The organism is Clostridium chromiireducens (assembly GCF_003575225.1).
In the GTDB taxonomy this organism is placed as follows: Bacteria; Bacillota; Clostridia; order Clostridiales; family Clostridiaceae; genus Clostridium; species Clostridium chromiireducens.
Genome location: NZ_QXDJ01000006.1, coordinates 172,493 through 230,163, shown reverse-complemented (window position 1 = coordinate 230,163; position 57,671 = coordinate 172,493). Strand labels below are relative to the sequence as shown.

The window sequence follows — 57,671 nt, the reverse complement described above, 5'->3', positions numbered from 1 at the left end:
TCAGTCCACCAAAGAAAAAGAAAAAATATAAAAAAAATAAAAATCAACATCCTCATAATAAGAAAAGTTAATTTTTATTAGCGGGTTCCTTAATATAAGCCAAACATATAATTTAAAACTTTTACTAAGGAGCCCTCAATTTCTATTATCAATGCATTTAAGCTATTACATAGTTCTTAATAATTATTATAAATTTATTTTATTGTAGCAAAATCCAAATTTCCATTTCCATCCAACTTCAATTCAGATATTTTATCAGAAATTGCTATATTTTCATTATAAAATACTAGCGGTAATACATTATAATTATCAAATATGCTTTCTTCAAAACCTGAATAATCTAAGTTTTGGGTACTAATCTTAGATTTTTCTAACAGCTTACTTTGGCTATCTGTTAAATATTCTTTAAAATTAGAATAGAATTGTGTCTTATCAAGTATGCTAGCCTCATTATTAACTAGAATCATATCATACCTTTTTCTTAATTCTTCGTCTTTAAATTCTTCTTTTACTAGACTATATTTTATAGTTATATCTGTATTATTTTTAAACCACTCTTGAATGACTCTACATAAAATTCTATTCTCATTGCTGTCCTCGCCTAACAAAGTCAATACTTTAGGTTTATCCCATTTTCCTTCTTTATTGCTTACAACCTTTCTAGCCTGCAATTTTGTTAAATCCTTCTTATCTTCTCTAAAGAAACTTCCCTCAGCAAGTTCAAATTCTTTATTATTTAAGTTTTGATAGGATTCAATAGCCTTGCATACATTGTTATATATTTCTCTCCTGCCCTGTACTGGAAGTGAATTATCCGAGCTATTCATAACCAAATATGCTGCCTTTGCCTCAGGTATTGATATTAGATTATTTTCCTCAGCTAATTTATTGAGTTCACTTTCTGGGGGATTTATTACTATGTCTCTCTCTTTTACTTCATACGATGCCATAGATAATTCAACATTTTCATCATTTAATATATTAATATTCGATATCTTAAGCTCACTATTATTGTTATTTCTTTTTAATACCATATTCTCTTTACTAACAGAATCGATTTTATAATCTCCTGAATAAACAAGCTTATCATAATTATTATTTAAATTACGCCACATTATCAAGTATTTTCTTAACCTATATTGTGGTTTAGTTAGTTCACTTAGGAATTCCTCATTCTTTTGGTTTAATCTGATAATGACTGAATTTTCAGTTGCTCTAATAGCAACTCCATTTTCAAATATAGCTTTTCCAGCTCTGAACTCTTTTGCACCGTAAACTTCTAGCAACGCTTGTATATTTACTTCATCTTCTTCCTTCAGTAATTCCTTAAAAAAGTTTGCTATATCACTTGCTGTTATTTTACTTCCATCACTCCAAAAGATATCATCCCTCATCTTAAACTCATATTGAATTCCATCCTTATCTTTTACAACATCACTTGCTAGCGACGGCACAATCTTATTATCTGCACTTTTGGAAACCAACCCTTTACTTAGAGCACACATGATATCCTCATGACGTTTAGATAACTTAGTCACCTTTTCTAAATCCCCTGGAATTTCATTTATTCCATAACTTATTGTTTCCTCTAAATTATCATTTGCTACATCACTATTTTGCCTATTTATAAATCCTAAGCAAAACAAAATAGTAAAAACTAAAATAATTGTACAGAAAAAATATTTTTTCATAATTACACCCTTTACATTCAATTATATTTAGTATTATTACCATAATCTGTACTGCTTAATCAGAAATTAAATAATGTGATGCCAAACAAAAAGAAAGGATACCCTGTTTTCTAGGTTGCCAGAGAAAATAACTGTGCAACACTACGCAAAAGAGTATCCTTTCTTTCTAGTATAGTACTTATTCCATTACTATATTTACTTAATCAAATTTATCATAAAGAAAATCAATGAAACTGATATAGCTAAACTAAAAGCAAAGTATACTAATCTTTTTTTGCCAGTTTCAATAATTAGAAATCTAAGTGCTATAATTGCCATAGTAATGCATACTCCCAGCTGTATTGGTAAGTATGAGTTGAAAATTTGGCTAACATAATAAAACTGATATGTTGTCATGAAAGTACAAATAATTAAGATGCTGGTTATAAACGCACACGCAAACCCAAGCAAATTTATTAATTTTTTCATACTCTACCTCCTTAGAATTTCTTCAAACTCTTCTTCTGAAAGAACTTTAATTCCTAATTCCTCTGCCTTAGTTAATTTTGATCCAGCCGCTTCACCTGCTATTATGTAATCTGTCTTTTTACTAACGCTACCTGAAACCTTTGCTCCTAAACTTTCTAACTTATCTTTTATCTCATTCCTAGAATAATTCTTAAGCGAACCAGTTGCAACAACAGTTTTTCCTTCAAAAGGACTTGCTATTACTTCTTTTTCTTCATATTTAGGACTAACACCTAGAGACAGCAGCTCTTCTATCGTCTGTAATACTTTGTCTTCTTTAAAGAAAACTACAACCCCTTGAGCAACTATATCTCCAACATCTTGAACTCCAATAAGTTCTTCAAAAGTTGCATTTTTTAGACCTTCTATAGACTTAAATCTGCTGACTAAATCTTTTGCAGTCTTTACACCTACATTGGGAATTCCTAAAGCATATATAAACGCATATAACTCACAATCTTTACTTTTTTCAATAGCTTCCAGAAGATTTTTAGCTTTTTTCGCTGCAAACTTCTCTAGTCCTATTAAATCCTCTTCTTTCAATTTATATAAATCTGAGATAGATTTAATATTAAGTTTTTCAAATAATTGTTCCGCTGTTCTTTCTGAAAAACCTGCTATATTCATCGCTTCCCTTGAAGCATAATGAACTATAGTTTTAACTAGTTGAGGCTTACAAGATAAAGTGTTTTCACAGAAATAATGAGCCCCACTTAGCACCAAATGACTGCCACAAGCAGGACAAACTTCTGGAACTGTTATCTCCTCTGAACCTTCTAATGATTCTGGCACTATTCCCATTATCTCTGGTATAACATCATTACTTCTTCTTACAAATACTTCCGCACCAATTCTGACACCTTTTCTCGAGATATCATCCATGTTATTTAGAGTGGCTCTTTTAACAGTAACTCCTGCTAGTTCTACTGGCTCCAAGATTGCTGTTGGACCAACTCTACCACTTCTTCCAACATTCCATTCAACATCTAGAAGCTTAGTTGTTGCTTCTTGAGCTTCAAATTTAAATGCAATAGCCCATTTAGGGAACTTTACTGTATAGCCTAATAGTTCTCTTGTTCTGATATCATCTATTGCAATTACTAATCCATCTATATCATAATTTAAGTCAAATCTAATACCTTTTACATAGTCTATTTCTTTTTCAATTTCATCTATTGAAGTACATACTCTTATATAATCATCAACTGGAAGACCTTGTTCTTTTATAAACTCCATCATTTCCATATAAGTTCTAAATGGAGTCCCTTCTTTATGTCCTACATCATAAAAGAAGGCAGATAGACTTCTTCGTGCAGTTTCTTTTACATTTAAATTTCTTAAAGCTCCTGCTGCTCCATTTCTCAGATTCTTAAGTGGTGTATCAGAAGTTTCATTATATTTATTAAAAGCTTCTTGAGTCATGATAGCTTCTCCATGAACCTCTAAAACATCACTGCTATTGATTTTAAGCGGAATTGATTTGATTGTTTTAACCTGTGCCGTTACTTCTTCTCCAATACTTCCCGTTCCTCTTGTTGCAGCTATTTCAAGTATACCTTCAGTATTATATGTCAAGTTAATTGTTAAACCATCGAATTTCTTTGTAACCACGTATTTTAGATCGGGCAGATTTTCGCCTCTGCTTCTAGCCTCTTCTACAAACTTAATATTTCTATTATGCCAATCCATAATTTCTTGCAAACTTTGTGCTTTATCTAGACTCCAAAGTCTTGCCTTATGAGTATACTTTCTAAACCCACCTAATACTATATCGCCAACTCTCAATGTAGGTGAATAAGGAAGTACATATCCTGTTTCTCTCTCTAACTCTTGAAGTTCATAGTATTTTTCATCATAGTCCTTATCACTTACAGATGGACTATCTAAAGAATAATATTCATATGAATATTTATTTAACTTTTCTACAAGTTCTTTTATTCTTTCAATCTTATCCATATTAGGCCTCCAAATTCCCACTAAATCATTTTAAGTTTTGCAAAAGATAGTAATAATGATTTAACTCCCTGCTTATCAAAAGCAACTGTTAACTTCTTATCATTTCCAGAATCTACAACTGCTACTATTGTTCCTTTTCCAAACTTTTCATGAATAACCTTTCTACCAAGTGTTGCTTCACTATTAGTTATATATTCTTTAGCCATTTCAGTCATAGTACTTCTATCAATCACATTATTAATTCCGCCATTATCAAGGGTATATGCTCTATTACTAGTAACACTATTTCGTAAACTATGTGGATTAGTGTAAGAATTACTTTTCATAGCCTTTTCTCTGCTTTTAATACCTGCCTTTTCTACACCCACATATTCTTTAAGGTCTGGTTTTATCTCATTAATAAAATCAGATTGAGGATATGCTACAGTTTTACCAAATACTCTTCTCACTTCAGCTGAAGTCATGAATAGTGTCTGTTTAGCTCTTGTTATACCAACATAACATAATCTTCTTGACTCTTCCATCTCTGATTCCTTTTCAAAAGATGCCGTTCCTGGGAAAATACCATTTTCCATACCAACCATAAATACAACTGGGAACTCTAATCCTTTCGCACTATGTATTGTCATTAATACTACAGCATCATCTTGTTCTTCAATCTTATCTGTATCCTGAACTAAAGAAACTCTCTCTAAATACGCAGATAGCGAATTATCTTCACTGTTCTTTTCAAAGTCAACAGCATCAGAAACAAGTTCCTTTAAATTTTCAACCCTACTCTTATCTTCAATCTCATTTGATTCTTTTAATTGTTTAAGATATCCTGTATCTTTTAATATAGATTCAATAAGCACAGAAACAGGGACCGTCTCACTAAGTTCCATTAAATTTTCCATTAATGAAACAAACGGTTCAATAGTTGAAACATTTCTTGGAGTTAATGTTGGAATACTTCTCACTTCAGCAAGTGCATCCCATAAATTTAATTCAAAACTACTTGCAAATTCTTGTACTTTTGCAACAGTTGCATCCCCAATGCTTCTCTTAGGTACATTTATAATTCTTCTAATACTAATGTCATCTTGAGGGTTAACAAGAATTTTTAAATATGCTAATACATCCTTTATTTCCTTTCTGTCATAGAACCTTGTACCTCCTACTATTTTGTAAGGAATGCCTTTTCGTCTAAAACTTTCTTCAAATATTCTAGATTGAGCATTTGTTCTGTATAATATAGCAAAGTCATTATAATTTTTTTCTTCTTTTTCCTTTATCTCTAGGATCTGTTTACCAACAAAATTTCCCTCATCACTATCTGCATAGGCTCTATATATCTTAATCTTACTTCCTGGCTCTTGTTCAGTTCTTAATATTTTACTTTTCCTATTTGCATTATTTACAATTACAACATTAGCTGCAGTTAATATGTTTCCTTTAGATCTATAATTTTGTTCAAGTTTAATTACTTTTGCTCCTGGATAATCTTTTTCAAAATCAAGGATATTTTGAATATCTGCGCCTCTCCATTGATAAATACATTGATCGTCATCCCCTACAACACATATATTCTTATATTTTGACGCAAGCAGCTTAACCAGTTCGTATTGAGCACCATTAGTATCTTGATACTCATCTACCATAATATATTTAAATTTATTTTGATAGAATTCTAATACTTCAGGATTGCTTTTAAAAAGTTCAACTGTTTTAAAAATTAAATCATCAAAGTCTAAAGCATTATTTTCTTTTAGTCTCTTTTGATACATTTCATATACATCGGCAATTTTCTTTTCTCTAAAGTTAGCCTCATTTTCTAACATAAAGCTTCTAACACTTTGCATTTTATCTTTGGCTTTTCCTATCTTCCCGATTATCTCTTGTTCTGTTATATCCTTATCATTAATATTAAGTGATTTCATGCACTCTTTAACTAATGTCTTTTGATCAGAGCTATCATATATAGTAAAACTACTTTTATAACCTATCTTATCTATCTCTCTTCTTAAAATCCTAACACAAGTTGAATGGAAGGTGGATATCCACATATTTTCTGCTCTTTCACCAATAAGTGCTTTAACTCTATCCTTCATTTCCTTTGCAGCCTTATTTGTAAAAGTAATAGCCAATATACTGTAAGGTGCAATATCTAAATCTTCAATCATATGCGCCATTCTATGCGTTAACACTCTAGTCTTACCCGAACCTGCTCCCGCTAAAATAAGCACCTGCCCATTAATTGTAGTTGCCCCTTCATACTGTTCTTTATTAAGTAATGATTTTAAATCCATTTACTTATTCCTCCTTTCCCAATCCTTAAATATTATACCATATGTAATAATATTTAAATCATCAGGCTGACTAAAATATTATTTTAAATTATACATTGAAATTTTATCCTGCACTTACTTTATTATATTTTAGAGGAATTATGCATTGCTAATAATATAAAAAACACCTGATGTTTTTTAATCAAGTGTTAATTTCAAATTATTAATTATACCATAAATTTTAACTTCCATTATTATTCCCTTTAATTCTCTACTATATGTAATTTAAGAAATTATATCTTAAAGCTTGAAACATCTTTTTCTAATACAGATGAAATATTAACTAGTTTTTTTGCTGTTATAGAAAGTTCATTTGTTATAGCAGCTTGTTCTTCTGTAGATGCTGTCACTTCCTCGGAAAGAGCTGAAATTTCTTGTGATTTTGAAGCTATGTTTTCAACTGTATCCAGAATCTTATCTCTACCCTTCATAGTTTCTTGAAGTACTGCATGAACCTCATTAATATCGCTTGGAATATTATTTACCTTGCTAATAACCCCTTTAAATGAAGTTGTTACGCTATTAATATCATTTTTGCTTTCTCCTACTATCTTAGTTACAAGCTCTGTCGTACTAGAAACGTCATGAGTTTCTTTCATTACTGTATCTATTAATTGAGTTATGTTTTTTGATGAATTTAATACTTCTTCTGCAAGCTTTCTTATCTCGTCTGCTACTACTGAAAATCCTTTTCCTGCATCACCTGCTCTCGCCGCCTCAATAGATGCATTTAAAGCTAAAAGATTAGTTTGCTTGGCTACTCCATTTATGACATCGACTATAGAATTAATTTGTGATATAGTTTTATCTAAATTTTCTACCTTAGCTTTTGATACCAAGAATGAATTTAACATATCATCAATAGTATTAGCCAGCTTATTTATAGTTTCTACTCCTCTATTTGTATCTTCTTTTATAATCCTTCCACCATCAGCCAATAATATCAACTTATTATCTACATTATCCAAGTCTACTGAAAAACTTTCTAATAAACTAACTGCCTCTTCTAAAGCCTCTGTTTGTTTTATCCCTTCTTGAGATACGTTAGTTACTGTAGCTGCGATTTCTTCACTAGATGATGCCACAGTGCTTCCACCGATTTCAATATTCTTTGATATGTTGCTTAAACTTTCTGATATTACTTTGGTTTTCCTAACAAGTTCCCTCATACTTTTTCTAGTCTTACTACTTGCAGATGCTAATTTCCCTATTTCGTCTTTTCCTGTAATTTCATACTCTGCTGTAAAATCTCCATCTCCTGCTTTTTCAATAACATCCTTAATAATTTCTATGGGTTTCGCAATTCTCTTTCCTATATATACTCCTGTAGCAGCGGCTAACAGCAAAAGGACTATAGCATAGATTATACTTTTTATTATAGTATTTCTAATAGTTCTTTGCATATTATCAACAGAAATTCCTATAGAAAGGCCATATCCTATAGTATTTCCATCCTTAATTGGAACAGTTACATTATATGCAGGAGTTCCCTTCCACTCATACATATAAGTTCCTGTTTTACCTTCAAATACACCATCTAATCCTGTCGATTCAATTTTTTCACCAATAGACTCTTTTGACGTTCCTGCCACGAGAGTTTTATCTCTTGATATTACACCTATGTAGCACAATTCTCCATCTGCATATTTATATGTTTGATCTATTATATCTTGTATTTTATCTGTATTTTTAATTCCTACATTTTCTATATTTGCTCTTATATTATTAACTAAAGTCACTCCATCTGCTTTCATTTGGTTTTGTATTCCACTTATCATCTGATATGAAAAAAATGATATACAAATTAAAATTATTATTGCTGCTATTAAAACAAAATTAAAAATCAACCTTTTTCTTATGGAATTAAACATATTACCCCTCCTTAGTATTTAAATATCTTAATTACAATTTCTATATAATCTTTATACTTTATTTAGTACCCGAAACGAATCTTGTTTCCACGCATAATTCGTACGCGTACGAATTATGCGTGGAATTTAAAAATATTTTACTTGTTAAATCAATATATTAAGTGTCCTTAATTAAACTCCTATAACCTCTGTGACTCCTGGTACTTCTTCCTTTAATCTTTGCTCGATAATCATTTTTATTGTCATCATTGCTCCTGGACAATTCCCACAAGCACCTTGCATCCTTACACTTACAACCCCATTGTTGCTCACATCAACTAATTCGACATCTCCACCATCTCTTTGTAGTATTGGTCTAATTTTATCTAATGATTTTGTTATTAATTCTTTCATAATTTGTACTCCTTCTTTCACATTTTTCGTACGCGTACGAATTATCTATTTTAAAAAAATGCCTTTAAAGCATTTTTATTATATTTTTAAGAGCTTTCTCTATATTATCTTCAAGAATTGTTTTTTGACCTTCATCAAAATCTTCTAATATTATATCTAGAAATTCTTTCTCCATAACTTGAAGCTTTTGTTTTATGACTACAGCTTCAGGCGTCAAGCTAATATATACACTTCTTTTATCTTCACAGCACATACACTTATTTATCAATCCCTGACTCTCATATTTATTTATTATGTCAGATAAAGATGATTTAGATATTCTCCATATACTTGCTATTTCATTAAAAAGCAGCTTTGAACCATCCTCAGGTAAAATGTCAAATAGAGTTATATGATTTTGTAATATAGGTAATCGCTCATCCTTTATTTTTTTTGTCAAGAATTTGTTGGATGCTTCAACAATTATATTCATTTTTCCAACGATACATTTGCTTTTCATTTTTACCACCTCATTCGTTCGGGTACGAATTAATTTTAAAATTTTATTCTTCATCTGTCAATATGTTTTTAAAATTATATTATGATTTATTTATTTTATTATTCACTAACTTTAATTTTAAGAGTAATAATTTAAACTCTCATTGCTTCTTCTACAATTTTGTTTCTGATTGATAAATTAATCCCTAGTCGTACATAGATTGAATTATTGGAGCTATCAAGATACCAGTAGCTGTAAGTTCATACTCCACTTAATATTAAAAATAAAAAATAATATCTGTAAACTAGAGAAATAATAATCTATATGTTAAGATATTCAGTACTATGGTAAAATAAATCAATATATGTATAAACTAAATAGCGTGGCTATAAAATCTAAAGATTGGAGTGAACAACTTGGAACGATTGGATAAGGTAATATCTAACTTAGGATATGGAAGCAGAAAAGATGTCAAATCATTTGTTAAGAAAGGAATCATAGAAGTTGACGGCGTGGTAGTAAAAGATAATGGATTACTTGTTGATCCTGAGAAATCTGTTATAAAGGTAAATGGTGAAGAAATACTTTATCGTAAATATATATATTTAATGATGAATAAACCAGATGGAGTAATATCCGCAACGCATGATAATAGGGATGAGACTGTAATTGATTTATTAAATTTAGAACATCAAGTATTCGAACCATTTCCAGTTGGTCGATTAGATAAGGATACCGTTGGCTTATTATTACTAACTAATGATGGGGATCTGAACCATAGGCTAATCTCTCCTAAATGGCATGTTGATAAGGTGTACTACGCTGAAATTGATAAAAAAGTTGATGAAAAAGACATATTAGCTTTTAAAAACGGAATCACTTTAGACGATGGTTATAAATGTCTAGAAGCTAAACTCGAAATATTATCTAACAGCGATGATGGATCCGAAATTAGACTTACTATACAAGAAGGAAAATTCCATCAAGTCAAAAGAATGTTTGAAGCTGTTGGAAAAAACGTTACTTATCTTAGAAGAGAAGAATTTGGTGGTCTTTCATTAGATCCAGATTTAGAAGAAGGCGAATATAGAGAATTAACAGATGAAGAATTAAGCCTTTTAAAGAGCTATTAACGAATATTAAACAATTTTGCAATAAAATAATTCATTTTTCCTAAAAATATTCATATTTTTTATTAAATTACTTGCATTATGAATGATATTATCCTATAATATTCTTGCAAGGATAAATAAAAGGAATATATAGCCCCCTTTTTATTTATTGCTTATTGCTTATTGCTAAAGCGCAACCTAGCCCCAAGGGTTGCGTTTTTTATTATTCAAAAATGAAAACATTTACTTAATTACTATAAGGATTACATTAAAGCGTATTTTAATATAATCCTTATAAAATCTACATTAACTTATTAAAAACGAAAAGTGAAACAAAAAAATCATTCATATAACCAAAATGATTTTTTTGTTTCACTTTTCAGTTACTTACCTACATTTATAAAACAAAGCATCACAAGAAGTCCAAAATGCAAGCATTCTAGACTCCACTTCTATAGTATCCCATTACTTTCGGAACGTAATTTTGAGTTTCTAAAGGCATTTTATATAGATCATTTGCTGATGAAACTCCTCTTTTTTGCATAGTGCCTGGACCTCCATTATACGCCATCAGAGCCATTTCCGCATTCCCATTATACTTATCTAAATATTCCTTAAGCAACTTAGTTCCACCATTAATATTTTGGTCTACATCATATCCATTTGAAATACCTAAATGTGCAAAATTCTGTGGCATTATCTGCATTAACCCAGTTGCTCCAACCCCAGAAGTTGAACTAGAATCAAAATTTGATTCTTGCTTAATTATAGCAAGAATTAAATTTGAATCCACTCCATATTTTTTAGATGCACTTTCTACTGCACCATATATTTTCTCTATATCTGCACTATTCCTATTAGGTAAAATATATCCTTGCGCATCTTTGAACTTGATATAGTTACTATTACTCAAAATCATTGGTATATCCTCAAGCTTTTGCCCTGCAGCATACTTTTGAATTACCCTAGAAATATTATTTACATTTATATTATTTTTATTATTTAATTCTTCAGAACCTTCTGCTTGACCATCAATTTTACCGTTCTCATTAATACCCTCCGCAGAATTTGGGTTAGTTTTCTTTGATGATTCCATTAAATTTTGCATAACAAGTTGAAATGCTAAATTTGTTTCATTACTGGTTGTACTATCGGAGCTAGAATCATTAGTTACTTGTCCATTTCCCAACATGCTCATTGCTAACAATTGTTCATTTGAGACTTTACTTAAATTATCTATTCCCATCTTTTAATAACCTTCCTCCAAAATTTATCTTAAGTTTATTTTCGAACTATTCTTTAATATCTTTAACGTAAAATGTTATTTTATCATAATCTTCATAGCTAACTTTTTTATAATAGCTCTTTGCCAAAGCTAAAATATTGTACTTTCCTGGGACAAATGGCATAAAACTATAGTAATGCTTTTTACTATAAGCCTGTACTTTTCTCCAATTGTTATTCTCCATTAAATAAAATTCATAACATACATCCTTGCCGCCTCTGCTTATAACTTCAAAAGTTAACTCTTCATTTATTTTTCCTTCTAGTCTATTAGTTATTATTTTAGTCTCTATTACTGGCGCAGCCTCACTGACATGTAAAGTTATTTGTTTCTTTGAATCAAATTCTCCCTTACATTTTAAATTCTTAGCATAAACCTCTATGGTGTATTTACCCGCGATTTTAGGAATAAACCTTAGCTTCTTATTTTTTGAAAACTCTGTTTGTTCAATTGAATGCCCATTAATCTTAGTTTCATATTTTACCAGAACGCTTTGAGTATTTTGGATGATACATTCAAATTCTATGGTATCTCCAATCAAATAAGTTTCTTTATAAGGTAAAATTATATAATCTATCTCTCCTGGTAAATACTCCATAGCCTTCAAATTAATAAATGTCTGCGCATCATAAATCTTGTCTGAATACTTATCCTTAAGCATTATTTCCACTTCATATTCCCCAACTTCTTTAGGCATAAAATTAATCCAGTTAGATCTATTATACTCTATACTTTCTACCTTTTTATTATCCTTTCTTATTCTAAAGGCATATTGGAGTTGTGTTCCGCCTTCACCATTCACCATTATGTTAACAGTCTCTCCAGCAATAATTTTCTTTTCTTTATCAATCACTATATCTAAAACCTTTACTGGTTTCTTGCCCTTCTTTTCAATAGTGAATGCAATTTTCTTAATATCTTCATATTCACCTTTATAATTTATATCTTTAACATATAATATTACTTCATACTCTCCAGCTTCCATGGGCGTCCATACAAATTCATCCTTATCACAAAAACCAGTATCTTCTTCAATAGGTCCTTTTACATTATATCTATATTGTAACGTACTTCCCCCCTGAACTACTGAAGTAAATCTTATATCTGTTTCACTTGCTTGTGGAGAGTTCAAATTGGCTACAAAACTATTAATCTTAATGTCTTTATAAGGCTTAACATTGTAAACCAAAATAGCTCTATCATCATATTCTTTATTAGATAATATACTCTTAACTAAGCATAGAATCCTATAATTCCCTGATTCAAGCTCTCTATAATAGACATCATTCTTGGTTGAATAATCCTGTATACAGACCGATTTTCCATCCTTAGATATCTTATAGAATTTATATAATAATACTATATTTTCTTCTAATTGTTTCTCAATGTTAGTTTCTACTATAAATCCAAGTTTATCTCCTACTATTAACGATTTATTTAAACATTTGAAATTCACTATTTCTGCCTTTGCAGTATCTATAACCTTTATTTTTATAGTTTTATAATCTTCAAAATTTTCAGCGGATTCCATCCTCTTGCATTGGATTAAAAACTCTTTTTCTCCTATTTCGGTTGCTGTATATCTTAGAATATTTACTGTATCATAATCTCTTACTATATCCCACTGATCTTTCTTTCTAAGATAAAATCTATATAAATATTCCCCATCATTATTGGTATTAACTTCTATAGAACATTTTTCTCCGACCATAATTTCTTCTTTATCAATAACAACATCCGCTATAATTCCCAATTCTAATCCAATGCTATTTTCTAAATTTCCCGTTTCTGATCTACCGTTCTCTAACATCACTTCATGAAGGATTTCATTGGTGTTACATTCTATATTAATTTCTTTATTTTTAGTTTCAGATAGAGCTATTTCATCTCTTCCTTTATCATCAATTCCAACGAAAACTTCTTTTTCATATCTTGAAAGCTCTTGGGCATCTAAAAACACTATATTTTCTTCAGAGCTATTTATCAATTCTCTAAACTCTTCGTTAATAAGAGGATTCTCTTCTTTAAGATTCAGTAAAGTTTTTTCTTCATTATCTATTATATTCTTAAAAATCATGTTATCTTCACTTTCATTAACAGCTTTATCAACAGATTCTTCATATCCACCCATATAACTAACAGCCTCTCCCTCTACTATTGAATAGCCTTCTTTAGCTAAATAATCTAAAGACTTTTTTCCATCTTTCTCTCTAGCTTGCACCATAACCATATACTCTCCTTCCCTTTTAGGTTTCCACACACATCTATTATTCCCAGAAAACTCCTGAATAGTATTCCAAATTCCACCCTTACCAACTATGAATTTATATTCTAAATTTTCTACTTGCCCATTATCTATTCTACTTAGTATATTTATATCCGTACCAATCTTTTGTGGTGTCTGCTTATCAAAAATGATTTCAACATATTTCAACTGAAGTTCTTCCATAAAGTTCATACCCCTTCCACAACGCTTCTCAAACCACTCCTTATTTATATTATACATTTATACCAATATTTGTAAATAACTTCAGCTATTTTTTATTTTGATTATATCATATTTTTCTATTTAAACTCATATATATAACGTACTTTTTCGTAAGAATAATAACAACTGTTAAGTCCAATCGAAGATCAATAAATTATTGCCCTAATATTCTTCACCCTTATAAAATATCAATAAAAAAAGAAGCCTATTACAAGCTTCTAAAGATTAACTTCTTATAAGTTTTATTAAATTTCTTTCTAGTCTTACATCATCTTCTTCTGTTCTCTTTTTATGATTAGAGGTTCTCCCTCCACTTCTTCTTATTTTTTGAGATATATGTCTTTCTTCTAGCATTCTATCGATATTCTTTTCATCATATATGAATCCTTTTGGATTTATTACTTTTGCCCTTTTAGACAAACATATTGCTGCCACACCATAATCTTGTGATACAATTATGTCTCCCTCTTTGGTTTCATTCATTACGTACATATCCACGCTTTGAAATCCACTATCAACAACTTTGACCTGACAATAATCACTTTGAATAAAATGGTGAATATCACAATATATTATTACTGGAATCTCATGATCCTTTGCTGCTCTTTCAATAATGGAGATGCCCGGACAGGCATCTCCATCAATTATTATTTTCATAATTAAATTAAAGTCTCTTTTCTAGTTCGGCCTTCATTTCTTCAAATCCTGGCTTTCCTAGTAATGCAAACATATTTTTCTTGTATGCTTCAACTCCTGGTTGATCAAATGGATTTATTCCTAATAAATGTCCACTGATTCCGCAAGCTTTTTCGAAGAAGTAAACCATATATCCAAAATAATATGCTGAAATTTCTGGTACGCTTAATACCATGTTTGGAACTCCACCGTCATTATGAGCTAATAAAGTTCCTTGGAATGCTTTCTTATTTACAAAATCCATAGTTTTTCCAGCCAAGAAATTTAGTCCATCTAAATCGCTATCAGCTTCTTCTATATTAATCTCATATTTTGCTTTTTCTATATTTATAACTGTTTCAAAAAGTACTCTTCTTCCATCTTGAACATATTGTCCCATTGAGTGAAGGTCAGTACTAAAGTCAACTGCAGCTGGGAATAATCCTTTACCGTCTTTACCTTCTGATTCTCCATATAATTGTTTCCACCATTCGTTAAAGAAATGAAGTGATGGCTCATAGTTTACTAATACTTCAATAACTTTACCTTTGTTATATAAAGCATTTCTAACAGCAGCATATTTGTATGCATCATTTTCTTTAATTGATGGAACTGAGTACACTTCTCTTGCATCAGCAGCACCTTTCATCATTTCATCAATATCGATTCCAGCAGCAGCTATTGGTAGCAGTCCAACTGCAGTTAATACTGAGAATCTTCCTCCAACATCATCAGGCACTACGAAGCTTTCATATCCTTCTGCATCAGCTAATGTTTTTAATGCTCCTCTAGCCTTATCAGTTGTAGCATATATTCTCTTTCTTGCTTCATCTACTCCGTACTTATTTTCTAAATAAGTTCTTAAAATTCTAAATGCAATTGCAGGTTCTGTAGTAGTACCTGATTTTGAAATTACATTTACACTTATATCTTTACCTTCAACAGCTTGTAAAAGTTCTGCCATATATGTTGAACTAATATTATTTCCTACATAAAAAATTTTAGGAGCTTTTCTCTTATCACTATCTAACGCATTATGAAAGTTATTTGTTAGCATTTCAATTGCTGCTCTAGCACCAAGATATGATCCACCTATTCCTATAACTATTAAAGCATCTGAATCAGATTGAATTTTTTCTGCTGCTTTTTTTATTCTAGAAAACTCATCCTTATCATAATTTACTGGAAGGTCAACCCATCCTAAAAAATCATTCCCTGCTCCTGTTTTATTGTGTAACTTATCATGTGCACTCTTAACCATTTCTTCCATATAATCAATTTCAGTTAGGTTTAAATAAGGTGCAACTTTTGATAAATCTAACGATATACCTTTACTCATTTTCTTATCCTACCTCCAAACACAATTATTATTAAAAATTCTATTTTATTATATCACAAATTATCCAAATGATATCTTTAGTTTTATTTTTTTCACAAATATATAACAATTACTAAAATTATTAGGTTCTATTTAGTTTTTCTATGCTTTATTTTTACTATATACATAAATTAATATACATTTATTTAATCATGTTACTAATAAATATAGAGGAATATAAAAACATCCCTCTATATTTATATTATAATTCTATATAATATTTAATTGATTAACAGCAGCATCTGCATTTACAACAACAGCATTTATTTTTTCTTATATACTCCAGAACTTCTTGTTTTGCCTTTTCATAACCATCTTTATATCCTTCTTGATATCCTGCTGTTTCTCCCTTTGTTTCTCCATCCTCAAGACCATCACAATATCCATCTCTATAACCATCGTTATAAGCATCTTCTAATGCGTCAGCTAAACGATCATGGTCACATCTACGACGGCAATCATTAGTATTATTAGCACCAAGAGTTCCACTAGGATTATTACAATTTCTTCTATCTGTATCTCCAAGTTCCTCTCCACAACGAGGTCTGCAATTTCTTCTGTCTGTATCTCCAAGTTCATCCCCACAGCGAGGTCTGCAATCTCTACAATTATATCTGTTCTCCATTTTATTCTCTCCTTTGTAATTGGCTATATAGCCCTATAATAAAGCACAAAAACTCGCAACTCTAATAATTGCCTAGTATTATATTATGCCGATTCATTATATTTGTTATTGGTTAAGTAAAAATAAGTATTCCACTATATAAGAAACTCAAAACGCTTTTCATAAATTAAACAGCTTAATATCCAAAATACTAAGCTGTTTGTTTATGAATTATACACCAAAAAGAGTAGTCTTACGACTACTCATAATATTACTAAATTTAGTTTATATTTTTCCTTTTTACAACTTAATCACTTCATAATATATAACTTATCAGTTTTTTCTTTACTATTGTTTATCAGACGCGGTACCTATTTTACGAACTAGCGCCACACATATAATTATTACTAATAATATTATTGACATATGTACCCCTCCTTAATTTCTTCTACATGTTCATGATACTATACCTACGTAAACGTATCAACCTGTAATTAGTGGGGTATCATGAAAATAAATTTTACTTTTCCATTGGATTCCTGCATATTATTTTACTTACATTTTAGTTATTAATTTTTACTCAATTTATATTCACTTGTAAACCAGATATTTTTGTCTCACTGGTAGTATTTCTAAAATTAATAAAAAAAGCAGCTTAGATATTACACTTTTCAGATAATATCTAAACTACTATATTCTTCATTAACTTATCTAATTATCTTATTTAGCTAACCTTACTATCTATTCAAATTCTATAGTAGCTGGAGGCTTTCCTGTACAATCATACATTACACGATTTACCCCTTTTACTTCATTTACAATTCTAGTTGTTACTTTTCCAAGTACTTCCCATGGAAGATCTGCTGATTCTGCAGTCATGAAATCACTTGTGGTTACAGCTCTAAGGGCAATTGCATAATCATAGGTTCTCTCATCACCCATAACGCCTACTGAACGCATGTTAGTAAGCGCTGCAAAGTACTGACCAATTTCTTTATCAATACCTGCTTTTACAATTTCTTCACGATAAATTGCATCTGCTTCTTGAACTATTTTAACTTTTTCAGCTGTTACTTCTCCAATGATACGTATTCCAAGTCCAGGCCCTGGAAAAGGTTGTCTGAATACTAATTTTTCAGGTATATCAAGTTCGAGTCCTGCCTTACGTACTTCATCTTTAAATAATAACCTAAGAGGTTCTATTATCTCTTTAAAATCAACATAATCAGGAAGACCTCCAACATTATGATGTGATTTTATAACTGCCGATTTTCCAAGACCACTTTCAATTACATCTGGATAAATAGTTCCTTGTACAAGAAAATCAACTATTCCTATTTTTTTAGCTTCCTCTTCAAATACTCTTATAAACTCTTCACCAATAATTTTTCTCTTTTGCTCCGGCTCTTCTACTCCAGCTAACTTTTCATAAAATCTTTCTTGTGCATTTACGCGAATGAAATTCAAATCATATTGACCATTAGGTCCAAATACTTCTTCAACTTCATCACCTTCATTTTTACGAAGTAATCCATGGTCAACAAATACACATGTTAATTGCTTTCCAACAGCCCTTGAAAGTAATACCGCTGCTACAGATGAATCAACTCCGCCTGATAATGCACATAATACTTTACCATCTCCAACTTTTTCACGAATTTCTTCAATTGTCTTCTCAACAAACGAATCCATTTTCCAATCACCAGCACACCCACAAACATTATATACAAAATTTGAGAGCATCTTTGTACCTTCTTGCGTATGCATAACTTCTGGATGAAATTGAACTGCATATAAATTTTTATCTTCACATTCCATAGCCGCAACTGGACATACTGGAGTATCAGCTATTATTTTAAAACCTTCTGGTTCCTTTTCTATGTAATCAGTATGACTCATCCAACAAATTGTTGAAGGTGATATTCCTTCAAAAAGTTTAGACTCTACATTTATATTGACTTTTGTTTTCCCATATTCACTTACAGGTGCCGTTTCAACTTTTCCTCCAAGCATATGAGCCATAAGTTGAGATCCATAACATATACCAAGTATAGGTACTCCTACTTCAAATATAGCTTTGTCGCATAAAGGAGAATCTTCACCATATACACTGTTTGGTCCGCCTGTAAAGATAATTCCCTTCGGATTCATTTCCTTTATCTTATCAATGCTTAAATCATAAGGATGAACTTCACAATATACGTTACATTCCCTCACTCTTCTAGCAATCAATTGATTATATTGTCCACCAAAGTCAATAACTAAAACTAAATCTCTTTTCATGTTCTCCTCCTAAACTGTTCTTATAAATTCTATTATCGACTAAATAAATCTTTTTATCAATAAATTAAGACAAATTTCTCCGGAAAATTTATAAATATTAATATTAAAAACCTTAACTAAATATTACTTAAGCAAATTAAGTAATGCACAGTTCACATAAATGATACATTCTTTAACAGTGAACTGTGCATATTACTATTGTCCTACACTATAATTAGGTGCCTCTTTAGTAATATTAATATCGTGTGGATGACTTTCTCTATATCCAGACGCTGTTTGAACAACAAAATTAGCTGTTTCGTATAATAAATCAAAGTTCTTCGCTCCTAGATATCCCATTCCTGATTGAATTCCGCCCATTAATTGGAATATAGTATCTGAAACAAATCCTTTATATGCAACTCTTCCTTCTACACCTTCTGGAACTAATTTCTTATTACCTTCTTGGAAGTATCTATCTTTAGATCCACATTCCATAGCAGCTAAAGATCCCATTCCTCTATAAACTTTATAACTTCTTCCTTGATATATTTCCATTTCTCCTGGAGCTTCTTCACAACCTGCAAATAATGATCCCATCATAGCAACAGATGCTCCAGCTGCTAAAGCTTTTACCACATCTCCTGAATACTTAAGTCCACCGTCAGCAATTACAGGAACTCCATATTTTTTTCCTACTTCTGCGCAATCCATAACTGCTGTTAATTGAGGAACTCCAACGCCTGCAACTACTCTAGTTGTACAAATTGATCCAGGTCCAATACCAACCTTAACACAATCCGCTCCAGCTTTTATTAAATCCTCTGTAGCTCCAGCTGTAGCAACATTTCCTGCTATAACTTGAAGATCTGGATATACTTTTTTAATTTGTGTAACAGCATCTAAAACACCTTTTGAATGTCCATGAGCCGTATCAAGTGTTATAACATCAACATGAGCCTTAACTAACGCATCAACTCTTTCCATCATATTTCCTGTAACACCTACTGCTGCTCCGCATAATAATCTACCTTTACTATCCTTAGCTGCATTAGGGAATTTTTTAACTTTTTCAATATCCTTCATTGTAATTAAGCCCTTTAAAACTCCGTCTTTATCAACCAAAGGTAACTTTTCTACTTTATGCTTCTTAAGAATTTCTTTTGCTTCCTCTACTGTTGTAGTTTCAACTGAAGTTATTAGATTGTCCTTTGTCATTACTTCTGAAATTTTTCTTTGATAATTTGTTTCAAAGATTATATCTCTATTTGTAATTATTCCGATTAGCTTTCCTTCCTTAGTTGTAATAGGAACTCCTGATATTCTATATTGAGACATTAAATTTTCCGCATCTTGAATTAGATGGTCTTCTGATAGGAATATAGGATCAGTAATAACTCCATTTTCTTGTCTTTTAACTCTGTCTACTTCTTTTGCTTGCTCTTCGATAGTCATATTTTTATGTATAATTCCGATTCCGCCTTCTCTTGCCATTGCTATTGCCATTTTAGATTCAGTCACTGTATCCATACCAGCACTCATTAAAGGGATATTTAATTGTATTTTCTTTGTTAAATTTGTTTTTGTACTTACCTCTCTTGGTAATATTTCTGATTTGTTCGGAACTAATAACACATCATCAAAAGTATATGCAGTCTTAATTATTTTAGCCATTATAAATCCTCCTCAGTTTTGAATAATTCGCTTCATTTTTATATATTTATGATTTATTTCTTGCATAATTTATTGTATAAAAAAAGCACATTAACCCCAGAAGTGACGTTAATATGCTAATAAAAATCTAATTTTAGCCTATACTAATATCACTCATAGTCGGAATTTTACGGTTTCCGGTAGATACTCCTTGCCATATTCAAGGTATATACAAGTTTTTAAATGTGCTATGTTTTGAATTAAAACTATTATAATGTATGTACAATATAAAGTCAATCAATTTGAAGCTAAAATTGCATTTTTTGATGTTACTATTTTCACAACTATCTTTTACTAACAACTTTGTAAATGTAAAGCTGCACTAACTGTTATTAGTTACATTAGTAATAGTTGCAGTTCTTAACACGTCAGTATTTCCGTCTATATCAAATTCTGCGCCATTTACAATAAGCTGACACTGATTTAAAGTAGTTGTATCTGGCAAATTCTCCAAGTTAATATTCTCTAAATATTTCTCCACCCCATCTTTAGTTTTCATATTTGATACTGTTGTTGTGCCTTGTAATTCACCATATTTTAACTTATATGACTCGGCAGCCATTACAACTTTTCTGGATTGGTCAACTACTTTGGTCTTTTTCGCTTCCTTTATATATCCGGTAACCTGTGGTACAATTACGCTTGCTAAAATTCCAATTATCGCCATTACTGCTATAAGTTCAATTAATGTAAATCCCTTTCTTTTTCTATGAACTATTTTTCCATTCTTTAGATTAAGTCTATCCATAATTATTTGTTTAGTTTTCATACATCACTCTCCGTTTTTATTTTTTTGTATATCTCAAATATTGCCAGTTTATTCAAGTAATATACAAGGATAAAAAATAAAAAAAGAACGAAACTGTATAAACAATTTCGTTCTTTTTTATTACATACACCAAGTAAATTAATTATATAAAACTCAAGATTATTTGTATTTTAATAAATTAAGACTTATTCTTCAATTTATTAGTACATTCCATCCATTCCCATTCCTGGAGCACCTGGCATTGCTGGTTCTTTTGCTGGAATCTCAGCAACTGCTGCCTCTGTTGTTAAGAATGTTGAAGCTACTGATGCCGCATTTTGAAGAGCTGATCTAGTAACCTTAGTTGGATCAACTATTCCACCCTTAATCATATTGATATATTGATCATGTAATGCATCATATCCTATACCAGGTTCACTATTCTTAACCTTCTCAATTATTACTGAACCTTCTACCCCTGCATTAGTTGCTATTTGTCTTACAGGCTCTTCTAATGCTTTAACTATTATATTTATACCAACTTGTGTATCCGGAACATCTGAAGTTAACTTAGCAACTTCTTTAATCGCATTAACATAAGCAGTACCACCACCAGATACTATGCCTTCTTCAACAGCAGCTTTTGTTGCAGCCAAAGCATCTTCGATTCTAAGTTTCTTTTCTTTTAATTCAGTTTCTGTTGCTGCACCAACTTTGATTACCGCAACTCCCCCAGCTAATTTAGCTAATCTTTCTTGTAATTTTTCTTTATCAAATTCTGAAGTTGTTTCTTCAATTTGAGCTTTTATTTGGTTAATTCTTTCCTTAATTGAATTAGAATCACCTTTCCCGTTAACTATTACAGTGTTTTCTTTACTTACTTTAACACTATCAGCTGTACCTAGCATATCAATTGTAACTTCTTTTAACTCTCTTCCTAATTCTTCAGCTACAACAGTTCCACCAGTTAATGTTGCAATATCTTGTAACATTTCTTTTCTTCTATCTCCGAATCCTGGCGCTTTTACAGCTACACATGTGAATGTTCCTCTTAACTTATTTACTACTAATGTAGCCATTGCTTCCCCTTCGATATCTTCAGCAATGATTAATAGTTTCTTACCTGATTGGACTATTTGTTCCAGTACTGGTAAGATTTCTTGAATATTTGAAATCTTTTTATCCGTAATTAATATATATGGGTTTTCTAGAACTGCTTCCATTTTTTCAGTATCTGTTGCCATATAAGGTGATACATATCCTCTATCAAATTGCATACCTTCAACTACATCCAATTCTGTTCCCATTGATTTAGATTCTTCTATAGTGATAACGCCTTCGTTTCCTACTTTTTCCATAGCATCTGCTATCAACTTACCTACTTCTTCATCAGCAGCTGAAATTGCAGCAACTCTAGCGATGTCTTCTTTTCCATCTACTTGCTTAGAAATCTTTTTGATTTCTTCAACAGCTTTATCTACAGCCATTTTTATACCAGTTCTTATTAAGATTGGATTAGCTCCAGCTGTTACATTTTTTAATCCTTCTCTGATTATTGCTTGAGCAAGTAAAGTTGCAGTTGTAGTTCCATCTCCGGCTACATCGTTAGTTTTAGTTGCAACTTCTTTAACTAATTGAGCTCCCATGTTTTCATATGGATCTTCTAATTCTATTTCTCTAGCAATTGAAACTCCATCGTTTGTTATTAATGGTGCTCCGAACTTTTTATCTAATACAACATTTCTACCTTTTGGTCCTAATGTAACTTTAACTGTATCAGCTAGCTTATCTACACCTACTTGCATAGCTCTTCTTGCATCTTCTCCGAATTTTAACATTTTAGCCATTTATATTACACGCTCCTTTATTATATGTTATTTATTATATTTCATAATTTCAATTTTATTTTACTAATTAAGCAATATAAATATAGTACTATTCAACTATTGCTAATATATCGTCTTGTTTTAATATTGTATACTCTTCTCCGTCAACCTTAACTTCTGTTCCAGCATATTTAGAGTATAGAACCTTATCTCCAACCTTAACTTCCATAGCTACTCTATTTCCATCTACAACTGCTCCAGGACCTACTGCAACCACTTCTGCTTCTTGTGGTCTTTCCTTTGCAGCACCAGTTAAGACTATTCCACTTTTAGTCTTTTCTTCTGCCTCTAATTTTTTAATTACTACTCTTTCACCAAGTGGTTTAATGTTCATGAAAAAACCCTCCTTAAAATATATATATAATTTATTTGTATTTAAATTTCTGTTAGCACTCATTACTGTCGAGTGCTAACATAATTATAATATCCTTTATAACCATATAATTCAAACATTACTTCTAATATTATATCCCTTTTTTCAGCGAATATTACTTCTTATCTCAAAATATATCCCATTTGCTTAATTTTTCTCTGTTTTATTTATTTTTTTATATGCATTTATTTTTCCATATATATTCATATAAAAAGCTATTTAAAAATAAAAACCCAAATCAGATGAGATTACCGATTTGGGTTTTTATTCTTATATTATCTTTCTAAATTTACATCGTGGTATTCTTCCAACACTTTATTTGATAATACACTCTTGATTGTTGTTTGTTGGTTCAACTTAGTAAATGGAGCTTTAGCTTTCATTACAGATACGATTTTAGCTGCTCCGTTTATACAACCACCTTCGCACATCATACCTTCGATGAAGTTCCCTTGTAACTTTCCTGCCTTAGCCATTGTCATAGTTTTCTTGATGTCTGCACCACCTGAAACCTGAACCGGCTTAAATTCTACTTCAACGCCTTTTTCTTGTACGTAATTTTGTATTGCAGCTGTTAATCCTCCACCAACAGCAAAATTTCTACCAAAAATTGAAGCTTCATCAACTATTATATCTTCACACGCAGCTGGATCAACTTCAAAAGCGTCAAATAAAGCTACTATCTCTTCAAATGTTAACACATAATCAACTGCATCTTTTATTGAATTAATTAGTGCTTCATTTTTCTTTGCAGTACATGGCCCTACAAATACTACCTTTGCATCCTTATCTTTAGACTTTATATATCTGCCTGTCGCCACCATAGGAGAAACGGTTCCTGAAATTTTTTCTGCTTGATCTGGCATCATCTTTTCAATGTAGCTTAAGAATCCTGGACAACATGAATTTGTCATGTAACTGTCTCCCTTTTCCATTCTTTCTACAAATTCATTACTTTCATGTACAGTTACTGCATCTGCTCCACACGCAGCTTCTAGCATATCTTTAAAACCTAAAGCTTTAATTGCATTCTTAACTTGTCCATAAGTTGTCTTTGGACCAAATTCGCCTGTAATAGCAGGTGCAACTACAGCATAGATATTTTTATCTTCGTTCATCAATTCATAAACAACTTTAACTAAAGAACTCTTATCTTCTATAGCTCCAAATGGACATGCTGACATACAAGCACCGCAATTTACACACTTGCTTTCTGTAATTTCAGCACTTAGATCTTCTGCATTATAACTTAACGCACCTGTTGGACACGATTTTTTACATGGTCTCATATCCTCTGCGATAGCATCATAAGGACATGCTTTCTTACACATTCCACATTCTTTACATTTGTCAGGTTCTATATATGCTCTTCCATCAACATATGTAATAGCTCCAAAATTACACACACTTTGACACTTGTGAGCTACGCAGTTTCTGCAAGAATCAGTAACTTGAAATTTCTTTGTTGGACATCTATCACATGCTTCTTTTATAACATATAATATTTGATTTTTATCTTGTACATCGATCAAATCTTGTCCATGTTTACCATTTGGCTCATAGCCAGCTGCGAGCTTTGCTCTTTCCAATACTACATTTCTTTCTTGTTCAACAGTATCCCTATAAGTAGGAGTCTCCCCTTCAATCATAGCAAATGGAATTTTTTCTAACTCCTCTTTACTGATTTTGTTCTCCTTTGCCAATAATGCAACTCTAGTAAGAACCTCATGCTTTAGTCTTAAAAGTTGATTTTCAAATTGAAACATTATACACACACTCTCCCATGAATATTTTTTATCTTTCTTAATTTCATGAGATAATTATAACATACTCTTGTTAAAAATATAACAAGTATTCCGTAATTTAAATTTTCTGAATTTTTCCATTTATTTCTCTATACTCACTTACTTAAGAAAACATCTACATTGTCGCTTCAATAAGCATTTTTTATTTTTTCATCTCCGTATATTAACATATCAATTTCCCATAAAAATTCACGATATCTAGATGCAATATGACTATACCAAACTACTTTAAATGATAAAATTTTGTCATTAATTTTTTAGTCCCTGAAGTTTTTTTAGTGAATATATTAAAATAGATGAATTAAGAACATAGAATAAAAAGTCTAGAAATTAGCAATCTAGACTTTCTTATATCCATTCTTATGTTATTATAAAAACCTAATCAACACTAATCTTGTTTTCTCTCGCATAGTAAAATAAATATTGTTGTGCAAATCCAGACAATTTACCAAACTTATTTCTTGCGAATATTCTAATCTTATTTAATGATGAATCTTCAGCTCCATAAAAATGGATCATTGCTCGTTTAACCCATACATCTACTGGAAATGCAGAAGTTTTCTCCATAGAGAATAACATAATGCAATCAGCTACTTTTGAACCAACCCCTTTAAATTCTTGAAGGGCATCATGACATTCATCATCACTTAAGTTTCTTATGTAATTCAAATCATATTTACCATATGGACATTCTTCGTTAATACCGGGATTATCCACTTCATTTATTGAGGCATTATATACATTTTTAATTGTATCTACTATATACTTACTTCTGAAGGAAGCACCTGTTTCTTGTATATCTTCTAAACTCGCATCTTTAATTTCATCTATGCTTGGAAAGGCATAATAAATCGTTCCTTTATAATTGATTTCTTTACCCCATTTAGTTGATATTTTATTAACTGTCTTTTTTATTGATGGTATATTATTTCTAGCTGAAATAATAAAACTAAGCAACATTTCAAAAGGATCTTGGTTTAGAACTCTAACACCGTATCCAAACTCTATGCTTTGCTTAAGTAATGTATCTTTTGAAAGATCTTCTTTTATAATTGAATAATCTCTACCTAAATCAAAATATCTAAGCCAAATATTATTAAAATCCTCCCAAGTTGTATTGTAAATTATTACGTTATTCCCTTCCTCTTTCACCTCTATTAACTTTCCAAATGCTATAACAATAAAATTATTCTCTTCTATTTCCCAAAATCTAAAAATTTGTCCACACTCAAATATATGTCTTAATTTAAAATTCTTAACTTCTTCTATCATTATATAATCATCGTAAGATTTTACAGCTTTATAATCCATGTTTGTGTTCTCCTCTTAACATTAAATAAGCATTGTGTTCAATCCACAAATACCCATAATAGTTGTTCTCTTATTCTATAAATACTTTAACTTTATACAAAAATAATTGTGCTAATTGTTTTTTCTTTCAATGATAATAGTTTCTAAAATTTCTGCACCTTTCTCTATCATTAGTGTACACCGTTTTATATCTATATATTCCTTCTTCAAGTCAATGCATTTTATAAATCTAAGACTTTCATTGAATTTATTTATAAACTCTCTTGTTATTTCTGCGACTATCGGACTCTTATGCCCACTTATTTCAGTGAACATGATTCCAATTACTCCGACAGCTCCCGTAATAACACCACAAACATCACCTGTTGACATTCCACCACCAAACCCTGACATAGTTTTTAGAGTTTGTTTTGATAAATTCAAATCATATTCTTCATTAGCAGCGTACATGATAGATTCTGCACAATTTAAATCATACTCTTCTTTACGATATTTCTTTACCATTTCACTAAGCATTTGCACTCCTCCTTATCAAAAGTTATTATTATTTAGTATATTATATCACTTAATCTTATACTATGGTTTATTTATCTAACTAATATGTAAAGTTTTGTATTTGTAGGGTGATCTAACTTCCTTCATTTTGCATTTCACATAACGATAAATCAAGTATACCTGAGTTTATACTTATATATACATCACCAGAAAGAGAAGGTTCTCCTTTACTCAGTGTTGCATTGAAAATGAAACTGTAGGTATTTCTTCAGTAAAAGTTGTTCAATTTCCGATTGTCTAACGAGCAATCAGAAATTGTGCAACTTTTACTGATAAGTGAGAATCCAAATTTTATATTTGGTCACTCGAACTCACTCAGCAAACAGAGTGAGTTGGGCTTCACTTTTTCACAGTTTTATTTTCTAGCAATCAAGTAACAGAGAACCTTCTCTTTTGGATGGCCATCACATAAGTATGACCTCAAATTATTTATATATACGAGATATTAGAAATCAACCTTATTTCCGTAATATACGCATTCGAATATCTTCTTCATTTCATCTTTATTTATTTGTCTTGGATTTGAGCCTGTGCAAGCATCTCCAACTGCTCTTTCCGAAATTAAATCAACCTTTGCTTTAAATTCTTCTTCATCAATACCATATTCTTTTAAAGTTAGTGGAATAGACATCTTTTTATTAAATTCTTGTATTAAACTTGTCAACGAATCTACTAATTCATTATCAGTTTGTCCGCTCAATCCGAGACTTCTAGCTATTTTAGCATATCTATCTGCTGCAGCCTTCTTATTAAAGTCAATTACATATGGTAAATATATAGCATTTGCACATCCATGAGGTATATGGAATACTGCACCTGTCTTATGGGCCATACTATGAGTTATTCCTAACAATGCATTTGAGAATGCCATACCTGCTAAGCATTGAGCATAATGCATTTGTTCTCTAGCATCGTTATCTCCTTCAAATGATTTTATTAGATGCTCATTAATCATTTCAATAGCTTGTACGGCTAGTGGATCTGTAAATGGTGAATGTAATGTTGCTACATAAGCTTCAATCGCATGAGTTAATGCATCCATTCCAGTATGAGCTGTTAATGTAGGAGGCATTGTTTCAGCTAAATCTGAGTCTACTATAGCTATATCTGGAGTTATATTAAAATCAGCTAAAGGATATTTGATTTCAGTCTTATAATCTGTGATTACAGAAAATGCAGTTACTTCTGTTGCTGTACCGCTTGTTGATGGAATAGCTAAAAACTTAGCTTTTTGTCTAAGCTCTGGTAATCCAAAAGGAACTACAGCTTGTTCAAAAGTAAAATCTGGGTACTCATAGAATATCCACATTGCTTTTGCTGCATCTATAGGAGATCCACCCCCCATAGATATTATCCAATCTGGATTAAACTCTCTCATCACTTCAGCGCCTTTAAATACTGTTTCAACTGATGGGTCTGGTTCAACACCCTCTATTAATTTAACTTCTATGCCAGCTTCATTTAAGTAGTTCACTGCTTTATCCACAAACCCGAATTTCTTCATTGATCCGCCACCAAGTACTAATACCGCTTTCTTTCCTTTAAGGTTCTTTAATTGTTCTAGTGATCCTTTTCCATAATAAACGTCTCTTGGTAATGTAAATCTCATCATAATTTAATACCTCCTAGAAATGTTAACTTAATTTTAGGAATATTCAAACAATTTCCTATATTAGAATAATTCTATATAAATAATAAAAATCCTTTACATTCTAAATAAAAAAATTCCCAAAAGTAAATTTCTTTTGGGAATTTTCATAATCTTCATACTATAATTTATTTAGGCAGGATTATTTAGAATAATCGTAGAATCCTTTTCCTGATTTTCTTCCAAGCCATCCAGCTCTAACATATTTTCTTAGTAAGCTGCTAGCTCTGTACTTATTATCTCCTGTTTCAGTAAATAAAACATCCATAATAGCTAAACAAACATCTAATCCAATAAGATCTCCTAAAGCTAAAGGTCCCATTGGATGACCAGCACCAAATTTCATAGATGTATCGATATCTTCAACTGAAGCAATTCCTTCTTGTAAAATGAATGTTGCTTCATTGATCATTGGAATTAAGATTCTGTTTACAACAAATCCTGGAGCTTCAGCAACTTCTACTGGAGCTTTTCCAATTGCTTCTGACAATTCTTTAACTGCATCAAAAGTTTCTTGAGAAGTTGCAGCACCTCTGATAACTTCAACAAGCTTCATTACTGGAGCTGGATTAAAGAAATGCATTCCGATAACTTTATCTGATCTCTTTGTTGCTGAAGCAACTTCAGTAATTGATAAAGATGAAGTATTTGAAGCTAAAATTGTTTCTGGCTTACAGATTCCATCTAATTCAGCAAAGATTTCTTTCTTAATTTTCATGTTTTCGATTGCAGCTTCAACTACTAAATCGCAGTCAGCAGCTAAATTCATATCAGTTGTTCCTGAAATTCTTGAAAGGATAGCTTCTCTATCTTCTTCAGTCATTTTTCCTTTAGCAACTAACTTTTCTAATCCTTTAGCTATTCCAGCTATTCCTCTGTCAACAAACTCTTCCTTTATGTCTCTTACTATTACTTCGCAACCTTTTTGAGCGAATGCTTGAACGATACCAGCACCCATAGTTCCTGCTCCAAGTACAAAAATCTTTTTCATGAATTATTCCTCCTCAAATTTTTATCATTATAGATATCCTTAGTTAAAGCATCTCTACATTAACTAAGGATTATTTTTATAATTATTAGCTTTTTAATTATATGTTAACTAATTTTACTTACTGTTATATTATTAGCTTTAACAAATAGAATATAACAAGAATTTATTTTAATTAATCTAGTAATTATTCAGCACTCTTTATTTCTTTAACTTGAGCTATTAATTCTGGTACTACCTTTGCAACATCTCCAACTATAGCGTAATCTGCAATTTTCATTATTGGAGCTGAATCATCTTTATTAACAGCAATGATTAAATCAGAGTCTTGCATACCTGCAACGTGTTGGATAGCTCCTGAAATACCACAAGCTATATATATTTGTGGTCTTACAGTCTTACCAGTTTGACCTACTTGGTAAGCTCCATCAATCCATCCATTTTCAACAGCAGCTCTTGATCCACCAACTGTTCCTTCTAAAGCAGCAGCTAATTCTTCAAGAAGTTTGAAGTTTTCTTTGCTTCCAACCCCTCTACCACCTGCAACGATGAAATCTGCTTCAGCGATATCTACGATATCTTTTTTAGCTTTGATAGTTTCTAAAACTTTAGTTCTAACATCGCTATCAGCTAATTGAACTTGAACCTTTTCAATGTTACAGTTTGCTGGATCAGTAGTGATTTTTGCAAATACTCCTGGTCTTACTGTAGCCATTTGTGGTCTATGATCTGGACATGCGATTGTAGCCATTAAGTTACCACCAAATGCTGGTCTTGTAGCTAAAAGATCTCCATTTGTAACATCTACATCAATTGATGTACAGTCAGCAGTTAATCCAGTTGATAATCTAGCAGCTATTCTTGGACCTAAATCTCTTCCGATGAAAGTAGCTCCTACGAATAATATTCCTGGTTTTCTTTCATTTGCTAAATCACAAATAACTTTTGTGTAAGCATCAGTTGTATAATGTTCTAAATTTTTATCATCAGCAACTAAAACTTCATCAGCACCATGTTCAGCTAAAGTTTTAGCTAATGCTTCTATATTATTTCCAAGTAATAAAGCTGTTAACTTTACTCCTAATTCATCAGCAATTCTTCTACCTTCTCCAAGTAGTTCTAAAGATACTTTTTGTAATTCGCCTTCTCTTTGTTCAGCAAAGACCCAAACGCCTTTGTAATCTGCTATATTCATAATAAATTACCCTCCTATTATCTTAGATGTAGTGTTTTTCTTTTAATTTTCCAACAACATAGTATGCTGCATTTTTAGGTGATTCTCTAACAATTTCTCCTGCGCCCTTAACTTCTTTAGTCATTGACTTCTTAACCTTTGTAGGTGAACCTTTAAGTCCTAATTCAGCTACATCTACATCTATATCAGCTGCGCTCATAACTTTGATTTGATCATCAGAAGTTGAGAATATGTTTGCAACGTGCATATATCTAGGTGCATTTAATTCTTCGATTGCAGTTAATAGACATGGAGTCTTAACTTCTACTACTTGATGTCCATCTTCTAATGCTCTATTTACTATTAATGAATTCCCTTCAACTTTAACATCTTGAACATAAGTTACTTGAGGAATGTTTAAATGTTCAGCTATTTCTGGACCTACCTGTGCAGTATCTCCATCAATCGCTTGTCTTCCAGCAAATACTATATCATAGTCTAATTTAGCTATAACCCCAGCTAATGCTTTTGAAGTTGCTAATGTATCAGCTCCCCCAAGTGCTCTATCTGTTAATAGGATAGCCTCATCAGCTCCCATACATAACGCTTCTGTCAATGTTGCTTTAGCCATTGGAAGTCCCATTGTTACAACGGTAACTTTTCCACCTAATTGTTCTTTTAATTGTAATGCACCTTCTAATGCGTGCTTATCCTCTGGATTCATTATTGATGGAACACCATCTCTTATTAATGTACCAGTCTTAGGATCTATTTTTACAGCTGTAGTATCTGGAACTTGTTTTACACAAACTACTATATTCATTATAAAAGTCCTCCTATCTTAAAATGCTTCCTGCGATAACCATCTTTTGAACTTCTGAAGTTCCTTCATAGATTTCAGTTATCTTAGCATCTCTCATCATTCTTTCTACTGGGTATTCTTTAGTGTAACCATATCCACCAAAGATTTGAACTGCTTTAGTTGTAACTTCCATTGCAACATCTGCAGCAAATAATTTAGCTCTTGCAGCATCAAGTGAATAAGGTTCACCTGCTTGTTTCTTACATGCAGCTTTATATACTAAATGTTTAGCAGCTTCAATTTTAACGTCCATTTCAGCAATGTACCATTGTAATCCTTGGAATGCTGATAATGGTTTACCAAATTGTTTTCTTTCTTTCATGTAGTTAACAGCTTCTTCAAAAGCACCTTCTGCAATACCTAAAGCTTGAGCTGCTATACCAATTCTTCCTCCATCAAGAGTCTTCATTGCTATACCAAATCCCTTACCTTCTTTACCAAGTAAGTTTTCTTTTGGTACTATACAGTTTTCCATTACTAATTCAGTAGTTGAAGATGCTCTAATACCCATCTTATTTTCATGCTTTCCTACTGAGAATCCTGGGAATGATTTTTCTACTACAAATGCAGAAATACCTTTAGTTCCTTGACTCTTATCTGTCATAGCAAATATTATGAAAGTTTCAGCAACTCCACCATTTGTTATGAATATCTTTGAACCATTTAAGATATAGTTGTCTCCATCTAATACAGCAGTTGTTTGTTGTCCTGCAGCATCTGTACCAGCACCTGGTTCAGTTAAACCGAAAGCTCCAAGTTTTTTACCACTACAAAGATCTGGTAAATATTTTTCTCTTTGAGCTGGAGTACCGTTTTCGTTAATTACTGACGCGCATAATGATGTATGAGCTGAAAGTATAACTCCTGTAGTACCACAAACTTTTGATAATTCTTCTACAGCTATTATGTATGAAAGAACATCTCCGCCTGCTCCACCAAATTCCTTAGCGAATGGGATACCCATTACTCCTAATTTAGCCATCTTTTCAACATTTTCCATAGGGAATCTTTCTGTCTCATCAATTTCAGCAGCTATTGGCTTAACTTCATTTACTGCGAATTCTCTGATCATTTGTTGTACTAATTGTTGTTCTCTAGTTAATTTGAAATTCATTAAATTACCCTCCTTGTTATTTAAACCTATTCGATAACAAACTATATATAAATCTCTAATAGATTTTTAGCTAATTCTCTAAAAATTATTTATTTTGAAAGTTTTTTTCTGCTCTTCTTTCTAAAAAAGCAGTCATCCCTTCTGTTTGGTCTTCTGTTGCAAAGCATTTACCGAAGTCTTCTGCTTCTATTAATATAGCTGCATCTATATCAACTTGCATTCCTCTATCAATAGCATCTTTGCAATATGCAACTGCTTTTGGAGCATTAGCTGCAATTTTATTAGCCATAGCTTTTGCTTCATCTATTAAGTTTTCTAATTCAACTATTTTATTTACTAAGCCTATTCTGTAAGCTTCTTCTGCATTTATGATGTCACAAGTGTATATTAATTCTTTAGCTTTTCCTGGTCCTACGATTCTAGCTAATCTTTGAGTTCCACCGAATCCTGGAGTTATTCCAAGTCCTGCTTCTGGTTGCCCAAATTTAGCTTTTACTGAAGCTATTCTAATATCACATGACATAGCAAGCTCGCATCCACCACCAAGAGCAAATCCTGATACAGCTGCAATAACTGGCTTATCCAATTTTTCTAATCTTCTGAAAACATTGTTTCCTAAGATTCCAAATTCTTTACCTTGTTCTTCGTTAAGATCTTTCATTTCTGCAATATCTGCTCCAGCAACAAAAGATTTTTCTCCTGCACCAGTTAATATAACTGCATATACATTACTGTCCTTTTCTAAGTCTTCTAAAACAGTGTCTAAATCCTTTAATGTCTCTGAATTTAACGCATTTAATGCTTTTGGTCTATTGATTGTCACAATAGCTAAATGTCCTTCTTTTTCAAGAATCACATTTTTTAATTCCATGTTAAGGTCCTCCTTCAAACTTGCTTATTTATTTTTTAAGTTTTCATACTATTTTTGATATTTTTAAACCTATTTGTTAATAATATAACAAATGAATTTAAAAAATATAAAGCTCTTAAGCCTTATCTAAAATTATAATATGTATTCAGATTATTTGCAATAAAATATTATGTTTTGAATGTAAGTTTTTAGTCTCTGTATTAAGGTATATAAAAAAATAACAAATCAGAATGCTGCTTATATACCATTTAGTGTTCTACACCCCTCATTATATCGTGATTCTCAAGGTAATGCGTTCAATTAAAACTATCTAAAGTATAATATTCACCAATCCAAAAATTCTCACTTATATTGAAATTAATCAGTATATTTACCTTAAAGGACGCGTATCAGGTAAATAACTATCTTAAAACATCTATGTATATACGGCATTCTTAATTTGTTATATTATTTCATAAATATATATCTTCTACTGTTCACTCTCATTTAATAAATAAATTAATGTCAATAAACTTTCACTCAAATGTACATTTTCAACTTTAACATGATCTGGTACTATTAAATCCACTGGCGCAAAATTCCATATTCCTCTTACCCCTGCTTTTATTAACTCATCAGCAACACCTTGAGCATTTTTTCTTGGAACACAAATTATTCCTATATCAATCTTCTGTTCTTTTAAAACAGATGATATTTCATCTATATCCATTATTTCTACATCTCTTATTCTCATTCCTATCAGTTTAGGATTAGCATCAAAAATAGCTGATATTCTAAATCCCAAGTTTTCAAATCTTGAGTAATTCGAAACTGCTTGACCGATATTCCCTGCTCCTACTAACGCTGCTCTATATCCTCTACCTAATCCTAGTATAGAGCTTATCTGATTATATAACTCCTTTACATTATAACCATATCCTTGTTGTCCAAAATCTCCAAAACAATTTAAGTCTTGACGAATTTGTGATGCAGTGAATCCAATTTTTTCGCCTAATTCTTTTGATGAAATTCTATCCACATCATTTTTCATAAGTTCCTCAAGATATCTATGATATTTAGGCAATCTTTTAATTACTGCCATCGATATATTTTTATTCTTATCCATATCTATTTTTCTCCTACTCAATAATATTTTGACTGCTTAGGTTGCTTTATATAAAGTCAATATTCGCTTCAATTATAATATAGTATAAATTTTAACAATGTATACTACCATTTGCTATAAATTTAACATTAACTAACCACTATGATTTATAATTCTACCATACTTCTATATTTTTATGTCAAGGTTAATCAAATTATTTTAAAAAATTATAATAACTTTGGTATAAATTTATTAGTTAAAATAGACTATCTCAAAATTGCATTTAAGACAGCCTAAATTTCATTATGGTTCTAATTTATTTGCATTTATATTTATATGAAACTTCAGCCACCTTAATCCACTTTTTCAACAAAGTTTTTTCATAAAAATATCTCAAAATAACTATAATCATTTTGAGATATTTACTATATTTAAACCATTAAATCGCCTTACTCACTTTGTTATCATTAAAAAATACATTATCTAAAATCATATTAAGAATACTATCACAAACATAATACGAAAATGTCAAATCATTGTGGTAATCTATCATTCCATCATATTGTTCTTGCAATTGAAGTATAAATTCTTTTATATTATCTGGCTCAATATTGGTATTAATTATTCCTGTCTGCTTAAAACCCTTAGCAAACTTAGCTAATTTCTTTTCATATGACATATGATTTTTCACAGCACTTGTGCTTTTAAATTCCCATCTATAATAGTGTGGGGCACAAAAAAAATCACATAAAAAGTGACATATTACTCCAAGCTCCTCACTAAACTTCCCAATTGTCATATTATAATGAACATCTTCTAATGTTAGCGATGAAAGATATTTAATTTTATCAACTATCATATCTATACTTTCATTAAAGTAATGTTTTTTAAATTTATATTTAGGCGCACAGTCTGGCTTTACGTTCCCCCATATAAATCTTTTATTATTTATTAAATAAACACTCTTTGTATTAGCGTGTTTCAAAATATTCTCTGCCATAGTTTTGTGAGTATTAATCATCAAAACATGATCACATCCTCTACATTATAATTCTTATAAAATAAACCCTTTTAATTATTTAATATATTAATTATAATTTTTAAATTTAATTAAATTTTATGCTCTATATATATAATAATACCCAGAGTTAAAATGTACAACACCTTATTTATAACTTGAGGCAAGTATTATCTGTCGAAACGCCCAGTAATATCAAGCCTGATAATTAATTAAACTATATTGACAAATAAATTATTTTAACCATATTATAGTCAATTACAATATATATTTATTGATAAGATTCTTTAATTAGAATAAATTCACAACAAAAAAGTTGCCTTAATTTATACTTTAAAACAACTCTTTTTCTTATATTTATATGTTACTCCTCTATATTTTAAATATTGATACTACTTCTAATAATTTATCTGCACATTCTTTTGTCTTTTGTGTTTGTCCTACAACTTCTTCTGTTAAATTAACTACCTCATTTGACTTATTTGCAATTAAAGTTGTTCCTGTAGCACCTTCATTGGTTGCCTCTGCTACTTCATCAATAGCTGTTATAATATCTCCTGTAGAGTTGATTAGTTCATCTGATATTTCACCTATAACACTAACTAATTCATTAAATACAATAGCATCATTTCTGTATTGTTCCCCTGTGTCTACAAGTTTATTATAATCTTTCATCACTTGAGTTCCAATAAAATCAATTACTTCATTTGATGTTCCTTTGAGGTCATTCACAGCCATAACGACTTCTTTATTTATCTGCTGTATTTCTATTGTAGTTTCTTTTGAAGTTTCAGCAAGTTTCCTTATTTCATCTGCTACAACAGCAAATCCTTTACCAGCTTCCCCTGCTCTTGCTGATTCTATAGCTGCATTTAATGCTAGCAAATTCGTTTGCTCAGTTATTTCTAATATCTTAGCTGTTAATTCATTTATTTTATCTACCGCTCTAGATTTCTCTACAGCAACACTTAAGCTTTCTCTCATTTTCGAAGTTATACTGCTAGATTGTTCTCTTGATTGCAACGCATTAGTTTTTAATTTTTTAGCTCTTTCTTCAATTTCCTTTGCAGTTACCTCTCCACTTTCAATGCTTAATTCCATAGTCTTTATTATGGATTTCATATTGGTTGATGAAGCATTTACTTCCTCTGTAGATGCTGCTGTTTCCTCCATGCTTGCAGATAACTCTTCCGTTGTTGCAGATACATCTGAAATTTTGTTATTTAAATCTTCTATTTTCCCTTGTGTAAACTCTATTGAATCTAAAACAATGCTACATTCACCTTTAATACCAGATATTATACTCCTTAATGATTTTTTCATTTCATCAATAGATTTAAACATTTTTCCTATTTCATCTTCTCTATCCATATATTTTTTATCAAGTTCTATTGTAAGATCTCCCTTTGCCAGTAACTCCATCTGTATTTGGGCATATCTTACCCCTTTTATCATTCTATTAATTACAATATGTATTACAAAAATAACAACTAATAATGACGCAATTGCTATAATTAAGATAACATTGAATATCTTATTGTAGCTCTCTAATATTTTCTCTTTTGGAATTTGACTACACAGGATCCAATTAGTATTCGTATTTTCCAAGTTAACTGGATATGCTACCATTAAAACTTCTTGTCCCTTTTTCACTGAAGTTCCATAAGTATAAAAAGCTTTACCTTGTGAAGTTTCACTTATAATTTTCGCCCAAACATCATTATTTTGTTTTGCATCTTTCATCTTTAAACTTGGATCTTCACCACTTGCTACATAAATACCTTTATTTGATATTAACTCAACTGTACCTCCAAGTGGTGTTTTCTCTAGCACAATATTTTCCAACGTGTCAAGCTTATAATCTATAGATATTACTCCTAAAAACTTCCCATTATCACCTAATATAGGCATTGCTAAAGATATCATTGAGATATCTTTCCCGTTAACATTATACACTGTTGGTTCAGTAATATAAGTCCCCTTTAACTCCTTCGGTCTATTATACCATGTCATATCTGTCTGTTCATCATATGCTGGTGCTACTACGATATGATCTCCATCCCTGCTTGCATATGGTATGAACTTTCCATCCTCCGCAAATTCTTTTTTACCTTTGTAGTAATCATCTTTTCCATCGAAATCATTAGTTTCAAATGCAACAGTTACTCCGAAGATTTGTGGATCTGTTTCTAGTATCTCCTTTTGCATCTCAATAACTAAGTCTCTATTTTGTGAATTAAGCTTTATTTCATTAATTAGCGAACCCCTTAAATCCTTACCTATTGTTTCTAACTTTTCAAAGTTAGACTTAATCTGTGTTGCATAGGATAAAGATATTTCTTTAGCTAAAGTTTCACTATCAGTTACACTTTTAGATTTTATTTGTACCAAAACACTTGTGAATACCCCTATATAACATAAGAGAATTATTGCTCCTATTATGATACTTATCTTCATTCCCAAGTTTAATTTTTTTATCATTAATTATATATCTCCCTTCATTTTATATATTAAATCCAAAAGATTCCAGGTGATAAATTAAAGCAAACATGACTTATCACTATATATAAATTGTTGTAATTAATTATATCATCGAAATCTCCTCAACTATAGCTTTTTATCCAATTTTCAAGTTTCTTCAACATTTTTAACCCGCCTCTAATTCGCTTTTAACATTTTTTAAATTAAATTTAACGCTTCACTCTTTTTCGCATTATCCAACAAAATAAGGCTATCCTAAAATATTTAAAATAATTTTAGAATAGCTTATCTTTACTATAGGAATTTATTATATTGTTGATTTTCGTTAAGTTTATTTAATAAATGTTTAATCTCTTGATCCTTATTTTTATCCATTACAAGTATAACATCACCAGCATCAACCACAACTAAATCCTTTATTCCGAATCCAATTATAAGATTCTTATCACCAAAAATCGAACAATTCTCACATTCATCAATATAAACATTTTGAGATATACTGTTATTTTTATCTGTATTTAACAATCGGCTTAAAGCACCAAAACTCCCCATATCATCCCAATTAAAATCACACTTTATTACATATGCTTTTCTTGTCCTTTGCATTACTCCGAAATCTATTGATATTCCATCTATGACTTCATATTGTTCCTCTATTGTTTTTTCTTCATTTTCCTCACCTAAGCTTTTATATATTTCCATTAATGATTTATGCAATTTAGGAAGATACTTTTCTATCTCTCTTAAAATAACATCCGCTCTAAATACAAACATTCCTGAATTCCATAAATAAGTGCCTTTTAGTATAAAATCTTTAGCTACTTCTGAGTTAGGCTTTTCAGTAAACCTTGCTATTTTATAAGTTGGTATAGTACCAGCAGTTCTTTCGCCCATTTCAATATAACCATACCCTGTTTCAGCTCTGCTAGGCTCAATTCCAAGTGTAACAATACATCTCCTCTTGTTTGCCATCTCAATTGCTTGGGATAACGTATCTATATAACTCTTCTCACCTTGAATATAGTGATCTGATGGTAATACAACCATAACTGCATTAGCATCTTGCTTCAATAGCTTTACTGCAGATAAACCTATGCACGTAGCAGTCTCCTTATTTGCAGGTTCTACAAAAATATTATCCTCTTTAATTCCTACAAGTTCATTTTTGACCTTCTCTTTATAGTCCATATTGGTCACAACATAAATATTATTTCTATCTATTAGCGGGATTATCCTATCAACAGTGTTAACTAAAAAGCTTTTATTGTTAATAAGCTTTAAAAATTGTTTTGGTTGATCGGCTCTTGATAGAGGATATAGTCTGCTGCCTTTACCTCCAGCTAAAATCAGCCCGTATATCACGCATTTTCAACTCCATGTAATGATACTAGTTCATTATATGTCAAAATATTGGTATGTGTGAGTCTATTACAAAAAGAACAACAATTTATTTAACCTAATTCTATACAGCTCTCACTATCTCATATTGTGCTGTAAAAAGTTCGTAGTATTCCCCCTTTACATCTATTAGTTCGTCGTGACTTCCTTGTTCTACGATTTGACCATCATTTATAACCATTATTCTAGTAGCATTTTTTATTGTTGATAATCTATGTGCAATAACAAATGATGTTCTTCCCTCAAGTAATTTATTTAATCCTTCCTGAAGTGCTTGTTCTGTTTTTGTATCTATACTTGAAGTTGCCTCATCTAAAATTAATATTTTAGGATCTGCAAGGAGTGCCCTTGCAAAAGAAATCAATTGTCTTTGACCAACAGATAATCTGCTTCCTCTTTCATTGACTTCAGTGTTATAACCATCTTTTAGATTGATAATAAAATCATGAGCTTTAACAGCCTTAGCTGCTCTTATTATTTCTTCATCAGTTGCATCTAATTTTCCATATTTTATATTTTCCAATATGGTTCCTGAGAAAATAAATGTATCTTGAAGCATTACTCCCATTTGTTTTCTTAAAGAATCTAAAGTTACATTTCTTATATTGTGGGCATCTACTAAAACTTCTCCAGAGGTCACATCATAAAATCTGCTTAAGAGATTTATAATTGTTGTCTTTCCTGCTCCTGTTGGTCCTACCAAGGCTATGGTCTCTCCTGGCTTTATCTCAAAAGATACATTTCTTAAGACTTCCCTATCTTCATCTTCATATTTAAATACTACATTTCTAAATTCAACAGACCCTTTAACTTCTGGAATATCATAAGCATCTGGCAAATTAGCTATAGTTACTGGTTCATCTAATGTCTCAAATATTCTTTCTAAATATGCCATTGCCATTATCAATGCATTATAGAAGTTAGAAATATTAACTATTGGATTCCAAAATCTCCATATGTACCCTACAAAAGCAATGAGGGTACCTATTGTTATCGATTCTCCTATTGAACGCACTCCTATTAAATATACCAACGAAACCGTAAATACAGATGTATTTTCTATCGCTGGCCAAAGCAGCAATTGGTATTTAACTGCGTTTATCCAAGTTCTTCTATTCTCATTACTTACTGTTTTGAACTTCTCTGCATTAACTTTTTCTCTAGCGAATGCTTGAGTAACCTTCATTCCACTTATACTTTCTTGTATATAAGCATTAAGATTTGATTGTTTATTACTATATATCTGGCTATTTCTTCTTTGAACCTTTACTAGTAAAGCTACTATTATTGCAAGGATAGGCATTCCAATCATACATACCATTGTTAATTTTGGACTTATAAACACCATAAATCCTATAATCACTAGGATACTAAATAAATCTGTTAACAGATTTATAAGCCCATTAGATAATAAATCACTTAATGCATTTACATAGTTAACCACTCTTACTAAAATTTTTCCATGTGGTCTGCTATCATAGTAAGAAAACGGGAGCTTTTGCAAATGATTAAATATATCTGATCTAATATTCTTAACTACTTCCTGTCCCACATAATTCATTGTTCTTATTCTATATCTCATACATAATGCACTTACCACTATGGTGATAAAGAATACTATACAAACTACAATGAGTCCTCTAACATCTTTATTAGGTATATTAGTATCCATGGCTATTTTTACCAAGTAAGGACCAAGTAGTGTGGATACGCTTGATATTAGCATCACAATAAGAGTTGTTATCATTTCTTTTTTATAAGGAACCACATAGTTTAATAGCCTTTTACAATATTCCCAGCTAAATGGCGTGCCTAATTCTTCATCAACATCATACTTATTTCTTGCCATCTATCCCACCTCCTTGCAGTCTTCATTATCTTCTTCATCTAAATAATCACCATATTGAGCTTTATATACTCCATAATAATGTCCCTTATTATCTAATAATTCCTTATGGGTTCCGCTTTCTACTATTCTTCCATCATCTAACACCAAAATCAAATCAGAATCTTTTATGGATGAAATTCTATGGGCTATTATAAAGCATGTCTTATCTTTATATATTGTATTTAAATTCTTTTGAATCATTGCTTCAGTTTCTACATCTAGAGCTGATGTTGTATCATCTAATATTAATATAGAAGGTTCTTTTATTATTGATCTTGCAAGTGTTATCCTTTGCTTTTGTCCCCCCGATAAACCTACGCCTCTTTCCCCAACTACCGTTTCATAGGAATCTGATAAATTTTGAATAAAATTATTTGCATCTGCCATCTCAGCCGCCCAATTTATTTTATTATTATCTATTTCTGATACTCCATAGCTAATATTTTCTTCTATTGTATTAGAAAATAAAAATACATCCTGCATTGATATTGAAATATTTTTTCTTAACCCCTGTAAGTTATATTTTCTAATATCTATTCCATCTATTAATATTTCTCCAGACGTTGCATCATAAAATCTCTCTATCAAATTTACTATTGTCGATTTTCCTGCGCCAGTTTGTCCAAAAATCGCAACTCTTTGTCCAGATTTTACTTTGAAATTTATATTCTTTAAAACTGGTTCATATCCATACTCAAAATTAACATTTCTAAATTCAATTTCACCTTTCAATTTCTTAGGTTTAATTCCTTCTTCAGGATTTTTTATCTTTGTTTCCTCATTAACTAATATTTTTATTTTTCTTGCTGCTGCAATGAATCTTTGAGCATCATTAATAAGCCATCCTACCATATTCATAGGGTTATTTATAGCCCAAATAAGACCATTAAACATTACTAATTCACCCATAGTTAACCTATCATTTATAACGAAGATCCCTCCTGCTAAAATCATAACAATTGTAAACATATTTGACAAAGCATTAAGTATAGACAAATACTTTTGCGCAACATTTGCAAGTTCCATATTAGCGTCCATATATGCCTTATTTCTTTCCTCAAACTTTAATATTTCATAATCTTCTTTTGCAAAGGCTTTCACTACTCTATTACCACTTATATTTTCTTGAACTACTGTATTTAGCTTCGAAAATTGTTCTCTTATTCCAAAGAATATTGGATTTGCCTGCTTCGCAAATCTGTATGCACAGTATGCTACAATAGGCGTCAATGCAAACATTAATAAAGTAAATTCTACACTAATAAAAAACATGCTAATTATTGCAAATATAAACACAGTAACATTTTCACAAATATTATATATAACCCAAGCAACAAAATGCCTTACTGCATCCATATCTCCAGTCATTCTTGCCATTATATCCCCAGTTCTTGTTTTGTTATAATAATCTAAATCCAATTCTTGCAGCTTACTATACATTTTTTGTCTAAGTTCAAATATTACATTTTGAGATACAAACTCAAATGCCATTTGGTAAGTATATCTAATAATTGCTTTTATAACAGTAACTGCGACCATTACCCCCAGAATAGGGAATAGAATATCAGTCTTATTCTGTATAATCACTTCATCAACTAACCTTCCACTTAAATATGGATTAATCATAGCCATGAATGAGCTTAAAAGTACTGCTGTAAGTGCAATATAGAATCTAAATTTGTATTTATTTATATAACTAAAGATCCATTTTATGCTACTCATTAATCTCTCCTCCTTTTTTATATCTTTCTTTTTGACATGTTTAATTATCCAATAAATCATTTAGAATAAAAATGTACTTTTTTATTCATATGATGTATATTCTTATATATAAAGTTAATCTTATCTAATTAATTTTTAGGATAGATATAAGTAAAAGGGGTGATATTGACGTGTGCAGTGTAGGTATCAACATTGAAAATTTTAATCCTGAAATTTTATATGCATTTAAATTTGATAATAAAGATTTTATAAAGGCCGAATATCATTGTCATGATTTTATAGAATTTAGCTATGTAGTTTCTGGGTCTGTGACTTATAAAATAGAAGATAAAATGTATAAGATTCATGAAAAGACTCTACTTCCTTTTAACCCTGGAGTTTACCACAAGGAATCACTAAGCAAAGGTGAACAAAATACTGAACTACATATTGGTTTTCGAAATATCCAAATTGATGGACTTCCTTTTGATTATATTTTAAAACAAAACTCTGAAGTTCCATTGGAATTTAAACAGTATAAGGAAGATTTTCATAAATGTTGTTTAGAAATAATAGGCGAACAAGAAGCCTGTGAGGTTGGAAAAGAACTTATATTAAAAAGCCTAATAATGAAGTTAATTGCTCTTTTCTTAAAAGAAATTAACTATGTTAAAAATACTAAGAAAGTTGATAGATACGACTTTCCGTTTTATGATAAGTCAAATATAGTTAAAATAATTTTAGACTATTTTGATAACAATTACATGAATAACGTTTCCTTAGATGATATGTCCAGGAACATGTACTTAAGTTCAGTTTATATATCTAAAGTATTTAAAGAGAAAACTGGTGAATCTCCTATCAATTATTTAATAAATCTCAGACTAGAAAAAGCTAAAGATTTATTAATCTCAACAGAATCTCCAATAAAATCTATAGCCCAATCTGTTGGCTACAGTGATGCTTATTATTTTAGCAAGCTATTCAAAAAATATTATGGCCATTCACCATACAAATTTAGATTGGCTAATAAGTATGAATAAACAGATTATAACCTTAATTACTAATTTGAAATATATTCTAAATAGAAATAAGTAACACACTTTTGCGGAATGTTTCATTGGGAACTTTGCTGGTCGTGATTCTTAGGCTATAAGTTGTTCCAAATGTGCTAGCTCAAAAAGTGAGAGTCCAAATTTTATATTTGGCTTCTCGAACTTTCTCTGTGAGCGCTTGTTCTTTGAGGCTAGCACTTTGAGTACAACTTATAGCCTTAGAATTACCCATCAAAATCCCCTTGAAACTGGAACAAAAGTGTGTTACTTATTTCGGTAAGTTATATATTCAAGTTATAGGTTCTCCATTGTGTTTCCTTCGCCAACTAGGCTATAGAAATCTTTTGTAAATACTTCTACTGCATTTGCAGTTGCATCATGTTTAATTAATCCTTCTATTACATCAGGTGCTGCTGTGATTGATCCAATTCCATACTTACATAAATTTAAAACTTGTTGTGAATTCTTGAAGCTTGCCGCTAATACATCCGCGTTTAATCCATGCATTTTAAACATGTCATGAATATCTTTTGCCACTTGAACACCATCAGCTCCCATATTATCTAATCTATTTACATAAGGTGCCGTATATCTTGCTCCTGCTTTTGCCGCTATGAATGCTTGCATTGAAGTATAAATAGCTGTAGCGGTAATATTTGCATTTTCCTTACTTAATAATTTCATAGCCTTTATTCCTTCGCTTGTTACTGGGATTTTAATATAAGTATCTTTTCCAAGTACCTCAAGCATATGGTGTGCTTCATCAATCATTTTTTCAGCAGTTAATGATACAACTTGAGCATGAAGCTGCGCTCCGTCTGGTAAAAACTCTCTAATTGCTTTTAATACCTCCATAGGATTTCCACCTTGTTTTTTTAGAATAGATGGATTAGTTGTCACCCCATCACATGGATAAAATTCATAAATTCTCTTAATAGCCTCTAAATTTGCGTCATCAATTAATACTAACATCTCTCTCTTCCTCTCTGCTTTAAACTTATATAATTAATTATAATAAATACTAATATTTTGCACTTAACTCTAACTTATTTGCTAGTTTTTCTCTATTGACCTATCAATAAAATTACTACTGTTCTACTTTATTAAATTCTTTATTCCCGCAGAATAAGCAACATTATAAAACTCTTTCATTTCTTCATCGGTATACATCCTAGGATTATCTTCAAAGCAATAATCCATATTATTTATTAAATTATATTTTGCTTTTGCAAGAGGATTATAATTTAATAATTCATATTTTACTTTTGAATAGATACTTGAAATATATCCACTTATATCATGAATATTATTTTTATTCGCTGTAAATTGAGGTATTAGCGGAGTTCTTATAATCACATCTTCCTTCTTACTACCTCCCAAAATAAGCTTAATATTCTTCTTAATCAATTCGTTACTAACACCAGTAAAAGATTTATGCTTATCATCATCAAATATCTTTAAATCCGCAAAAATTGTATCTACATAAGGCAGCAATTCTACTATATTTTCAGTAGGCACGAATAAGGAGGTTTCAATCGCTGTGTTTATTCCAGCTTCCTTTAACTTCTTGAGCAATGCAATTGCAAATTCTTTCTGGTACAATGGTTCCCCGCCAGATAAAGTTACTCCACCACCGTATTTAAAAAATGCTTTATCCTTCAGTGCTATTTCTATAACTTCATCTAAAGTATAATCTTTAGAATCCATAGTCAATGCACCAGTCGGACAAATATCAGTAACAATTTTATTTTGCTCATCTGTACATTTATCTTGAACAACACATGTTTTATTATTTTCTCGTATAACTGATTTATTAGAGCATTTATTAATACATAAATCACAATTAATACATTTATTTTCAAAATGAATCAAATGTTCCTTTGGAGAAATTCCTTCGGGATTTTGACACCAAACACATTTAATCGGACATCCTTTTAAAAAAATTGTTGTTCTTATTCCCGCTCCATCATGTGTTGAAAATCTTCTTATATCAAAAATTCTTCCTGTCAAAGACGTATAATCTTTTTCCATAAGCTATATATCCCCATAACTTGTTCTTGCTATAATTTCGTTTTGCAATTCTCCTGCAAGTTCAGTGAAATATGCTGTATATCCCGCTACACGTACAGTTAAACTGCGATAATTTTCTGGATTCTTTTGTGCTGCTAATAGATCTTCTCTGCGTAAAACATTAAATTGAATATGTGGTATTTCTAAATCTACAAAGGTTCTTAAGAATCTTGCAAACTTATCTCTTCCAATCTCATTCTTAAAAAACTCAGGTAAGAACTTCATATTTAATAAACCACCATTAGTAGTTAATACATTATCTAATTTTGATACAGATTTTAAGACAGCTGTAGGTCCTGCAATATCTCTTCCATATACAGGTGACATGCCACCGTCAGCTAAAGGTGCCTTTGCATGTCTTCCATCTGCAGATGCTCCTACATTTTCCCCCATTGGAACATGGGCTGATACTGTATACATTCCTGTATGATATTTACCTCCACGATAGTTTGTATAAGATTTAAGCTTTCCATTGAAATATCTTGCCCACTTAGCACCAATTTCATCTACCCATTCAATATCATTCCCGTATTTAGGTGCACGATTTAATAGCATAGCCCTTATTACTTCATATCCTTCAAAGTTATTTTGAAGAGCTTTTAACAATTCTTCTTTAGAAATTCTCTTTTCATCATATACTAAAAGTTTTATGGCAGCTAGGCTGTCTGCTAAATTTGCAACTTGTATCATTTGAATTCCTGAAAGATTATATACTGCCCCACCGGCAGTAACATCTACACCTTTCTCAATGCAGTCATCAATAACTGATGATAAGAATGGTGAAGGTAAAACATCTATATGAGCTTTTTCAACTTGTTCGCAAGCTAAAATCATTTTATCAATGAAATAATCTATTTGCTTAGCAAAGGCTTCCTCTAACTCCTCATACTTTTCATAAGTAGTTAGATTACCTAGATTTTGAGCCAATGAATCCCCTGAGATTAAACATTTTCCACTGTTTAGTGTTAACTCTAAAACCTTGTTTAAGTTAAACATTGCAGCATCACTCCAGCCAAGATTATTACCTTGGGTTGTAAGTTCTACGCATCCAACAATGGCATAGTCTTTTGCGTCTTTTTCTTTAATTCCTAAGTCTATCATAGATGGTATTACTGATTCGTCATTAAAGAATTGTGGCATTCCACTTCCTTTGGCTACAACTTTTATACTCTCTTTTAATAGCTCTTCTGATGTATTTTTATGAAGTCTTACAGATAGATTAGGTTGTGGCAGGCCTAAATGTTCTTGAGCTTTTAAGAATAATAAGGATAATTCATTTGTAAAATCATTACCTTTTTCATCTTGACCACCAATTGCAATATTAAATCCTATAGGGAAACCTGCAAAAAACTTAGCACTATGAGAATTTCTTAAATAAACTATTTCATTAAACTTAAGCCAAAGACATTCAATTATTTCTAAAGCCTTTTTATTATCTAATTTTCCAAGGTGTATATCTCTTTTATAATATGGGTATAAAAATTCATCCATTCTTCCTGGTGAGAATGATGATGCATTTGATTCCATATGAAGTATAACAAATAGAAACCAAACTGCTTGCACCGCCTCATGGAAAGTCTGTGCCGGCCTTCTAGAAATATTCTTACAAATATCTGCAACTTGAAGCATGCTTGATACTAATTCTTCCTCGCATACTGACTCAGCTTTCTCTTTCATTAAATCGTGGTATCTAATCATAAATTCTTGAGCACCTTCCATGACAATAACTACACTTTCATAAAAATCCTTGTTTTCTTTGGCTGCATTATTCATTTTTTCAAGTGCTCTTTGTTTAATCCCTTCCGGTCCAAGTGTAAGCCACTCTCTACAATTTGGACAAATATGTCCTTGAGCATGATCTTTTTGATTTATCTTTACCACTTTTGCAATTTCATCAATTTCTTTTCCGTATCTCTGCCTAATAACATCTTCTAATGAGTGCCCATCCCAATATGGCTTAATTACTTCCCTAAACGTTTCTATATCATCTAAATTTATATTAAACTTATCTTGAGGCCTGATTGGCAGTGTTTCAAATTCTTTATCAATCCATGAACTTCCACTCTCCGGAAAAACAACACCATATCTGACCCCTTTAGTGCGGTTACCTACTATTAATTCTTCATCATCAACACCGATTACTAATTTTGAAAGAGAATTTTTTAATGCTAATGCTCTTTTAATAATAACTGATTTGTCTTCACTCTTTTTATATGTGTCAGTTATTATAAGTGCTTGCTCAATAGATGCATATCTCTTTTCAGATAACATCTTCTCCTTTAGATTTTTAATTCTTGGAGACATGACTAATTCACTCATTTCTCTTTCTCCTCTCCACTTGTTTATTATTGTTTATTATTATTATAACTTAATTCTATCTTATTTCAAATTGTTTTTCAATATATTTTTTATTATTTTACATAGTTCCTTCAACTAAAATAATTTTAGTCGATAAAAAACACTACTCTATATTAAATTCACTTTTAACATAAAGTAGTGTTGATTCATATATGAAACATAATTAAATTGTTTATATTTAGTATTTATAACTAAATTAGATTTATTAAATACGATTTGTTCTATTCACACACTTTTCCTGGATTCAGTATATTTTTAGGATCAAAAGCTAATTTAATTCCTTGCATTATACCAATACATTCACTTGGAAGTGATTCTTTTAGATATCCCTTCTTTGCAAATCCTATTCCATGTTCTCCCGATACTTGTCCTTCTAATTCTTTAGCCTTATCATACATTATTTGCATAACTTCTTTTAATTTTGATTGCCATACCTCTTCATCAAGATCATCTCTTAATATATATATATGCAAATTTCCATCTCCAGCATGTCCAAAACTTTTTATTCTTATATTAGCAGTACGTTCAAGTTCATGAGTGAAAGTAACAAACTTTCCTATTTGATTTCTTGGTACAACAACATCAACTTCATCCATTTCAGTAGTTAAAGCTTTAATTGCTTCAAGAAAACAACCTCTTGCTGACCATATTGATTCTTGTCTTTCTTCAGTATCTGAAATCAATACATCTAATGCCCCAGCTTCTAAGCAAATATTTGCTACATTTTCATAATTCTTTTCAATTTCTTCTGTAGAATTCCCATCAAAAGTTAATAACAGATATGCATCAGATGATTTATCCGGAAAGCTTTTTCCTAAAAATTCTTCAGCTGCAAGTATTGCCTCTCTTTGCATAAATTCAATTGCTGTTGGTATGGACTTAGATTTAATTATTTTAGGTACAGTATCTATCGCCCTTTCAAGACTTTCAAACGGAATGAGTAAGCTTAGAGCCTTTTTAGGAAGTGGTAATAATCTTAAAATAGCCTTTGTTACTATTCCTAAAGTTCCTTCAGAACCAACTATTAGATCTTTTAATGCATACCCCGAGCTGTTTTTAACAACTTTTCCTCCTAAATTCACTACATCGCCATTTGGGAGTACAGCTTCAAGTCCTCTTACGTAGTCTCTAGTAACTCCATATTTTACGGCTCTCATTCCACCTGCATTAGTACTTATATTTCCACCAATTGTTGCTGATTTTTCACCTGGATCTGGTGGATAAAACAAGTCAAATTCTTCAACATATTTTCCTATATCCATTAGTAGTACTCCCGGCTCTAATGTAAGAGTCAAATTTTCTTCATCTAATTCTAATATTTTATTCATTCTGCTAAGATCTATAACAATTCCGCCTTTGAGAGGAACTGCTGCTCCTACAAGCCCTGTACCTGATCCCCTTGGGGTTACAGGAATACTATTTTCATAGGCATATTTCATAACTTTTGAAACTTCATCTGCACTTATAGCTTGAATCACTATATCAGGCATCTTTTTAATTCCACCTAATTCATCATGACTATAATCTTCATTTATTTCTTCTCTAAAGAAAACTCTTTCTTTATCATCTTCCGCAATAGATAATATATATTCATAATCTCTTAATTCAACTTCTTTATAGCCCATAGTCTATGCCTCCTTAGCCATTTTTATTTTTTCTATTAATTCTGGAATTACTTCATACAAATTACCAACAACTCCGTAATGAGCAACTTTAAATATTGGTGCTTTATCATCATCATTTATAGCAAATATATAATCTGAATTATTCATTCCTGCTGTAAATTGAACTGCTCCAGATATTCCGCAAGTTACTATAAGCCTAGGTCTTACAGTTCTTCCACTCAATCCAATTTGTCTCTTTGCATCAACCCAGCCTGCTTCTATTAGTGGTCTAGTACATGCAAATTCTGCACCTAAAAGTTTGGCTAATTCTTTTACTAATTCTAAATCTTTTTCTGATTTAATTCCTCTTCCTGCTGCTACTATCACTTCAGCATCGCTTATTCCGACTTCAGCATCTTTTTTCTTTATATTAAGTGCTGTTATGTTTGATTTAAGTCTTTCTTTTCCTATATTGCATTTAATTATTTCACCTAAAATTTCCTCACTTCTTTTTGGTGCTGTCATAACTTTATACCTAACAGTAGCTAGTTGAGGTCTAGAATTCGGAGTAACTATTTGCGCCATTATATTACCGCCAAAAGCTGGTCTGATTTGAACTAAATCTGTATTTTCTTTCATATCTAATATTGTACAATCTGCTGTAAGTCCAGTTTTAAATCTTGCGGCTATTCTCGGAGCTAAAGAACGTCCTATAGTTGTAGCTCCAACTAAAATAGCTGTTGGCTTAACATTGTTAATAAAATCTTCAAAAGCGCCTGTATATGGTTCTATTCTAAAGTACTTTAATTCTTCATCATCATATACGAACACTTTGTCTACACCATAATGTAAAAGTTCTTCAGCCTTATGAGAAATATTGTTTCCAATAAATACAGCATAAACTGGGTGATTTATTTTGCCAGCCAATTCTCTTGCTTTTCCTATTAATTCATAAGTAACAGGATGTATTTCTCCATCTACATGATCAACATAAACGCCTATTCCATTCCAAAGACTTTTATCTATCTCTTTAACTTGTTCTTCTATATATTCAACAGCACCTTCAGGACCCTTTTTAACGCATAGCTTACACATTTTGCATGCTCCGCTTATTTCAACTACTCCATTATTATTTTCAAGAGCACCAAAAGGACATATCTTAATTAACTCATCAACATTTAATATTTTTTCTTGATTTATTACTAACTTTGCCATAACCTTTTCTCCTCCTTAATTTTCATTGTGAGATACCTCTTTAATCTATACCTTTTAAATAAACTTTAACTCCTTTAATTTTTGATCTATTTTTTCACTTAATTCACCAGAACTACCTGTCCAAATTTCTCTATCATTATTTACTTCTGGTGGAAATATTCTTTCTACCTGTGTTGGTGAACCATTAAGTCCATAATTTTTTTCATTCTTATCATCAAAATCCTTAAGACTTAGTATTTTTATTTCTCTATCTTTAGTGGATAATTTCTTTTTATAAGAAGGAAGTCTTGGTTCAAAAATCCCCTTATCAACTGTGATTAAACAAGGATATTCTATCTTTACAGTCTCAATACTTTCTGGCATATCCATTTCAACTGTAATTGCTGATTCTTCTACTTTTACTATATTTTTAACATTAGCTACATGAGGTATATTTAGCCATTCTGCCATTTCAGACCCTACTTGAGCTGTATCACCATCTGTAGTTTGCTTACCACAAATAATAAGTTCAAAATCTCCCATTTTTTTAACTCCTTGAGCTATTGTATATGATGTCGCTAAAACATCAGCTCCACCAAATTTTCTATCTGATAATAATGTACCTTCATCAGCTCCCATAGTATAAGCTTCTTTAATCACACTTAATGCCTGATTAGGCCCCATACTTAAGACCTTTACTGCTCCGCCTTTACTTTCTCTAATTTTTAGTGCTGTCTCAAGAGCATATAAATCATATGGATTCATTTTAGAATCTACACCATCTCTTTTTAACACTCCTGTAACAGGATCAACTTCTACTTTAGATGTTCCTGGTACTTGTTTAACACAAACTAAAATATTCATAATAAAACCCTCCTAAAACTATATTTTAAAATTCAAATATTGATCCGCAAGACTTATAACCTAAAATTTTAAACTTTCCAAGAGATATCCTAATCTAAGTAATGGGCATTCAATCTGAAAATAACAACAAATACACTTTTATCCTTCCACCACTTTACTTGTCATACCAATTTAAAATTGGTATGACCAATTTCAATTTAATTATAGATTGTTAAATATTGTTTGTAAAGCATTGTTATTAATTTAACAGAAAATGTTTACATGAATACAACTACACTTTTGATTTCTAAATCGTATATTTCCTACTTCTTTTAACTTATTAAATTATTCAAGTTCAAATAAAAAAGTTTTAAATTGCAAATTCAACTAACTTAAATTGAATTTTTTGTTTAAAATATAACAAAAAACCAGATAAGTAAAAGATGAGTCACATAATTATCATCTTTCACTTATCTGGTTTATCCATATATTTTATTTTTCATATCCATAAGCTTTTCTGATTAAGCCAAAATGTTCTTCCATTGCTCTATAAGCTTTAGCTTCATCTCTACACTTTAGAGCTCTTACTAAATTCTCATGAATTTCCAATAGATTTTCCCTAGTATTTCCCCTGTGTAAAATCTGCATTCTAGATTTCTTAATAAATTCATCCATGAGCTGAGATATAACCTCAAGTACATTTATAAGCAATACATTTCTTGAAGTTTTTGCAATTAAATAATGGAATTTAATATCAAGTTCTAGACTTTCCTCTTCATTCTCTGCCATATACATCCTATCTAATATTGCTGTTAAAAGTTCAAGCTCATTATTTTCTATATTTTTAGCTGATAGCCTAGCACACTGAAGTTCTAAGGTTTCCCTTAAATCATGCATCTCTTCAATAGAACTTTCTTGTAACATAAACATAACCGAAAGAGGTTCAAATAATGAATTATCAAAATTAGTTCTTATGTAATTACCTGCTCCTTGCCTGCTCTCTACAAGTCCTATCACTTCTAGTGCTCTTAAAGCTTCTCTTACAGATGCACGAGACACGCCAAGGGATTCTGACATTTCTCTCTCGGATGGCAACCTATCTCCCTTTTTTAGTTCACCATTTTTTATCTTATTCTTAATTTGTTCTATAACCTGATCATATACCTTTGGAGTTTTAGTAGACATAACTATATTAATCTCCTTCATTTATCTTATTGTATTTATTTTATATTGAATTTAATTATTTTCTACACATAATTAATAATTCTTTCTTTATCTTTAATAATTAAATTATATCCATTTTGATATATTTCCTTTAATCTAACCTTATTTCTCTCGAATCTATTTATTTCCATACTTATACTTGGTCTTATTATAATCGCCTTTCCGCTATCTTCTAGTTTCTTACAGAAATCTAATTGCTCATTATATTTAATATGCCTTTCTCTAAGCACTTTGGCCAACTTTGGGTATCTATTTCTATAGATTCTATACGTTAATTCATTGGCTTTTGATTGTTTCTTTCTATATCCTTCGTTTCTCGTTAAAACAATTATGTGCTTATCGTTTCCGTCAGATATGGATTTATTAATGGGTATAGGTTCAGAAAGCCCTCCATCTGCGTAATACTGTCCGTTAATTTTTTCAAACGGAAACATTAGTGGAATCGCTATACTTGCCCTAAGAATTGAACTTCTTTTATCTAATAAATCTTTATCAAAATACTCATTTTCTCCTGTTTCAATATTAAATGCTCCAGCTAACATTTTTCCATCAAACTCATAAAAAGTTTTATAGTCAAAAATACAATGTTGATTTGGAATCTCATCAAAGACAAAATCTAAATCCATAATTGATCTACATTTAATTAAATTCCCATAACTAATGTACCTCTTATTATCCATGAACCGTTCCATTATCTCTAAATTTCTTCCTCTTTGCCTAGAAACATATGAATAGGCATTAGTAGCTCCTGCAGATACACCTACTATATATTTTATTTCTGCCTTTATATCTAAAAGTGCATCTAAAACACCTGCTGTAAATAATCCTCTGAAAGCTCCGCCTTCAAGCACAAGTCCTGTCATAAAAATCCTCCATTATATAAATACTATTATATATTATAACTTAAATAATAATTTTAATCACATAGAAAATTACATGAATGGCATTTCTAGTTGTTTATAACGAAAGAATTTTTATAAGGAATATAAATCATAATTTTTAATATCTATAACAAAAATAAGAACTCTTATAATCCTAATATTATAAGAGTTCCCGAAATAAATTAATTTTGATACATACTTATGTCTTTCTACTTAAACAACAAATTTCTCAATTTGTTCTGCAATTTGCTGCATTATATTTTTTAGTTCCTCTGCAGATTTAGAAACCTTGTGCGCAGAATCTCCCATTTCATGAGCTGATTCCGAAATTTCCTGAGATGCAGCTGAATTTTCTTCTGATACTGCTGATGACAACTCTAGGTTTTCTATAATATCATTTTTTCTATTATTAATATCAATTATTGAATTATTTATTTCATGAACTTGTGGTACTATATCATCTATTGATTGTACTATTTCTTTAAATGAAACTATGGTTGAGTCTATTGTATGAATCTGTTCTTCTAATTTATGGTTAGCAGTAGTAGTAGTTTCCTCAACTAGTCTAGTTTCTGAGCTTATAACATTTAGTAGCTCATTGATATCTTCTGATGAATTTTTAGACTGTTCTGCTAACTTTCTAATCTCATCTGCAACAATAGAAAATCCTTTTCCTGCCTCCCCTGCTCTAGCTGCCTCAATAGCGGCATTTAGCGCTAATAAATTGGTTTCATCTGCTATTTCATTAATCATATTAGTTATTTCTGTTATTTTATTTACACTAACGCTTAATTGATTAACTCTCCTTTTTGATTCGTTATAAGACTCTGCGATTTCATTCATTGAGATCCCTATATTTCTTAACTTAACATCACTCTTATTAGCTTCATTACTGATATTGCTAGTGTTTCTATCTACTTTCTCTACAGATTTTGCTATAACTTCTAACTTATCACTAAAGGAACTTAAACTATTATTTATTGACATTAGTTTATCAGATTGGTCACTTGACCCTTTTGCCACATCATGAATCGAACTTGAAACCTCTTCTATATAGATCTTCATTTTTTCTGAAACTCTGGATAGTTCTAGCGATTTATTATTAATAAGTTTCGTATCTTCTTTTACAGTAGAAATAATTCCTGCAATAGATTTTATAGTTTTATTTAATGCATTCTGCATTACTCCAAATTCATTTTCAGATTTAGTATTGAACTCTACAGTTAAATTACCTTCTGATAAAATCGATACTTTATGTACAAATTCTTTAATTGAATTCCTAATCATAAATATTATCCATGCTGACATAATAGCTAAAATCAAAATAGATATTCCTAATATGCTTGTAAACATAAATATGTTTTTCTTATATACACTCATAGACTTATTGATCTCATTTGTAGCTTTATCTTTCTGAAGTTGAACCAATGCTTTGTTATCTTTTGCAATCTGATTTCCATACACTCCCATAGCATCATTTGTAATCTTTTTATCTGGAATCAAATTTTGCTTTCTTTGCTCAATAATATTAGGTATATATAAATAATACTGTTCATATTCCTGTTTAAACTTAATAACTAATTCATGCTCTTCTGCATTACCTTCTGATCCTGTAACCTGCCTATTTACAATTTCAGTTATATTTTGATTTAATTCTAGCATAGTTCTTTCGTTCACTTCATCAAATGGCCTGTCTATTATTTTCGTTAATGTGTTTCTTAGCACTCCCATACTACCATTAACATCACCCCAATCACTGAGTTTTGGAATAACATTGTCATACATTTCTAAATTTGCATCATACATTTTAGATGTATTTATGTAACCTAAAACGCCAATAGTTATTGTCGATAGCAAAGATAAAATTACTATGACTATTATACTTTGCACGATTTTTATATTTTTCATTTTCGTTAGTTTCACTTTCAACGTCCCCCTTATAACATGAATTAAATAATATAACTTAAGGCAACAAAACATCACATTTGTTAACGTGTGCAATATAATTATACTAGTTAATTAATACGATTACAATATTTATTAATTATTAAATTTATTACTAATTTTGATGTATAAATAGAAATTAATTTAAAACCCATCACTAAAAAGTACTTATTACCACTTACTGTATTGACAAATACCTTATAATGTATTATAATAAGTTTAAATCCTATATATTAAAAGGGAGTAGTTATAAATATAACATCAACAATCGCGACTATATCGTTAGTCTGGTGTTATATACCCTAGCTGGTAACGAGACTTTTAATATGATTTCAATTTTTGAAGTTATATTAAAAGTCTTTTTGTTGTTTTTTATAGACTTTAACTACTTAATACTTACTAATTAAATTTTTTATTTGAAAGGAAGATGTCATGATGGAAAAATATTTTTCTAAAACTGTGGAAGAATCTCTAAAAACCTTTGATGTGACCTTAGAGGGACTGACGACTGAAAAAGCTAGTGAAATACTAAACACTATAGGAGAAAACATTTTAAATGAAAAAAAGAAAAAAAGTATTTTATCTGTATTTCTAGAACAATTTAAGGACTTATTGGTAATTATATTAATTGCTGCCGCTATTATTTCAGCTATGACCGGAAATATGGAAAGTACTTTTGTAATCCTAGCTGTTATAATCATGAATTCTATTTTAGGTACTGTTCAATATGTTAAAGCTGAACAATCCCTAGATAGTTTAAAGGCACTATCTGCACCTAGTGCTAAAGTCATTAGAAATGGAGTTAAAGTCGAGATTCCATCTAAAGATGTTGTTCCAGGAGATATTATAATAT

The 57,671-nt window shown here is 30.8% G+C and carries 45 protein-coding genes and 1 riboswitch (2 of these 46 running past the window's edge); of the genes, 4 read left to right on the top strand and 41 right to left on the bottom strand.

Annotated features, from left to right (window positions below; genetic code table 11):
• Nucleotides 1-71, top strand: partial view of a hypothetical protein gene (locus D2A34_RS21590; RefSeq protein WP_079439134.1) — the final stretch only. Its footprint begins 1,681 nt before the window's first position; 71 of the gene's 1,752 nt are visible here — the last part of the coding sequence; the start codon falls outside the window, past its left edge; it ends in the stop codon at nt 69-71.
• Between the two features lie 123 nt (nt 72-194).
• Here D2A34_RS21590 and D2A34_RS21585 read toward each other — a convergent pair whose 3' ends face one another.
• The 7 genes from D2A34_RS21585 to D2A34_RS21555 form a co-directional block, all read right to left on the bottom strand.
• A complete protein-coding gene (locus D2A34_RS21585) occupies nt 195-1,691 on the bottom strand; it encodes an ABC transporter substrate-binding protein (RefSeq protein WP_079439143.1) in 1,497 nt (498 codons plus the stop codon).
• Between the two features lie 195 nt (nt 1,692-1,886).
• Nucleotides 1,887-2,159 carry a hypothetical protein gene (locus tag D2A34_RS21580; RefSeq protein WP_079439144.1) on the bottom strand — a complete coding sequence of 91 codons (273 nt, stop codon included), beginning with the start codon at nt 2,157-2,159 and terminating at the stop codon, nt 1,887-1,889.
• Between the two features lie 3 nt (nt 2,160-2,162).
• Nucleotides 2,163-4,154, bottom strand: a complete 1,992-nt coding sequence (ligA, locus tag D2A34_RS21575) for an NAD-dependent DNA ligase LigA (RefSeq protein ID WP_119367890.1) — start codon at nt 4,152-4,154, stop codon at nt 2,163-2,165.
• 20 nt (nt 4,155-4,174) lie between these two features.
• Nucleotides 4,175-6,442 (bottom strand): DNA helicase PcrA, encoded by a 2,268-nt coding sequence (pcrA, locus tag D2A34_RS21570; RefSeq protein WP_079439146.1) that lies wholly within the window; start codon nt 6,440-6,442, stop codon nt 4,175-4,177.
• Nucleotides 6,443-6,714: 272 nt separating this feature from the next.
• Nucleotides 6,715-8,352, bottom strand: a complete 1,638-nt coding sequence (locus D2A34_RS21565; protein ID WP_119367889.1) for a methyl-accepting chemotaxis protein — start codon at nt 8,350-8,352, stop codon at nt 6,715-6,717.
• 171 nt (nt 8,353-8,523) lie between these two features.
• Entirely contained in the window at nt 8,524-8,745 is a 222-nt protein-coding gene (locus tag D2A34_RS21560; RefSeq protein ID WP_079439148.1) for a NifU family protein, read from the bottom strand.
• A 64-nt stretch (nt 8,746-8,809) separates the two neighbouring features.
• Nucleotides 8,810-9,244 (bottom strand): MarR family winged helix-turn-helix transcriptional regulator, encoded by a 435-nt coding sequence (locus tag D2A34_RS21555; protein ID WP_119367888.1) that lies wholly within the window; start codon nt 9,242-9,244, stop codon nt 8,810-8,812.
• A 395-nt stretch (nt 9,245-9,639) separates the two neighbouring features.
• On the opposite strand from D2A34_RS21555, the gene D2A34_RS21545 reads away from it, so the two are divergent.
• Nucleotides 9,640-10,356 (top strand): pseudouridine synthase, encoded by a 717-nt coding sequence (locus D2A34_RS21545; RefSeq protein ID WP_079439150.1) that lies wholly within the window; start codon nt 9,640-9,642, stop codon nt 10,354-10,356.
• A gap of 418 nt (nt 10,357-10,774) precedes the next feature.
• On the opposite strand, the gene D2A34_RS21540 is transcribed toward D2A34_RS21545, so the two are convergent.
• The 25 genes from D2A34_RS21540 to D2A34_RS21420 form a co-directional block, all read right to left on the bottom strand.
• Nucleotides 10,775-11,581: a lytic transglycosylase domain-containing protein gene (locus D2A34_RS21540; RefSeq protein WP_079439151.1), complete on the bottom strand. Its 807-nt coding sequence runs from the start codon at nt 11,579-11,581 to the stop codon at nt 10,775-10,777.
• A gap of 46 nt (nt 11,582-11,627) precedes the next feature.
• Entirely contained in the window at nt 11,628-14,069 is a 2,442-nt protein-coding gene (locus D2A34_RS21535) for a triple tyrosine motif-containing protein (RefSeq protein ID WP_119367887.1), read from the bottom strand.
• A gap of 264 nt (nt 14,070-14,333) precedes the next feature.
• A complete protein-coding gene (locus D2A34_RS21530) occupies nt 14,334-14,765 on the bottom strand; it encodes a YaiI/YqxD family protein (protein WP_079439153.1) in 432 nt (143 codons plus the stop codon).
• A gap of 7 nt (nt 14,766-14,772) precedes the next feature.
• Nucleotides 14,773-16,122 (bottom strand): glucose-6-phosphate isomerase, encoded by a 1,350-nt coding sequence (locus D2A34_RS21525; protein ID WP_079439154.1) that lies wholly within the window; start codon nt 16,120-16,122, stop codon nt 14,773-14,775.
• Nucleotides 16,123-16,390: 268 nt separating this feature from the next.
• Nucleotides 16,391-16,786 (bottom strand): FliH/SctL family protein, encoded by a 396-nt coding sequence (locus D2A34_RS21520; protein ID WP_079439155.1) that lies wholly within the window; start codon nt 16,784-16,786, stop codon nt 16,391-16,393.
• Nucleotides 16,787-17,506: 720 nt separating this feature from the next.
• The gene (gene guaA / locus D2A34_RS21515) at nt 17,507-19,048 is read right to left on the bottom strand and encodes a glutamine-hydrolyzing GMP synthase (RefSeq protein ID WP_079439156.1); all 1,542 of its coding nucleotides are present in this window, start codon (nt 19,046-19,048) and stop codon (nt 17,507-17,509) included.
• Nucleotides 19,049-19,243: 195 nt separating this feature from the next.
• Nucleotides 19,244-20,701 (bottom strand): IMP dehydrogenase, encoded by a 1,458-nt coding sequence (gene guaB, locus D2A34_RS21510; RefSeq protein WP_119367886.1) that lies wholly within the window; start codon nt 20,699-20,701, stop codon nt 19,244-19,246.
• Between the two features lie 136 nt (nt 20,702-20,837).
• A riboswitch (purine riboswitch) is annotated at nt 20,838-20,935 on the bottom strand.
• A gap of 127 nt (nt 20,936-21,062) precedes the next feature.
• Complete coding sequence (locus tag D2A34_RS21505) at nt 21,063-21,509, bottom strand: type II secretion system protein (RefSeq protein WP_242966002.1); 447 nt, start codon at nt 21,507-21,509, stop codon at nt 21,063-21,065.
• Nucleotides 21,510-21,709: 200 nt separating this feature from the next.
• Entirely contained in the window at nt 21,710-23,335 is a 1,626-nt protein-coding gene (gene groL / locus D2A34_RS21500; protein WP_079439158.1) for a chaperonin GroEL, read from the bottom strand.
• 88 nt (nt 23,336-23,423) lie between these two features.
• Nucleotides 23,424-23,708, bottom strand: a complete 285-nt coding sequence (gene groES / locus D2A34_RS21495) for a co-chaperone GroES (RefSeq protein ID WP_079439159.1) — start codon at nt 23,706-23,708, stop codon at nt 23,424-23,426.
• A 314-nt stretch (nt 23,709-24,022) separates the two neighbouring features.
• On the bottom strand, nt 24,023-25,513 hold the full coding sequence (locus D2A34_RS21490; protein WP_119367885.1) for a 4Fe-4S dicluster domain-containing protein: 1,491 nt from the start codon (nt 25,511-25,513) through the stop codon (nt 24,023-24,025).
• Between the two features lie 417 nt (nt 25,514-25,930).
• Nucleotides 25,931-26,863 (bottom strand): DNA-3-methyladenine glycosylase family protein, encoded by a 933-nt coding sequence (locus D2A34_RS21485; RefSeq protein ID WP_079439161.1) that lies wholly within the window; start codon nt 26,861-26,863, stop codon nt 25,931-25,933.
• 111 nt (nt 26,864-26,974) lie between these two features.
• Nucleotides 26,975-27,379 carry a C-GCAxxG-C-C family (seleno)protein gene (locus D2A34_RS21480; RefSeq protein WP_079439162.1) on the bottom strand — a complete coding sequence of 135 codons (405 nt, stop codon included), beginning with the start codon at nt 27,377-27,379 and terminating at the stop codon, nt 26,975-26,977.
• A 484-nt stretch (nt 27,380-27,863) separates the two neighbouring features.
• Nucleotides 27,864-29,030, bottom strand: a complete 1,167-nt coding sequence (locus tag D2A34_RS21475) for an NADPH-dependent butanol dehydrogenase (protein WP_119367884.1) — start codon at nt 29,028-29,030, stop codon at nt 27,864-27,866.
• Between the two features lie 178 nt (nt 29,031-29,208).
• Nucleotides 29,209-30,057 carry a 3-hydroxybutyryl-CoA dehydrogenase gene (locus D2A34_RS21470; RefSeq protein WP_079439164.1) on the bottom strand — a complete coding sequence of 283 codons (849 nt, stop codon included), beginning with the start codon at nt 30,055-30,057 and terminating at the stop codon, nt 29,209-29,211.
• A 184-nt stretch (nt 30,058-30,241) separates the two neighbouring features.
• Nucleotides 30,242-31,249, bottom strand: coding sequence for an electron transfer flavoprotein subunit alpha/FixB family protein (locus tag D2A34_RS21465; RefSeq protein WP_079439165.1), 1,008 nt, complete (start codon nt 31,247-31,249; stop codon nt 30,242-30,244).
• A gap of 22 nt (nt 31,250-31,271) precedes the next feature.
• Nucleotides 31,272-32,051: an electron transfer flavoprotein subunit beta/FixA family protein gene (locus D2A34_RS21460; protein ID WP_079439166.1), complete on the bottom strand. Its 780-nt coding sequence runs from the start codon at nt 32,049-32,051 to the stop codon at nt 31,272-31,274.
• Nucleotides 32,052-32,064: 13 nt separating this feature from the next.
• Nucleotides 32,065-33,204 (bottom strand): acyl-CoA dehydrogenase, encoded by a 1,140-nt coding sequence (locus D2A34_RS21455; RefSeq protein WP_079439167.1) that lies wholly within the window; start codon nt 33,202-33,204, stop codon nt 32,065-32,067.
• An 85-nt stretch (nt 33,205-33,289) separates the two neighbouring features.
• Nucleotides 33,290-34,075, bottom strand: a complete 786-nt coding sequence (locus D2A34_RS21450) for a short-chain-enoyl-CoA hydratase (RefSeq protein ID WP_079439168.1) — start codon at nt 34,073-34,075, stop codon at nt 33,290-33,292.
• Nucleotides 34,076-34,544: 469 nt separating this feature from the next.
• Complete coding sequence (locus D2A34_RS21445) at nt 34,545-35,180, bottom strand: redox-sensing transcriptional repressor Rex (protein WP_079439169.1); 636 nt, start codon at nt 35,178-35,180, stop codon at nt 34,545-34,547.
• A gap of 418 nt (nt 35,181-35,598) precedes the next feature.
• Nucleotides 35,599-36,180 (bottom strand): zinc dependent phospholipase C family protein, encoded by a 582-nt coding sequence (locus tag D2A34_RS21440; RefSeq protein WP_119367883.1) that lies wholly within the window; start codon nt 36,178-36,180, stop codon nt 35,599-35,601.
• Between the two features lie 369 nt (nt 36,181-36,549).
• The gene (locus D2A34_RS21435) at nt 36,550-38,658 is read right to left on the bottom strand and encodes a methyl-accepting chemotaxis protein (RefSeq protein ID WP_119367882.1); all 2,109 of its coding nucleotides are present in this window, start codon (nt 38,656-38,658) and stop codon (nt 36,550-36,552) included.
• A gap of 294 nt (nt 38,659-38,952) precedes the next feature.
• Nucleotides 38,953-40,020, bottom strand: coding sequence for a mannose-1-phosphate guanylyltransferase (locus D2A34_RS21430; protein WP_079439172.1), 1,068 nt, complete (start codon nt 40,018-40,020; stop codon nt 38,953-38,955).
• Between the two features lie 100 nt (nt 40,021-40,120).
• Nucleotides 40,121-41,905, bottom strand: coding sequence for an ABC transporter ATP-binding protein (locus tag D2A34_RS21425; protein WP_119367881.1), 1,785 nt, complete (start codon nt 41,903-41,905; stop codon nt 40,121-40,123).
• Nucleotides 41,906-43,666: an ABC transporter ATP-binding protein gene (locus D2A34_RS21420; RefSeq protein ID WP_119367880.1), complete on the bottom strand. Its 1,761-nt coding sequence runs from the start codon at nt 43,664-43,666 to the stop codon at nt 41,906-41,908.
• A 170-nt stretch (nt 43,667-43,836) separates the two neighbouring features.
• Between D2A34_RS21420 and D2A34_RS21415 the strand changes: the two genes are divergently transcribed.
• Nucleotides 43,837-44,688, top strand: a complete 852-nt coding sequence (locus D2A34_RS21415; RefSeq protein ID WP_119367879.1) for an AraC family transcriptional regulator — start codon at nt 43,837-43,839, stop codon at nt 44,686-44,688.
• A gap of 306 nt (nt 44,689-44,994) precedes the next feature.
• Here D2A34_RS21415 and D2A34_RS21410 read toward each other — a convergent pair whose 3' ends face one another.
• The 9 genes from D2A34_RS21410 to D2A34_RS21370 all read right to left on the bottom strand — a co-directional run bounded on the left by D2A34_RS21410 (nt 44,995) and on the right by D2A34_RS21370 (nt 56,797).
• Nucleotides 44,995-45,672: a transaldolase family protein gene (locus tag D2A34_RS21410; RefSeq protein ID WP_119367878.1), complete on the bottom strand. Its 678-nt coding sequence runs from the start codon at nt 45,670-45,672 to the stop codon at nt 44,995-44,997.
• A gap of 123 nt (nt 45,673-45,795) precedes the next feature.
• The gene (locus D2A34_RS21405) at nt 45,796-46,731 is read right to left on the bottom strand and encodes a glycyl-radical enzyme activating protein (protein ID WP_119367877.1); all 936 of its coding nucleotides are present in this window, start codon (nt 46,729-46,731) and stop codon (nt 45,796-45,798) included.
• Nucleotides 46,732-46,734: 3 nt separating this feature from the next.
• On the bottom strand, nt 46,735-49,089 hold the full coding sequence (locus tag D2A34_RS21400; protein ID WP_119367876.1) for a glycyl radical protein: 2,355 nt from the start codon (nt 49,087-49,089) through the stop codon (nt 46,735-46,737).
• A gap of 260 nt (nt 49,090-49,349) precedes the next feature.
• Entirely contained in the window at nt 49,350-50,753 is a 1,404-nt protein-coding gene (locus D2A34_RS21395) for an FAD-binding oxidoreductase (RefSeq protein WP_079439183.1), read from the bottom strand.
• Between the two features lie 3 nt (nt 50,754-50,756).
• Entirely contained in the window at nt 50,757-51,947 is a 1,191-nt protein-coding gene (locus D2A34_RS21390) for an electron transfer flavoprotein subunit alpha (RefSeq protein WP_079439185.1), read from the bottom strand.
• Between the two features lie 54 nt (nt 51,948-52,001).
• Nucleotides 52,002-52,790, bottom strand: a complete 789-nt coding sequence (locus tag D2A34_RS21385; protein WP_079439187.1) for an electron transfer flavoprotein subunit beta/FixA family protein — start codon at nt 52,788-52,790, stop codon at nt 52,002-52,004.
• Nucleotides 52,791-53,261: 471 nt separating this feature from the next.
• Nucleotides 53,262-53,954, bottom strand: coding sequence for a FadR/GntR family transcriptional regulator (locus tag D2A34_RS21380; protein ID WP_079439188.1), 693 nt, complete (start codon nt 53,952-53,954; stop codon nt 53,262-53,264).
• Between the two features lie 62 nt (nt 53,955-54,016).
• Nucleotides 54,017-54,856 (bottom strand): patatin-like phospholipase family protein, encoded by an 840-nt coding sequence (locus D2A34_RS21375; RefSeq protein WP_119367875.1) that lies wholly within the window; start codon nt 54,854-54,856, stop codon nt 54,017-54,019.
• 231 nt (nt 54,857-55,087) lie between these two features.
• A complete protein-coding gene (locus tag D2A34_RS21370; protein WP_119367874.1) occupies nt 55,088-56,797 on the bottom strand; it encodes a methyl-accepting chemotaxis protein in 1,710 nt (569 codons plus the stop codon).
• Between the two features lie 456 nt (nt 56,798-57,253).
• Here D2A34_RS21370 and D2A34_RS21365 point away from each other — a divergent pair, with 456 nt between their 5' ends.
• Nucleotides 57,254-57,671, top strand: partial view of a cation-translocating P-type ATPase gene (locus D2A34_RS21365; RefSeq protein ID WP_079439191.1) — the 5' portion only. Its footprint extends 2,246 nt past the window's final position; 418 of the gene's 2,664 nt are visible here — the first part of the coding sequence; its start codon is at nt 57,254-57,256; its stop codon lies beyond the right edge, outside the window.

Bases quoted from the DNA above. Each gene is read 5' to 3' on its own strand.
- D2A34_RS21585 (WP_079439143.1), bottom strand. From the start codon at position 1,691: ATGAAAAAATATTTTTTCTGTACAATTATTTTAGTTTTTACTATTTTG.
- D2A34_RS21580 (WP_079439144.1), bottom strand. From the start codon at position 2,159: ATGAAAAAATTAATAAATTTGCTTGGGTTTGCGTGTGCGTTTATAACC.
- ligA (WP_119367890.1), bottom strand. From the start codon at position 4,154: ATGGATAAGATTGAAAGAATAAAAGAACTTGTAGAAAAGTTAAATAAA.
- pcrA (WP_079439146.1), bottom strand. From the start codon at position 6,442: ATGGATTTAAAATCATTACTTAATAAAGAACAGTATGAAGGGGCAACT.
- D2A34_RS21565 (WP_119367889.1), bottom strand. From the start codon at position 8,352: ATGTTTAATTCCATAAGAAAAAGGTTGATTTTTAATTTTGTTTTAATA.
- D2A34_RS21560 (WP_079439148.1), bottom strand. From the start codon at position 8,745: ATGAAAGAATTAATAACAAAATCATTAGATAAAATTAGACCAATACTA.
- D2A34_RS21555 (WP_119367888.1), bottom strand. From the start codon at position 9,244: ATGAAAAGCAAATGTATCGTTGGAAAAATGAATATAATTGTTGAAGCA.
- D2A34_RS21540 (WP_079439151.1), bottom strand. From the start codon at position 11,581: ATGGGAATAGATAATTTAAGTAAAGTCTCAAATGAACAATTGTTAGCA.
- D2A34_RS21535 (WP_119367887.1), bottom strand. From the start codon at position 14,069: ATGGAAGAACTTCAGTTGAAATATGTTGAAATCATTTTTGATAAGCAG.
- D2A34_RS21530 (WP_079439153.1), bottom strand. From the start codon at position 14,765: ATGAAAATAATAATTGATGGAGATGCCTGTCCGGGCATCTCCATTATT.
- D2A34_RS21525 (WP_079439154.1), bottom strand. From the start codon at position 16,122: ATGAGTAAAGGTATATCGTTAGATTTATCAAAAGTTGCACCTTATTTA.
- D2A34_RS21520 (WP_079439155.1), bottom strand. From the start codon at position 16,786: ATGGAGAACAGATATAATTGTAGAGATTGCAGACCTCGCTGTGGGGAT.
- guaA (WP_079439156.1), bottom strand. From the start codon at position 19,048: ATGAAAAGAGATTTAGTTTTAGTTATTGACTTTGGTGGACAATATAAT.
- guaB (WP_119367886.1), bottom strand. From the start codon at position 20,701: ATGGCTAAAATAATTAAGACTGCATATACTTTTGATGATGTGTTATTA.
- D2A34_RS21505 (WP_242966002.1), bottom strand. From the start codon at position 21,509: ATGAAAACTAAACAAATAATTATGGATAGACTTAATCTAAAGAATGGA.
- groL (WP_079439158.1), bottom strand. From the start codon at position 23,335: ATGGCTAAAATGTTAAAATTCGGAGAAGATGCAAGAAGAGCTATGCAA.
- groES (WP_079439159.1), bottom strand. From the start codon at position 23,708: ATGAACATTAAACCACTTGGTGAAAGAGTAGTAATTAAAAAATTAGAG.
- D2A34_RS21490 (WP_119367885.1), bottom strand. From the start codon at position 25,513: ATGTTTCAATTTGAAAATCAACTTTTAAGACTAAAGCATGAGGTTCTT.
- D2A34_RS21485 (WP_079439161.1), bottom strand. From the start codon at position 26,863: ATGGATTATAAAGCTGTAAAATCTTACGATGATTATATAATGATAGAA.
- D2A34_RS21480 (WP_079439162.1), bottom strand. From the start codon at position 27,379: ATGCTTAGTGAAATGGTAAAGAAATATCGTAAAGAAGAGTATGATTTA.
- D2A34_RS21475 (WP_119367884.1), bottom strand. From the start codon at position 29,030: ATGATGAGATTTACATTACCAAGAGACGTTTATTATGGAAAAGGATCA.
- D2A34_RS21470 (WP_079439164.1), bottom strand. From the start codon at position 30,057: ATGAAAAAGATTTTTGTACTTGGAGCAGGAACTATGGGTGCTGGTATC.
- D2A34_RS21465 (WP_079439165.1), bottom strand. From the start codon at position 31,249: ATGAATATAGCAGATTACAAAGGCGTTTGGGTCTTTGCTGAACAAAGA.
- D2A34_RS21460 (WP_079439166.1), bottom strand. From the start codon at position 32,051: ATGAATATAGTAGTTTGTGTAAAACAAGTTCCAGATACTACAGCTGTA.
- D2A34_RS21455 (WP_079439167.1), bottom strand. From the start codon at position 33,204: ATGAATTTCAAATTAACTAGAGAACAACAATTAGTACAACAAATGATC.
- D2A34_RS21450 (WP_079439168.1), bottom strand. From the start codon at position 34,075: ATGGAATTAAAAAATGTGATTCTTGAAAAAGAAGGACATTTAGCTATT.
- D2A34_RS21445 (WP_079439169.1), bottom strand. From the start codon at position 35,180: ATGGATAAGAATAAAAATATATCGATGGCAGTAATTAAAAGATTGCCT.
- D2A34_RS21440 (WP_119367883.1), bottom strand. From the start codon at position 36,180: ATGATTAATACTCACAAAACTATGGCAGAGAATATTTTGAAACACGCT.
- D2A34_RS21435 (WP_119367882.1), bottom strand. From the start codon at position 38,658: ATGATAAAAAAATTAAACTTGGGAATGAAGATAAGTATCATAATAGGA.
- D2A34_RS21425 (WP_119367881.1), bottom strand. From the start codon at position 41,905: ATGGCAAGAAATAAGTATGATGTTGATGAAGAATTAGGCACGCCATTT.
- D2A34_RS21420 (WP_119367880.1), bottom strand. From the start codon at position 43,666: ATGAGTAGCATAAAATGGATCTTTAGTTATATAAATAAATACAAATTT.
- D2A34_RS21410 (WP_119367878.1), bottom strand. From the start codon at position 45,672: ATGTTAGTATTAATTGATGACGCAAATTTAGAGGCTATTAAGAGAATT.
- D2A34_RS21405 (WP_119367877.1), bottom strand. From the start codon at position 46,731: ATGGAAAAAGATTATACGTCTTTGACAGGAAGAATTTTTGATATAAGA.
- D2A34_RS21400 (WP_119367876.1), bottom strand. From the start codon at position 49,089: ATGAGTGAATTAGTCATGTCTCCAAGAATTAAAAATCTAAAGGAGAAG.
- D2A34_RS21395 (WP_079439183.1), bottom strand. From the start codon at position 50,753: ATGGGCTATAAAGAAGTTGAATTAAGAGATTATGAATATATATTATCT.
- D2A34_RS21390 (WP_079439185.1), bottom strand. From the start codon at position 51,947: ATGGCAAAGTTAGTAATAAATCAAGAAAAAATATTAAATGTTGATGAG.
- D2A34_RS21385 (WP_079439187.1), bottom strand. From the start codon at position 52,790: ATGAATATTTTAGTTTGTGTTAAACAAGTACCAGGAACATCTAAAGTA.
- D2A34_RS21380 (WP_079439188.1), bottom strand. From the start codon at position 53,954: ATGTCTACTAAAACTCCAAAGGTATATGATCAGGTTATAGAACAAATT.
- D2A34_RS21375 (WP_119367875.1), bottom strand. From the start codon at position 54,856: ATGACAGGACTTGTGCTTGAAGGCGGAGCTTTCAGAGGATTATTTACA.